Genomic DNA, 44,765 nt, shown 5'->3' on the forward strand with positions numbered 1-44,765 from the left:
AAATAGCTGAGATCTGAGTAGCGAACGACCCCAGTACCAATGCTGAGGCCGCGGAATGCTGGGTCTCGAGTGTCCATGTTGGTCTCCTGATGTGAGTAAATTAACGGCCACGCCTGATAGGCTTCATCTCGGCCTGAGCCTTATTGCGCTCGTCTTGATTGCTGGTCATCGACGCGCAGGCATTGATCGGTTTTTCCTTGCCTGGATCCTTTACTTTGTCGTGATACTTGTTCAACTGAGCTTCCAGACATTCCTGACTGCAGTCGGAGTCCGGAAAGGTTTTCTTGGCCGCCAAGGCCCCAGTCTGCGTGGCCTTTGCCCTTGGCCACTCACCCTTTGTATCGGCTTCATGCAAGGCCACCACCCCACGCCGTGTATGCATCTGGCCGTGGGTGGCGGTGGTCTGATTGGGCCCCTCTGCACACATCACCGGGGCTTTGTCGGTCCGGTATTTGCTCCAGCCGGCTTTGGTGGGGTGCTTGCTTCTGGGTTGGCCGGGAAAGGCCGGTCCGTCGGTAAAGGACGCCGAATCGATCAGGTGGTCGCCGGTTTGTCCCGGGCAGCATCTGTTGGGTTTGAACGGCGCAAGAAAACAGCGCATCGCCTTTTGGCACGCGTCGCTGTTGATGGTCTTGGCCAGGGTCGAATACTCGCCCTGGACTTCGGCATGTTTGCCCGCATAGGCCGCATTATCTTTAAAACCGTCGCCTGCCGCGTCTTTAGCGGCTTTCCTGGCTTTGGTCGCGGCCAGTAGTGTGGTGATATCCGGGCAGATCATTTTTTGCTTGGTATCCCCGCAAGCGTCTTTTGCCCGGTCTCGTTCTCCCTCGCATTGGGACAAATCCTTGGCCAGTGCCATTCGGTCCGTGTAGGTCCAGGGCATGGTGTTGCCCGGTTGGGAGGCGTGGTTGTGGGTGGTCAGGTCCATGTGTCGGACAACGTTCTTCCCTTCGTATTTCACATCCATCGACCAGGAGGTGAAATACACCTTGCCCTTTATCTTGCTGGTGATGACGCCTTTTTTGGGGGCGTTCCCAGCCTCATCCCCATAGCTGGTCTTGAAGTAGCTCTGGTCCTTGAGCATGATTTCCTTACCACTGATCTTCACCGTCCGACTGCCCTTGGTCGTGTCCTTGGCCATGCCGGTGTTGGGGTAGGGGATGGGCACACCCAGCGGGGTAGGCGGGGCCACGGGGGGGGTGAAGCAGACATCCGGAAAGCAGGCGATCGACTTGCCGTCGGCCGATTTGCAGGACACTTCCATATTGTTGGCAAATACTTGGTTGGCCATCAGGCAGCCCTCACGGTCTGGTAGCTGAGCAGTGCGACGGCGCGTTGGCCGGCGTCGTTGCCCAGATGGCAAAAAATGTTCGGTCCTTCGCCATAGCCCTTACGGCTGGCGGCCAGCGCTACGGCGAGCATCGCCGGGCCGATGGCGGCGCCGACTTCGCCGATGCAGTCGGCCGGGTGCCAGAGATGGAAGAACTCCTTGCGTACCCGCAGGTTGCGGCTCAGGGCCAGGGAGGCTTCCTTGAAGTAATACTGTTCGCCGGAAATATCCGTCAGGCGATAATCCATCTGCTCCAACCCGCAACCGGCTTCGCTCAGGGCCGCGCGCACGGCCTGGGTCAGGCCTTCGGCGCGTAGCGGGATGTCTTCGGACTCCACCGTGGCCTGTTCCGTGCCGAAACCCAGGCCGATGCAGGTCAATTGCGGCTTTTCACTGGCAACGAGGGCGGCCAGCACCACGGCTGCAGCCCCTTCGCCGGGGATAAAACCGTTGGAGTTCTGACGGGTGAGCAGGCGCTCGCGTTGTTCGAAGGCGGTCAGCGTTGGTCCGCTAAGGAAGGAGTCGACGCCGGCAATCAGCACGTGGCGATGGCCACCCTGGTAGATCAGCGTGCGTGCATCAAGAAGTGCCACGGCGGCACTGACCCGGCCATGGGCGATGATGCTGGAGGCGGGATGAAAACGCAGGCCCAGTTCGTCTTCGATGGCGTGCAGCAGCCCTTTATCGAGACCCTCGAGGCGGCCGGGGCGCTCGAGTTCTGCCAGCCCCAGCAGCAGCGGGGTCTTTTCCGGGTCGATGTTGGGGGTGCTGTGCAGCGCCTCGGCAATGGCTCGGGCGGCCATCTTGATCAGCTTGGTGCGGCCGCGCCAGGGCTGTTCCAGCGGCACGCTGGCGGCAATGAGCCATTCACCGCCGCGATCGATAAAGCGGGTTTCCTGGAAGTTGTCGATGGCGCAGCGGATCGCCGCGCAGCTGGCCGGTGCACTGAGGCCGACAGCGCTGACCATGCCGGAGCCGATAATGCTCAGCGCACGCATCAGTGCGTTTCCTCTGGGGCGCGCCTGGCGTTTATCAGGGCGCGCAGCGACGGGTAGTAATCTTTACCCAGTTCTCGGGCGCGCCACCAGCCGGTGGACATCGTGCCGACCAGCACCTGGGCAATCTCGAACATGTTGCGCCGTAGCGGACGGGAGATACGCCAGGTCAACTGCACCTGGCGAGCGTCTGTGTCGATCAGCAGGGTGTCGATCACCGCTGACACCGTTTCATGGCCGCCTTTTTTCAGGAAAAAGGTCACCGGCACCTCCATTTCAGGGATGCGAAAGCCCGCCTGCTCCTGGGCGGTGAGGTTTAGCAGTCGTACATCCTCGCCGCCGCGCAGGTATTCGATCTGCTGGTCCTCAGGGGCGGCCTGAAAGTAGCGGGTGTCGAAGTCCGCTGGCAGAAACGGAAAGCAGTCGGCCTTCCAGGCATCGTCGTAGGTACCGGCGAAGCGCGCGCGTTGCGGCCAGCTACGAGCGATGGGGCCGAGGGCCATAGGGCGAAAATCACCACAGGGGTTGTCGATCGGTTTGCCCACTTCCTCGGTGTTGGGCATTGGCCTGCCGACGATGTAGGCGTTATCAAGGCCGCGCGGGTACCAGCCACAACCGCTTGGGTTGTCCCGGTAACCGTCACGCATTTCGGGGGCGTTCACCATAGGATGGGAGCCACCGTAGGCCTGGGCATAGGAGATGCTCTGTTCGGTAAAAGGTTGCGGCGAGCCGGGAGATATACCCAGTAGTCCCAACTGCCAGTGCCGCGGGCCAAGGACGGAAAAAGCCTTGCTCACCCGACCCACGCGAATACCCGCCGTCAACTGCGTTACGGGCCGCCCGCCGGGCGCGTAGGCCTTGCCACACACCAGCACATCGCAGAAGGGCTTGACTGGGGCGAAGTCCATTTCCTGCAGCGGGGCGCTGAGGCCCGGCTCGCCGAGGAAGGTGTCTGCCATCAATAGCGGTTGCTGACTGTCTGCGAGGGTCAGGGCGCGGCCGTCCAGCGGCAGATTAAAAGTGCCTTTGGCCACCACCACCAGGGATTCGCGCCCATCGCGGCCCATGCCCAAGGTATAGGCAGTCATCAGTTTGCTGGCATTGAGCAATTCCATCGTGCGACTACCTGCCTAGTTGATTTGCACCGAACCGCCCTTGATGCGGTTGACTCCGCTGGAGCGACTGGACAGGTAGGCGCCCTGGATAATCACTTTGCCGGCGCGGGTCAGGGTGATGCTGGCTTTGCCGCAACGCAGCACAATCTCGCGTTCTGCGCTCAACTCCAGGCACTGCTCATCCAGCCGCACGCTGGCGACGGGAGCCGGTGCGGCCTGTGCGCCAAGCAGAAGGCCGATCACCAGAGGGCGTACCGGGTCGCCATCTTCGAACATGAGCGCCACCGGGCTGCCGATATCCGCCGGGCTTAGCCGTGCGGTGCAACGAGCGACGATGCCGCTGCTGTTCGGGCAACCTGGGTAGGTGACCGTGGGCGCGCCGGCAGTCGGCAGGTCGAGCAGGGTGCCGATGACTACCCCGTCGATGCGGGCCTGGGTGGGTAGCGGGTAATGAACCGTCATATACATACCTCCATGTCCTAGTTCTGCAGGATCTTCTGCCCTTTGATCACCACGTTCTTGTTGGCCTTGAGGTTGATGGCGCCGGAACCGTCGATGATGATGTTCTTGCCGCGAATCGTGATGGAGCCGTCCTTCTTCATGGTGATGCTGGACGCGCCCGTGGTCAGGGTAATGGAGTCGCCGGCGGTGAGGGAAAAGTGCTTGCCAACGTCCAGGCTGTCGTTCTGCTTGATGCTTGTGGTTCGGTTCCGGTCGACGTCACGGGATTCGTTCTGGCCGATCTGGGTACTCTGGTTGCCGTTGATCTCGATCCCTTCGTTGCCGTTGACCGTTTCATTACGGTTGCCCGTGATGTCGATGGTCTCGTTGCCACCTACCTCTTCGGTGCGGTTGCTGACGATGGTGATCTTTTCGTTGGCACCGACCTTTTCCGTGCGGTTTGCACCGATGGTGATGGTCTCGTTGCTGCCCACGTGCTCGGTGCGATTGACACCGATGCTGATTTTCTCGTTATTACCCACATCTTCGGTACGGTTCACACCGATGGAGATGGTTTCGTTGTTGTCCACCGTTTCTGTGCGGTCGTGTTTGACGTGCACGGTTTCATCGTTATCGATGGTCTTGCTGCGGTCATGGCCGACCCAGTGGGTCTCGTCGTTCTCGACCTCGATGTCCTGGTTCTTCTCGGCGTGGATAAACAGTTGCTCCTCGCCTTTTTTGTCCTCCATGCGGATTTCATTGAAGTTGGCGGGTGAGCCGTCTTTGCTTGAGCGGCTTTTCACACCGCTCTGGGTGGCATTGGCCGGCAGCTTGTAGGGCACCGTTTGTTCGGCGTTGTAGACACGACCTGTGATGATCGGCCGATCCGGATCGCCTTCGAGGAAGCTGACGATCACTTCCTGACCGATCCGCGGGATCTGCATGGCTCCCCAGTTCTTGCCGGCCCAGGCCTGGGATACGCGAATCCAGCAAGAGCTGTTTTCGTTGGATTGGTCATGGCGGTCCCAGTGGAAGTGCACTTTGACCCGGCCATACTGGTCGGTCCAGATCTCCTCGCCACTGGGGCCAACCACCACGGCGGTCTGCGGCCCGCGGACGATGGTCGTGGGGGTCAAGGGAAGGGGGCGGAAGGCCTGGCTGGCATCCATGCAGTCCAGCTCACTGATGAACTGCTCGGCCAGTTCCAAGTGCCCGCTTTCATAGAGTTCCTGGCGGATCTGATAGCGTGCGACCACCACCAGGTATTCGCGGTTCTGGTCCTCACGGTTGTAGCCAGTCAGTCTGAATAAATGGCCGGAGCCCAGGCCGCGGGCGCAGCCGCGCAACTGCACGCGCTCGAACTGGCTATGAATGGCTTCGATGCGGGTACGCGCGTAGTGCTCGCCATCGTTACTCTGTACGTATTCACCGGGATAGTCGTAGAGCGGGTAATCGGCGTTGCTGTGGTTGCGCGGCACACTGGAGCGCACATCAAGGCTGGCACGGGGGCGCTGGAAGTCATAGTCGTTCAGCGCCAGCGAACCGGATTGCACTTCCCGCGCCAGTTGCCAATCGTAGAAATGATCGCGCTCGCGCATTTGCCGATCGGGGGGGTAGAAAGGCACCGAGGCGTAGTCTGCCGCTGTGGAATGGGCACCGTAGGCGTCGGCCAGCACCAGTACGTGGCGCGCCTTTTCATGGCGAAAGTAGTAATAGATGCCTTCCTGCTCCATCAACCGGCTGACGAAGTCGAAGCTGGTTTCGCGGTACTGCACGCAGTATTCCCACTCGTGATAGCTGCCGCTCAGGCTGTCTTCGAAGTCGGAGAAACCGAGGTCGCGAAATACCTGCTTGATGATGTCCGGCACTGTCTTGTTCTGGAAAATCCGGCAATCCGAGGTGCGTGTGAGCAGCCAGAACCAGGGCCGCAGGCTGACGCGGTAGCCCGCGAACTGGCCATGGCCGGTCAGCTGTCGGCAACTGCCGACAATGCCGTGAAAGTGGCGACGGCCACCCTCGAACAGTTCCAGGCTCAGGCCCATCGGCTTGCCCAGCAACTGGTCGAACTTGATCGCCTGATCTTCGGACGTGAGGTCCAATTCGTAGTGGAACAAACGCCCCAGCTCTTCACTGCCGGTCATGCTCTGCAGCAGCAGGACATCGCCGCCGAGGGGGCTGTCCACCTGCACCCAACGGGTGTTTTGCGTTATTGCCATAAGTTGCCTTCCAAGCTGGCTTAGCACTTAGAGTTTTAGCGTATCTGGCCGCAGAATAAAATGTTCGGTTGCGATTCAACGTCAAGGGTGGGACGAGGGTGAGGGAAACGCGCCTCAGGATCCAGCATGAACATTTCTAATTAACGCTCGGCAAGCGCCTAATCATGGGGTTTTCCTTTGGCGAACGCCGCTTGTTGCTCGGCGCTGGCTTCTTTCTGGTATTGGGCTTTCCACTCGGCGTACGGCATGCCGTACACCACTTCACGGGCGTCATCGAGGCTGACCTCGATCTGGCGTTCGTCGGCTTCGGCCTTGTACCACTTGGACAGGCAGTTGCGGCAGAAGCCGGCTAGGTTCATCAGGTCGATATTCTGCACATCCTTGCGGCTGTCCAGGTGGGCCACCAATCGGCGAAAGGCGGCGGCTTCGAGTTCGAGGCGTTGTTGGTCGTTCATAGGGCTCACTTACTATCAGCGGCTGGCGGCCAGAGTGATCGAAACCGACTCGGCAAAGCGCAGCGCGTGGGGCTTGTCCACTTCGACTTCGGCGTACAGCACCGATTCGTTGCTCATCACCAGGTCCAGCAATTCCTGGGTCAGGCGCTCCAGCAAGGCAAAGCGATTGCCTTCCACGTGGGCGATGATTGCCTTGGTGATGGTGCGGTAGTTCAGGGCATGGTCGATGTCATTGTCGCGCACGGCTTCCTGGGCGGCATACAGGATGGTCAGGTTGATCAGCACATCCTGCTTGTTGAGGATCTCGTCCTCATTGATGCCGATATAGGTGCGCAGGCACAGGTCCTTGACCCGGATGCGCGCCATGCCTGGTTGAAGTTGTGGCATTGCTACTTGCTCCGTCCAATCAGTTGCAGAAACTCCATGCGCGTGGTGTTCGACTCGCGGAAGGCGCCGAGCATCACCGAGGTGTTCATGGTTGAATTCTGTTTTTCCACACCGCGCATCATCATGCACATGTGCCTGGCCTCGATCACCACCGCTACACCGGCGGCCTGGGTCACGTCCTGGATGGCATCGGCGATTTGCCGCGTGAGGTTTTCCTGGATCTGCAGGCGTCGGGCGAACATGTCGACGATGCGCGCCAGCTTCGACAGGCCCAGCACCTTGCCGGTCGGAATATAGGCCACGTGGGCCTTGCCGATAAAGGGCAGCAGGTGGTGTTCGCACAGCGAGTACAACTCGATGTCCTTGAGAATCACCATCTCGTCATTGTCGGAAGCGAACAGTGCGCCGTTGACGATGGTTTCCAGGTTTTGCTCATAGCCATGACACAGGTATTGCATGGCCTTGGCGGCGCGTTTGGGCGTATCGAGCAGACCTTCGCGCTCCGGGTCTTCACCCAAGCCCTTGAGAATCTCACGGTAATGGTGGGGCAGGGATAAAGTCATACAACATCCTCACAAACGGCTTACTTGATATGCCGCCCGCCGTTGACGGTCAGGGTGGTACCGGTGACATAGGGGTTGTCCAGCAGGTAACGCACGCTCTGGTAGATCACCTCGGGGCCGGGCTCGATGCCCAGGGCCGACTTGGCCAGGACCTTGGCGCGGTAGGCCGCGTCGTCGTCTTCGTTGAACATCACCATCGCCGGGGCGATGCCGTTGACCTTGATTCGCGGCGCAAACTGCGCGGCAAACGAAAGCGTCAGGCTGTCGAGCCCGGCCTTGGTGGCGCAATAGGCGATGTGCTGACGACTGCCCTTGCGTACCACATCGTCGCTGATGTGCACGATGTCGGCAGGTGATGAGCGTTGCAGCAAAGGTGAACAATGCAGGTTGATCAGGTACGGCGCAAGCATGTGTACGCTGAACATGTCGGTAAACGCGCGACTTTCGTCGCCAGGCGTTTCCGCGACCCAGGCTGAGGCGTTGTGGATGATTGCACGCAGGCTTTGAGCATGGGTGTTCAGTTCAGCGATGAACGCCAGTATCCCGGCCTCGCTGGAGAGGTCCGCAAAGATGCCGACAGCGCCACGTTCGCGCAGGGCCTGCACGCCGCGGCGTTCGCTGCGGTAGCTGAAAATCACCGGCTGGCCCTCGTCCAGCAGGCGCAGGGCACAATGCAGGCCGACACGCTGGCCGGCGCCGGTGATCAGGATCGGGGCGTTCGTTGCAGTCATGGGAGGCTCGCATCGCTGGCAGGCTCGAATGATACCAGCGACGGGCCGCCCCTGTACTCACGCCGCCGCTTCGGCGGCCTTGCGTGTTGCCGGCGCGGGGTGCAGCCAGTTCGCCAGCAGATGCGTCGACAGCGGAATAAACAGGTAAACCATCAACGGCGTGAGCGCGAGGGTGCTGACCAGCACGCGAGGCACCAGGTCCAGGTGATTGAGCAACGGGCCCAGCACGAAGTTGAACAGCAGTGACACCGGGAAAAACGCCAGCCAGATCGCCACCGCCTGCTTCCAGCGTGGCGGCCTTGCGCCCACTGCACCGAACCAGCCGTCGATGCCCCGCACGCGGTGCTCGGACGGGTCGGCAAACAGCTCGCTGCCGCGGCTCAACCAGGCACTGCGGGAGGCGGAAAACTCCCAGGCATGCAAGGTCTTTTCATCGGCGAAGCGGAAAATGATCTGGAATTCATCATCATGGGGCGGCGGTGCGAGCACGCCCGAGCCCAGGTAGCCGGGAAAGTCCGTGGCCAGTTGCTCGCCTTCGCGCAGCCAGGCCATCAATTCTTCGTAGCGTCCTTTGGCGACGCGACGCGCAACCATCAGGGTGACGGGTGAGGTAGACATTATGTATCTCCAGATGTACAGATGCGCGCAACCGGGTAAGTGGCGCATGGACGAGGCTGCGGGGTGGTGCAGCGACGTTGCTCTTTTTCACAGGAGCAGACAGGCAAGAATTATTCCTTTTTTTGCGCAATACGCCAGCGGCATTGGTCCGAAATGCAACAGGCTTGAAAAAGACAGGTTTAAAGGCGTTAAATGACCCCCCAATCAGCGCTGGTTTTTGGTACCCATGCCCGTGACACATGCCACCGTTAGCAGCGATTCGCATCTGGAATCAGACGATTCCGAGCAACTGTATCCGATTCGTGAAGTCTCCAGATTGACAGGTGTAAACCCGGTCACTCTGCGTGCCTGGGAGCGACGTTATGGGCTGATTCAGCCTGTGCGCACCGAAAGCGGGCATCGTCTGTACTCCAAGACCGATATCGCGACCGTGGATCGTATCCTCGACTGGATCGAACGCGGGGTGGCGGTGAGCAAAGTGGGCAAGATTCTCGCCCGCGACGATCAGCAGGCCGAAGCGGTGCGTATCGAGCGTGACACAATCGAGCAAAACGAATGGTCGCAGTGGCGCACACGCCTTTTGAGCGCGATCACGGCGTTCGATGATCGGCAACTGGAGAGCCTCTACGGGCGGATTGTTGCCACTTACCCCCTGAGCGTTGCGTTCCAGGACATTCTCATGCCGCTCTGGAACGAGCTGCTGCGCCATCAGGGGCGTTTCGGCCAGGCCAGCGAATGGCTGTTTTTCGATGCCTTCCTGCGCGTACAGACCTTTTTGCGCCTGCACGTCGCCAGCGCATCACCGGCGCCCAGGGTTTTGTTGACGGCCATGCCGGGCGAGTGCCGCAAACTGGAACTGCTGGTGGCAGCGCTGTTGCTGAGTCGCGAAGACCTGGCCGTGAAGGTGCTGGGCATGGGCCAGCCGCTGGATGAATTGACACTGGTCTGTGAAAAGATCCGTCCCCAGGCACTGGTCATCTATTCCAACCATTCGCACAACAATGATCTGGTGGGGCGCTTGAGCCGTTTGGCATTGACCCTCGATTGCCCGGTGTTTCTGGCCGGCGCGGCGTCAGACCTGGCCCAGGCAGAGTTGGCGGGCTCTTCGATCGGCTGCCTGGGCAATGAAGGGCGCCTGATGCAGCGCCGTCTGCAACAGTTCCTCAGTGGTAGCCTGGATACCTGAGCGTCAGGCGTGCACGTGGGGATGGATCAGGCGGTGCTGATGCAGGATGAACTGGCGCAGACGCTCGGTTTCATCCGCATCGCCCTGGCTCAGGCGATAGGCGAACAGGCCCCGCGCGGTTTCCCGCTCCAGCGTCCCGCGCACCGCAATGCGTTCGTAACCGGAAGGGCTGAACCACAGGGAAAAGGTTTTCGGCGGCTTGATGCGGCCGCGAACCTCAATCAGCACACCCTTGAATGACACTTCATGTACCCACAGTGCGCTCGAGTTGCCTCTGACGTTCTCTAACGCCACGGGGGCCTCAAGCGCCAGACGCCATGGGCGAATCATCGGCCCGTCCTCGAAAATGCTCGGCACGCCCAGGCGCAGGTGCATCGCATTGAACTCATCTTCCACCAGGTGCAGAGGGAAAGTCAGTTGCTGGTTTTCGAACTGCGCCTGGATGGTGAGGTGATCGTGGGCGGCCAGGCGGGTGAGCAAGTCGCGAATCTGTACGCCGCCGTTGACGGTCAGGCTCGACGAAGCATCCCGCTGGTTCAGTTGCGGGTTGTGCTGCATGCTCTGAATGAAATCCAGCTCATCCTGGGTGAGAAGCGCGTTGCGTGGCATCACGATGGCTCAATAGGGGTATTAAAATGCCATTATCCCCTCTGGTGATTCATTTATCTAAATTTTGTTGGATCCGCTGGTCGACTTGAGCGCCGCCAGCTCAGCCTTGACTCCGGCCAGTTCCGCTTCCAGCTGTGTAACCCGTTGCTGGGCCTTGACCTGAAGCGTGACGTCCTTTTGCACACCGACGAAATACGTCTGCCTGTCGGCCGCGTTATACACCGAAGACAGCGACAGTTCGTTCCAGAAGTGGCTGCCATCCTTGCGGTAGTTGCGCAGGATTTCGCGGCAGGAACCGCCATCCTCCAAGGCTTCGCGAATCGCCATCAGGGCCGGCTGGTCGCGGTCGCCGGACTGCAGGAAGCGGCAGTCCTGATAGAGGATTTCATCCAGCGTATAGCCGGTCAGCCGTTCGAAAGCCGGGTTGACGTAAATCAGCGGCTTGTCCTTGCCTTCGCGTTCGGCGACCACAATGCCATCGTTGGAAGCGTTGACGACCATTTGCATCAGCTTGGCGTTAATCATTGAGCGTTCCGTGGCTTTTATGTGCAAAGGAGCAGTTTATGGCAACTTCGGAATCTTGCACGACGGGCCCCGAAAATATTTGCGTCGCTGTTAATATCCCAGGCTTTCACTCAACTACAGGATCAGATTGATGAAAGTCGCCATTCTTTCGGGCTCGGTGTACGGCACGGCGGAAGAAGTTGCCCGCCACGCCGCAGGCATCCTCACTCAGGCCGGTTTTGAAACCTGGCACAACCCGCGCGCCACCTTGGCCGACGTGCAGGCTTTTGCCCCGGACGCCCTCCTGGCCGTGACCTCCACCACCGGCATGGGTGAGTTGCCCGACAACCTGCAACCTCTGTATTCGACGATTCGCGATCAGTTGCCCGCCGCCTGGCGCGGCCTGCCCGGAGCGGTGATCGGCCTGGGTGACGCCAGCTACGGGGATACCTTCTGTGGCGGCGGCGAACAGATGCGCGAGCTGTTCGGCGAGTTGGGCGTGCGTGAAGTGCTACCGATGCTGCGCCTGGATGCCAGCGAAAGCGTCACCCCGGAATCCGACGCCGAGCCTTGGCTGATGGAACTGGTCACGGCCCTGCGTGGGTGACCGGACCGGCTGATGATTGACGGCGTTTCTCTGACGCCGTTTATGCAGATTTAAACTATCCTCAAGGCTGACCCGCACGGTCATCAAGCTGGCTGCGAAGGCAACTCCTTGGGCCTGGGTGTCTGACTAGACTGGGCCCACCACTCGAAAAACAATAATAAAGTGCGTCAAGGAGATTCATCGTGAGCATAGCCCCCGTTCTATCGCCACAGAATGTCAAAGACCAGGTCAGCGCTGCCGAATGGCAAACCCGTGTCGACCTGGCGGCTTGCTATCGCCTGGTGGCGATGCATGGCTGGGATGACCTGATCTTCACGCATATTTCGGCCAAGGTGCCGGGCACCGATGATTTTTTGATCAACCCCTACGGGCTGATGTTCCACGAAATCACGGCGTCGAGCCTGGTCAAGGTCGACCAGGCGGGTAACAAGTTGATGGACAGCCCTTACGAGATCAACCCGGCCGGCTACACGATCCACAGCGCCATCCACGAGGTGCGTCACGATGTGACCTGTGTGCTGCACACCCATACCGCCGCCGGTGTTGCGGTGGCCGCGCAAAAGCAGGGCGTGTTGCCGATCAGTCAGCAATCGATCTTCGTGCTGTCGAGCCTGGCCTATCATGCCTACGAAGGTGTGGCACTGAACCATGAAGAGAAGGCGCGCCTGCAGGCCGACCTGGGCGAGAATAATTTCCTGATGCTGCACAACCATGGCCTGCTGACCTGCGCCAGCACCATCGCCGACACCTTCCTGATGATGTTCACGTTCCAGCGCGCCTGCGATATCCAGGTGCTGGCGCAAAACGGCGGCGCTGAATTGATTGCCATCGGTCCGCAGATTCTGGCGGGCGCCAAAGCCATGGTGGCGGCTGTCACAAAGAGTGCTCAAGGTATGGGGGGCGCGCTGGCCTGGCCGGCGTTGCTACGCAAATTGGATGCTCAAGACCCTGGGTATAGAAGCTGATGCCACTCGCCGAGATCCCGCTCAGAGCCTGGCGCAAACGCGGCCAGAGTTTCGACTTTCGCGGCCGCACCATCCGTTATTGGGTGGCGGGGCAGGGTGAGCCGCTGCTGCTGATCCATGGCTTTCCCACCGCCAGTTGGGACTGGCATTACCTGTGGCAACCGTTGGCTCAGCATCACCTGGTCATCGCCTGCGACATGCTCGGTTTTGGCGATTCGGCCAAGCCGCTGGACCATGGCTATTGCCTGCTGGAGCAGGCGGATTTGCAACAAGCCCTGCTCGAACACCTGCGGGTCGAGCAGCCGGTGCATGTGCTGGCCCATGACTACGGCGACAGCGTCGCCCAGGAACTGTTGGCTCGTCACTATGAGGGCCGGTTCCAGATGGCCAGTGGTGTGTTTCTCAACGGTGGGTTGTTCCCTGAAACCCATCGCCCGGCGCTGGTACAAAAGCTCTTGCTCAGCCCGCTGGGCTGGATGATCGGGCGTGCCTTTGGGCGCAATGCCCTGGCGAACAGCTTCAACGAGATTTTTGGTCCCGATACCCGCCCCAGCGAAAGCGCTCTGGATGATTTCTGGAGCCTGATCGAGTGCAACGACGGCACGCGCATCCTGCATAAGTTGATTGCCTATATTCCCCAGCGCCGGCGTCTGCGTGACCGGTGGGTGGCGGCGATGCAGCAGGACGAAGTGCCGCTGCGCGTCATCGCGGGTGAGGTCGACCCGATTTCCGGTGCGCATACGGTCGAGCGATACCATCACCTGGTGCCCGATGCTGATACGGTGCTGCTGGCCAATATCGGTCACTATCCGCAGATCGAGGCGCCGGTACACGTGCTCAAGCACTACCTGGCATTTCGTGATCGCATCCGCAAGGTTGAGTCGCGCATGGCTTATTCCTGAGCCGCAGGATCATCCCCCAGCCTTATCGAGCACCATTCAGCTCTGGTCGACTTTATTGTGACCGGCGGCTGCGTGCCTGACACTCGACCCATTCCCATCGTCGCCATTGGAGTTCGGTATGAGTGAGTCAGTGCAGTTCCAGGATAAGGTCGTGATCGTCACCGGTGCCGGCGGCGGATTGGGCCGGGCCCATGCGCTGCTGTTCGCCAGGTACGGGGCCAAGGTGCTGGTCAACGATCTCGGTGGTTCTACCCAGGGCGAAGGCGCCAATGCGTCGGCGGCTGATCGGGTAGTGGCTGAGATCCGCGCGGCGGGCGGTATCGCTGAGGCTAACCATGACTCTGTCACCGAGGGTGACAAGATCGTACAGCACGCCCTCGACGTGTTTGGTCGCATCGACGTAGTGGTCAACAATGCCGGCATCCTGCGCGACAAAACCTTCCACAAAATGGATGACGCTGACTGGGACCTGGTTTACCGAGTGCACGTCGAAGGCGCTTACAAAGTCACCCGCGCCGCCTGGCCCCATCTGCGTGAGCAAGGCTATGGCCGCGTGATTTTCACCGCGTCCACCTCGGGTATCTATGGCAACTTCGGGCAGTCCAACTACGGCATGGCCAAGCTTGGCCTGTATGGTCTGACACGTACCCTGGCGCTGGAAGGGCGCAAGAACAACATCCTGGTCAACGCCATCGCGCCTACCGGCGGCACGCGCATGACCGAAGGCCTGATCCCGCCGCAGGTCTTCGAGCGTCTCAAGCCGGAGCTGGTCAGCCCGCTGGTGGTGTACCTGGGCAGCGAGGCGTGCCAGGAAACTTCGGGTCTGTTTGAAGTGGGCGGCGGTTGGATCGGCAAGACCCGCTGGGAGCGCAGCCTGGGCGTGGGCTTTGATCCCGAGGCCGGCTTTTCGCCCGACGAAGTGGCGGCACACTGGCAGCAGATCTGTGACTTCGACGGCGCGGCTCATCCCAAGGACAACATTGAAGCGTTGAAGGAGATGATGGCCAACTTGCAGAAATACAGCCTGTGATCGTTGCTTGAACACCATTGAATCTAACGGGGCGCTGAAGGCGCCCCGTTTTATTTTTGGCATAAAAAAGGCCGCTGCAAACGCAGCGGCCGAAGTAAGACGTTGGATCAAGGAGCGACAAATCAACGTCAGTGAACAGCGGTAACAGATTGAAAAAAAGCATCAATCCATTTGAGTCTGGCTTTTCTTCCGGTGTCGAAAGCGGGCGGTTTGCCCTGAAAGCCCGGCCAGAATAGTCGCTTGTCAGCGAATGAGTAATAGCCGTTCGGGACAAGGACTGTTACTGAAACGGCAACAGTCGTGGGCGGCGCCATCCATTCCCCTGATAACCCGCTATCCAGCCGATGCATGTCATCGCCCAGACCCAGGCCAGAGCGCCCGGTAATCCTTTCGAGCGACAGCACGAATCCCTCCTTGGTGCGCTTATCGCTCCCGGTGCGCGGCAGTAGGGTGAAGCCTTCTGTCACTCACCGGGGAAGACGCATGACAAAAACAACAATGCGCGCCATCTTCACGCCACAGGCGCTGGCCGCTGCGGTTGCGTTGGGTTGCTGTGCCCAGGCACAGGCTGTTTCGTTCAACATTGGCGAGATCGAAGGGCAATTCGACTCCTCGCTGTCGGTGGGCGCGAGTTGGGGCATGCGCGATGCCGACAAGAGCCTGGTCGGCACCGTCAACGGCGGCACGGGGCAGGCGTCCACCGGGGATGACGGGCGTCTGAACTTCAAGAAGGGCGAGACCTTCTCCAAGATCTTCAAGGGCCTGCACGACCTGGAGCTGAAGTACGGCGACACCGGTGTGTTCGTACGCGGCAAGTACTGGTACGACTTCGAACTCAAGGACGAGGACCGCGAGTTCAAGCAGATCAGCGACCACAATCGCAAGGAAGGCGCCAAGTCCAGCGGTGCGCAGATCCTCGATGCCTTCGTCTACCACAACTACTCCCTCGGCGATCTGCCGGGCACCGTGCGCGCCGGCAAGCAGGTGGTCAGCTGGGGCGAAAGTACCTTCATCGGCAACTCCATCAACAGCATCAACCCGATCGACGTGTCGGCGTTCCGTCGGCCAGGCGCCGAGATCAAGGAAGGCCTGATCCCGGTGAACATGCTGTTCGCCTCCCAGAGCCTGACCAACCAATTGACCGTGGAAGGCTTCTACCAGCTGGAATGGGACCAGACCGTACTGGACAACTGCGGCACCTTCTTCGGCGGTGACGTGGCGGCAGATGGCTGCACCGGCAACTACACGGTGGGCAGCCCGGGGATTGCGCCGCTGCAACCGATTGCCGCCGCCCGTGGTCAAGGCTTCGTGGTGACCCGCGAAGGCGTGGTGGTGCAGCGTGCCGGCGACCGTGATGCACGGGATTCCGGCCAGTTCGGCGCCGCCTTGCGCTGGCTGGGTGACGACACCGAATACGGCCTGTACTTCATGAACTACCACAGCCGTACTCCGACCGTGGGCACCATTACCGCCAATACCAACCTGGCGACCATCGGCGCGATCAGTGCGGCCACCCCGGCGGCCTTCCGTGGCGCCCTGGCCCAGAGCACCATGCTTGGTCGTGGCCAGTACTATCTGGATTACCCGGAAGACATCCGCCTGTTCGGTGCGAGCTTCTCCACCACCTTGCCCACCGGCACCGCGTGGACCGGCGAGATCAGCTACCGGCCCAACGCCCCGGTACAACTCAACACCACCGACCTGACCCTGGCACTGGTCAACCCGATCGCCAACCAAACGGCCTCGCCCATCCGCAGCAATTTCGGCAGCGACAACAAAGGCTATCGCCGCAAGGAAATCACCCAGATCCAAAGCTCCATGACCCAGTTCTTCGACCAGGTGCTGGGCGCCGAACGCCTGACACTGGTGGGCGAAGCGGCCGTGGTGCACGTGGCCGGCCTGGAAGACAAATCCAAACTGCGTTACGGCCGCGACTCGGTGTACGGCGCTTATGGCTTCGAGGGGGACACCGACGGTTTCGTCACCTCCACCTCCTGGGGCTACCGTGCGCGGGCAATCCTCGACTACAACAACGCGATCGCCGGGGTGAACCTCAAGCCCAACCTGTCCTGGTCCCATGACGTGGCCGGCTACGGCCCCAACGGTCTGTTCAACAAAGGCGCCAAGGCCATCAGCGTCGGCGTGGATGCGGATTACCGCAGCACTTATACCGCCAGCCTCAGCTACACCGACTTCTTTGGCGGCGACTACAACACCCTGACCGACCGTGACTTCCTCGCCCTCAGCTTCGGCGTGAACTTCTGATTTGGCTTAAAGAAGGACAAGAACCTATGCGTAAGACAATTGCAGTGCTGGCCCTGAGTCTGTTGGCCGCCCACGTGATGGCGGCGGTGTCGCCGGAAGAAGCCGCCAAGCTGGGCACCACCCTCACGCCGGTCGGTGCCGAAAAGGCCGGCAACGCCGACGGCTCGATCCCGGCCTGGACCGGCGGCATCCCCAAAAACGCCGGCGCGGTGGACAGCAAAGGCTTCCTGGCCGACCCGTTCGCCAGTGAAAAACCGTTGTTCGTGATCACCGCCGCCACCGTCGACAAGTACAAGGACAAACTCTCCGACGGCCAGGTGGCGATGTTCAAGCGCTACCCCGAGACCTACAAGATCCCGGTGTACCCAAGCCATCGCACGGTCAACCTGCCGGCGGATATCTACGAGTCGATCAAGCGCAGCGCGCTGAACGTCAAGGCAATCAACGACGGTAACGGCCTGGAGAACTTCACCGGCAACCGTTACTACGCGTTCCCGATTCCGAAGAACGGCGTGGAGGTGCTGTGGAACCACATCACCCGTTACCACGGCGGCAATCTGCGCCGCATCATCACCCAGGCCACCCCGCAGACCAACGGCAGCTACACGCCGATCCGCTTCGAAGAAGAAGTGGCCGTGCCGCAAGCGATCCCGGATATCGACCCGGCCAAGGCCGCCAACGTGCTGAGCTATTTCAAGCAATCGGTCACCGCCCCGGCGCGCCTGGCGGGTAACGTGCTGTTGGTGCATGAAACCCTCGATCAGGTGAAAGAGCCGCGCCTGGCCTGGATCTACAACGCCGGCCAGCGCCGCGTGCGGCGGGCGCCGCAAGTGTCCTACGACGGCCCGGGCACCGCATCCGACGGCCTGCGCACCACTGACAACTTCGACATGTTCTCCGGCGCCCCCGACCGCTATGACTGGAAGCTGGTGGGCAAAAAAGAGATGTACATCCCCTACAACAGCTACAAGCTCGACTCGCCGACGCTCAAGTACGACGACATCATCAAGGCCGGCCACATCAACCAGGACCTGACCCGCTACGAGTTGCACCGAGTGTGGGAAGTGGTCGGCACGGTCAAGCCCAGCGAGCGGCATATCTACGCCAAGCGGCACATGTACATCGACGAAGACAGCTGGCAAGTCGCGCTGGTGGATCACTACGACGGCCGTGGTCAGCTGTGGCGGGTTGCCGAAGGCCATGCGCAGTTCTACTACGATCACCAGGTACCGGCCTACACCGTCGAAACCCTGTATGACCTGATCGCCGGGCGCTACATCGCGCTGGGCATGAAGAACGAGGAGAAGAGCAGCTTCGTGTTCGGCTTCGCGGCCAAGGCGGCGGACTACACCCCGGCGGCCTTGAGGGCTGAAGGCGTACGCTGAGCCCAACCTGAAATGTGCCATCCACTGTGAAATGCAATCCACTGTGGGAGGGAGCAAGCCCCCTCCCACATTGGGTTGTGTGTACATTCGGTTTTGTGCATGGCCCTCAATCACCCCGCTGAATACTTCTTCAACAACCGCCCACCACAGGACTAGGGTACGCATCAGGTTGCATAACAATAAAAACGCAGGATGCAGCAATGACCGCCATGACACGCTGCCTGGACCGTCCTGGATTCATGCCTCGGCTGTCCGCCCACCATTTGCTGCGCCCGCGCCTGGCCGAGCCTTTGCTGGCGTCGCAGGTGCGGGTCAAGTTGTTGTGCGCGCCCGGCGGCAGCGGCAAGAGTGCCTTGCTCGCCGAATGCGCGTTGCAGGCGCCGACGGGCTGCCAGGTGTACTGGCTGCCGCTCAATGGCGCTGTCCTCAGCCCGCTCGATCTGTGCCAGCGCCTGGCGCAGAACCTGGGCCTGACGTTTATCGATGAAGCCACCTTGCTGCTCGACCTCAGCCGCTGGCAAGCGCCGGCCTGGCTGTTCCTCGATGATTTCTGCCGCCTGCCCGCCCCCGACACCGATGCCTTGCTCGACCGCCTGCTCACCGCCAGCAGCCCGGCGCTGACCTGGTGGCTGGGCGCGCGACGGCGGCCGGTGTGCAACTGGCCGCGGCTGCTGCTCGACGATGAACTGCTCGAGTGTGGCGCCGAACTGGCGTTCACCCCGGCGGAAATCCAGCCGCTGCTCAACCACGCGCCCGGGCAATCGGTCGACAGCGTGCTGCAGTTCAGCGCCGGCTGGTGCGCCGGTGTGCGCATTGCCTTGCTGGGTGACGGCCATCCCGACAAAACCCTGCTCGACTATCTACAACACGAACTTTTCAGCACGTTGCCGCCCGAACTGGCACAGGCGTGGCAGGTGCTGGCCCATTTGCCGCGTTTTAACGTCGGCCTGTGCGAGTACCTGTTCGGTGCGGGGGAGGGTGACCAGTATTTGCGCGATCTGCAGGTACTCGGTGCGTTTATCCAGCCGTGGGAAGATACCGACTGGCTACAGGTTTTCCCGCCGCTGGCGCGGTTGATGCGCGATGCTCCCTGGCCGGCCAAGCGTTCGTGGCATCGACGAGCGTGCCAGTGGTTCTGTGCCGAACAGGATTGGCAGGCCGCCTTCGAGCAGGCGCTGCAGGCCGAAGAATATGAAATGGCCGTGAGTCTGTTGCAGCACTTCAGTTTTGAGGACCTGTTCCGCCAACACAACGCGGCGCTGTTGCTGCATCTGCATGAACAACATGGCGATGAATTGATGCTCGGCTCGGCGCAATTGGTCGGGCTGGTGACCGCGGCGTTGCTGTTTGCCGGACGCTTTGACCAGGCGGCGGTGTGTATTGATCAGCTCTCGCGGTTTGCCCCGCAACCGACAGCGGCCAAGCAGCGACACCTGCTCGCGCGTTGGCAGGCGCAGTGGGGCTGGTTGTTGCACCTGGGCGGCGACGCCGAACGCTCGCGCGTACAGTTTCTGGAAGCGCTGCACGCCTTGCCCGACAGCGCCTGGACCTCACGCCTGATGTGCCTGTCGGGGCTGACCCAGCAAGCCTTGCTGCGTGGTGAACTGGACGTCGCCCAGGGCCTGAACCGTGAAGCGTTGTGCCTGGCCCGTGCCCATGGCTCATTGTTGTTGGAGGCCCTGCTTGAGCTGGATCACGCGCAGTTGCTGGAACAGCGCGGCGCGCCGTATCGGGCGCAAAGCCTGCTGGAAGGGGTGCAGGCGATGTTGCTCAAGCAACGGCTTGACGCGGGGCCGCTGGTGGGACGTATCGCGCTGCGCCGTGGGCATCTGGCGCTGCGCCAGGGGCAGGACAGCCTGGCCGTCGAGTGTTTCGAGAGCGGCATGAAGATGTGCCTGCATAGCCAGGACAAGCGCGTGCTCTATGGGTTTCTGGGCCTGGCGCTGGTGGCGGCCAATCATGGCGATTACGCCCAGGCCTTTTTCCAACTGCGCGAGGCCGAACGGCTGATGCAGCAACGTCAGGTGCCGGACACGGTGTACCGCGCGGTGCTGTTGTTGGTCAGTGGGCACTTCTGGTTGCAGCAGGGCCGCGCCGAATTGACCGTGGAAGCGGTGCGCCGCGTATTGCGCCACTTCCGTGGGCCCCAGGCCAAACAGGCACCGCCGGCCACCCTGGAATTGATCCCGCGTCTTGAGTACCTGTTGGTGCTGGCGGAGGTCAAGCTGGGCTGCGCCGAGCAACCGCTGGCGCGGCTCGGCGCGCTGCTGGAAACCACACACCAGCGCGGCATGCTCTGCCTGGAAACCGAACTGCACCTGGTGCTCGGTGAAGTGGCCTGGCAATTGGGCGACCCTGGCCTGGCGCGGCGCTCACTGCAAACCGGGCTGGAGCTGGCGGCGCGTTGCCAGGTGCAGCAGGCGATTCGCGAGCTGCGTTTGCGCGCGCCGGGGCTGCTCAGTGAGCTGGGCATGGAACCCCAGGCGTCGACCGCGGGCGTGGTGGAAAACCCCTTGAGCCAGCGAGAACTGGAGGTGTTGCAGTTGATCGCCCTGGGCAGCTCCAACCTGCAAATTGCCGACCGGCTGTTTATCTCCTTGCACACCGTCAAGACCCACGCGCGGCGTATCCACAGCAAGCTCGGTGTGGAGCGACGCACCCAGGCGGTGGCCAAGGCCAAGACCCTGGGCTTGATGGTTTAGCTGAAGGCTTGGCGGTAATCGCCAGGCGTGGCGCCCATGGCCTGGCGAAAGCGATGGGTGAAGTGGCTGGCGCTGGAAAAACCGCACAGCAGGGCGATCTCGCCGAGGGGCAGGGCACCGCCGCGTAACAGGTGCTGCGCGCGGGTAAGCCGGCGCGCCAGCAGGTACTGGTGGGGCGGCAGGCCGAAGCTTTGGCGGAACATCCGCGCAAAATGGTATTCCGACAGCGCGCACGTCCCGGCCAATTGCCCGAGGCTGATCGGCTCTTCCAGGTGCTGGTCGATGTAGTCCACCAATAACCGTCGCTGGTACGCCGCCAGCCCGCCTTTGAGACGCAAGCCGTCGCGCGCGCCCACCTGGTTGAGCAAGGTGTGGCTGAGCAGTTCATGGGCCAGGCTGCTGGTCAGCAGGCGTTCGGCGGGTTCGTGCCAGTTGAGCGCGATCAATTGGTGGAAGCGCCGGGCCTGGCGGGCGTCTTCGAGGAACGTGCTTTCACGCAACGCCAGGGTGCGCGGTTCGCGGTCGAGCAGGGTGATGCAGCCCAGGGCAAATTGCTCCGCGCTGAAATACACGTGGGCCAGACGGATCTCACCGTTGATCACCCACGCCGACTGGTGCTCGGCCGGTAGAATGCACAACCTGTCGGGCCCGCCCTTGGTGCCTGGTTGGTCACGCCGAAACGTGCCGGTGCCGCCGCCGATGTAACAGGACAAGGTGTGATGGCTGGGCGCCTGGTAATCCTGGGCGTCATGGTGGTTGCTCCATAAGGCCGCGGACAAACCGTCACCGAGCTCGGCGCAGGCCTCAAGGCGTGCGTTGGGCGAGCGGTTAAGGGCTTGAAAAACGTGCAGCGATTCCAGGTCTGGCATGGTGAGTTCTCTTTGACGCCTTGCATCCTACTCCGCGAGGCGGGCGCTGTGAGCCCAGCGCCCCGACAAAAGCGCAAGAATGTGCAAGAGCGTTGCACGGCGTGCGGGCGACACTGTGGCTCTATTGATGGAGCCCGCGATGAACCTTTCTCTGTATTTACTCACTGTGCTGATCTGGGGCACCACCTGGATCGCCCTCAAATGGCAACTCGGCGTGGTGGCCATTGCGGTGTCGATTGTCTATCGCTTTGGCCTGGCGGCACTGGTGTTGTTTGTGCTGTTGCTGCTCAGCCGCAGGTTGCAGGTGATGAACCGGCGCGGGCACTTGATCTGCGTGGCTCAGGGCCTGTGTCTGTTCTGCGTCAACTTCATGTGTTTTTTGACCGCCAGCCAGTGGATCCCCAGCGGCCTGGTTGCGGTGGTGTTTTCCACGGCCACGCTTTGGAACGCGCTGAACGCCCGCGTATTTTTCGGCCAGCGCGTGGCGCGCAATGTGTTAATGGGCGGCGGCCTCGGGCTGGCCGGGTTGGGCTTGCTGTTCTGGCCGGAACTGGTGGGGCATACCGCCAGCCCGCAGACCTTGCTTGGCCTGGGTCTGGCGTTGCTGGGGACGATGTGTTTCTCGGCGGGCAATATGCTCTCGAGCCTGCAACAGAAGGCCGGGCTCAAGCCGTTGACCACCAATGCCTGGGGCATGGCCTATGGCGCTGCGATGCTGGCGACCTATTGCGCGGTGCGCGGGATTCCGTTTGAGATGGACTGGAGTGCGCGGTATATCGGCGCCTTGTGGTACCTGGTAATTCCCGGATCGGTGATCGGGTTTACCGCTTATCTGACCTTGGTAGGTCGCATGGGGCCGGAGCGGGCGGCGTATTGCACGGTGCTGTTTCCGGTGGTGGCGCTGAACGTGTCGGCGTTCGCCGAGGGCTACCAATGGACCGCGCCGGCGTTGGCGGGGTTGGTGCTGGTGATGCTGGGGAATGTGTTGGTGTTTCGTAAGCCCAGGCCTGCGAGTCCTGTCCTCAAGGCGAGCGCTATCTAAAAATGTGGGAGGGGGCAAACCCCTCCCACATTTGACCGAGTTGACCCTTCTATTTCATTCCAAGGCGCCTGGCCATGCGGCCCAGGTTGGCGCGGTCCAAGCCCAGTTCGCGGGCGGCGCTGGCCCAGTTGTGCTGGTGGCGTTCCAGGCTGGCGCTGATCACCTGGCGCTGGTAATGCTCAGTGGCCTGGCGCAGGTCGCCGGTTATCGCCGCTACTGGGGTGGGTTCTTCAATGACCGGTGCGCTGACATCGGGCAAATCCAGGTCCTGGGCGCTCAGGCTGAGAATCTTCGGACGCTCGCGACAGTTGCCCAGGGCTTTCAGCGCGCTGCGTCCGATCAAATGTTCCAGCTCGCGCACGTTGCCTGGCCAGTTATAGGCCAGCAGCGCCGCCTGGGCATCGCTGGTCAGGCGCAGGCTGCCCAGGCCCATGCGTGAGCGGTTCTGCTCGAGGAAAAAGCCCGCCAGCAGTAACACATCACGTCCGCGTTCACGCAGGGCCGGTACTTGCAGTGGGTACACGCTGAGACGGTGGTAGAAATCGGCACGATAGCGGCCGTTACGCACCTCAAAGGCCAGGTCGCGGTTGGTGGCGGCAATCAGGCGCACGTCGACCTGGTGTTCCTTGTCCGACCCCAACCGTTGCAATTGGCCGCTTTGCAGCACCCGCAGCAACTTGGCCTGCACGGTCAGCGACAGCTCGCCCACTTCGTCGAGGAATAATGTGCCGCCGTTGGCCAGTTCGAATTTGCCACGGCGCTCGTTCAACGCGCCGGTAAACGCGCCGCGCACATGGCCGAACAGTTCGCTTTCCACCAGGGTTTCCGGCAGGGCGGCGCAGTTGAGGCTGATCAGCGGCTTGTCTGCCCGAGACGAGGCTGCGTGAATGGCTTGGGCGACCAGTTCCTTGCCCACCCCGGTTTCACCGGTAATCAGCACGGTGAGGTCGCTGCCGCCCACCAGTTTGATTTCCTCGACCAAGCGTTTGTGCGTCTTGCTCTGCCCGATCATTTCTTTGTGCTGCTGGCCGCTGGCCTGGCGGTAGATCTCGGCGCGCTGGTGCTCGTCTTCGGCGCGCAAGGCCAGGCGCTCGATGCGTTCGGCCACGTTGACGGTGGCCGCCGCGAGGCTGGCGAAGGCTTGCAGGGCCTCCAGTTCAACCCGCTCGAAGCGTTCGGTGTCGAGCGCGTCCAGCGTCAGCAGGCCCCAGGGCTGGTCGTCGACGAACAGCGGGCAGCCCATGCAATCGTGCACTTGCAGGTGCCCGTGCAGGCCATCCACCAGGCCGTCATAGGGGTCGGGCAATGGGCTGTCGCTGTCGAAGCGGGTCGGGCCGGGGCTGCTCAACAGTACGGCGAAGCGCGGATGTTCGCTGACCTTGAAACGCCGTCCCAAGGTGTCGGCGCTTAAGCCGTCGACAGCCAGTGGCACCAGCCATTCGCCGTCCAGTCGTAACAGGGCGGCGGCATCGCAGGGCAGCAGGGCGCGCATGGCTTGCAGCAGGCGGCGGTAGCGCTCGCCTTCGGGCAAGTCGCGGGACAGATCGGCGACCAGGGGCAGTAGGGTGGTGAGCAGCGATTGCGCAGTCATAATGACTCCTTGTAGTCCTTACGACTATAAAGCGCAGGAAGTCATAATGACTACATTTAATTTAGCCTATTGAAAAACAAAGATTTATAAGTTGGCACGAATGCTGAGTAGGTAAAGGCAATCAGTAAAGAAGCCCAGGAGGCTCCCATGCTCAATGCCCAAGACCGTGCCATCGTCAAATCCACCGTGCCCTTGCTGGAAAGCGGTGGTGAAGCGCTGATCACCCATTTCTACCGCATGATGCTGTCCGAGTACCCTGAGGTGCGTCCACTGTTCAATCAGGCCCATCAGGCCAGCGGCGACCAGCCACGTGCCTTGGCCAATGGCGTGTTGATGTATGCGCGGCATATCGACCAGCTCGACCAGTTGGGCGACCTGGTCGCAAAGATCATCAACAAGCATGTGGCGCTGCAGATCCTGCCGGAGCATTACCCGATCGTGGGGGCTTGCCTGCTGCGGGCGATTTCCGAAGTGCTGGGCAGCGAGATCGCCACCCCTGAGGTGATGACCGCCTGGGGCAATGCCTACGGCCAGCTGGCGGATATCCTGATCGGCGCCGAGGCCGCGATCTATCAAGAAAAGGCCCAGGCTCCCGGCGGCTGGCGCGGTGCGCGGGCATTCAGCGTGGTCAAGCGCGTGGAGGAAAGCGCCGAGATCACCTCGTTCTATTTTGCGCCGGTGGATAACGGCCCGATCCTCAGCGCGGCCCCCGGCCAGTACATCGGTATGAAGCTGGTGCTCGATGGCGAAGAAGTGCGCCGCAACTATTCCCTGTCGGCCTTGACCGATGCCGGCCAGTACCGCATCAGCGTCAAGCGCGAAGCGGGTGGGCGGGTGTCCAACTACTTGCATGACCAGTTACAGGTCGGCGCGACGATTGACCTGTTCCCGCCAGCGGGCGAGTTCACTCTGGCAGACAGCGACAAACCGCTGGTGCTGATCAGCGGCGGAGTCGGCATCACGCCAACCCTGCCGATGCTCGAAGCGGCCCTGGCCACCGAGCGTCCGGTGCACTTCATCCACTGTGCGCGCAATGGCGGGGTGCATGCGTTTCGCGAATGGGTGGATGCACTGGCGGCCAAGCATCCGCAACTCAAGCGCTTCTACTGCTATGCCGAGGACGATGGTGTGAGCGCGGCGGCGGATAAGGTCGGGCTGCTGAGCCAGGAGCAATTGGCGGCGTGGTTGCCTGAGCAGCGTGACGTGGATGCATACTTCCTGGGCCCTAAAGGCTTCATGGCGGCGGTCAAGCGCCACCTCAAGGCCTTGGGCGTGCCGGAGAAGCAGAGCCGCTATGAATTCTTCGGCCCGGCAGCTGCCCTGGAATAGATTTTCCGAAACAACACTGTTCAAAGTGTGGGAGGGGGCAAGCCCTTCCCACATTTGCTTCTCTCATTCTTCCCGATTAATCCCCCGTTAACCCCCTTCTGTTTTAACCACACTCTGTGTGTAAACTTGCGGCCATAGCCACAACCAAACTAAGGAATACGGGGATGAGTGACGAACTGCGTTTAGGCAAGGAGCGGCGCTTTCTGGTGTTGCTGGGCATCATCTGCCTGGCGCTGATTGGCGGGGCGTTGTACATGCAGGTGGTGCTCGGCGAGGCGCCATGCCCGCTGTGCATCCTGCAGCGCTACGCACTGTTATTGATTGCGGTCTTCGCGTTCCTCGGCGCAGCCATGCGCAGCAAGGGTGCCCTGACCTTTTTTGAAGGCCTGGTGGTGCTCAGCGCCCTCGGCGGGGTGGCTGCGGCCGGCCACCATGTGTACACCCAGTTCTTTCCGCAGGTCAGTTGCGGCGTCGATGTGCTGCAACCCATTGTCGATGACCTGCCGCTGGCCAAGGTGTTTCCGCTGGGCTTCCAGGTCGATGGCTTCTGCAGCACGCCGTACCCGCCGATTCTTGGGCTGTCCCTGGCGCAATGGGCGCTGGTGGCGTTCGTGCTGACGGTGATCCTGGTGCCTCTGGGGATCTATCGTAATCGCCAGCGCAAGGCCTGAGCCATTCACTGAAACGCCCCGGCCCTTCTGGAAAGAAGGCCGGGGCGTTTTTGCATGTGCGGGTTTTGTGAACAGAGCGTGACGCCGGACAATTTTGGGTGCGCGCAGTGTGCGACATGTTGTCACACGGAAGTTGCCGCAGGACGTTTCTGACCCGCTGTGGCAGCGCTTAAATTTGCACTTTTGGGCCAAATAGTGCTGTCAGTTCGTGGTTCGGGTCCTGCCTTGGACCTCACGCCGGATGCGCCTTTGCCCGATGTCCGAACGCCTTGTGTTATGGGGACTTGGAAAGGTTTTGCAGGCCCTTACCGGGGGTAAGGGGCGTGGCGTTTTGCCCTATAACACGGCAATTTTTGTGGTTTTTGTTGAGAATCGAACACGATAAGATCGCGAACCTTTGCAATATTGGTGAAGGATTATTGCTGCTTTCGATAAAAATTATTTCTTTATAAGACATGGTTTATACATCGCCAGCTAACTACAATCGCCCGCACTGAATGTCCGATGCTGTTCAATATTTGAGCATCGGAGCGGTCGAGGAGCAGATGGATGGCTCTGTGCGACCCCAAGGTTCCGGCAGCCTTTCAACTATCCGCACCAAACGGAATTGGTCTGTAACAAGGCCTTTAACCACGAAATCGAATAAGAACTCACCGCAGGTCCGTGAAGCGTACGTGTATGACGTGACGGGCAGGCTCTTATTCAATCGAAGAGAAATGCCAACCCTTGGCAGGGTGAAGTGTTGGCGATCAAAACCCAACTGCATTGCGCAAGCTGCTTTAGAGGTCGTGAGATGAGTAAAAACAGGTACCCCCGATTACTAGGCTTTTTGCCGCTGCTTGGCATGATGTTAATGCTGGGAGGCTGCAAGTGGACCTTGCTCGACCCAAAAGGACAGGTCGGTCTGGATGAACGCAACCTGATCATCACCGCCACCCTGCTGATGCTGCTGGTCGTGGTCCCTGTGATCATCATGACCTTCGCCTTCGCCTGGAAATACCGTGCGTCGAACACCAGCGCCACCTACGCGCCGAAGTGGTCGCACTCCACCAAGATCGAAGTCGCAGTGTGGCTGGTCCCGATCCTCATCATCATTGCCCTGGGTTATGTGACCTACAAGTCGACCCACGCTCTGGACCCGTACCGTCCGCTGGAATCCGATGCCAAGCCGATCAACATCGAAGTGGTCGCGCTGGACTGGAAGTGGCTGTTCATCTACCCGGACCTGGGTATCGCCACGGTTAACCAGATCCGCTTCCCGGAGCACACTCCGCTGAACTTCAAGATCACCTCCGACGCCGTGATGAACTCGTTCTTCATCCCTGCACTGGGCGGCCAGATCTACGCGATGGCAGGCATGCAGACCAAGCTGCACCTGATCGCCAACCAGAAAGCTGAAATGGAAGGCATCTCCGCGAACTACAGCGGCGCTGGCTTCACCGGCATGAAATTCAAAGCGATCTCGACGAGCCAGGAAGACTTCAACGCCTGGGTAGCCGAAGTCAAGGCCGCACCTAAACAGCTTGATCAAGCTGAATACGACGCCCTGACCAAACCAAGCCAGAACAACCCAGTCGCCCTGTACTCCGCGTACGAGCCGAACCTGTTTCAGAAAATCGTCGACAAGTACGAAGGCATGAAACCAGGCAAGCCGGTCAAGCACGAGAAGAAAGAAGTGGCCGCGGTTGAAGGTTCTGACACGGGCGCGCATTCAACTGCTGGGGCAGAGGAGTAAACGATGTTTGGTAAATTAAGTTGGGATGCGGTCCCGTTCCACGAGCCGATTGTGATGATTACCATCGCCATGATCGCGCTGGGTGGTCTGGCACTGTTTGCAGGTATCACCTACTTCAAGAAGTGGACCTACCTGTGGACCGAGTGGCTGACTTCGGTCGACCACAAGAAAATCGGCGTGATGTACATCATCGTTGCCATGGTCATGCTGCTGCGCGGCTTTGCCGACGCCATCATGATGCGTACCCAGTTGGCCATGGCCACCGAAGGTTCGCCTGGCTACCTGCCGCCTGAACACTATGACCAGATCTTCACCGCTCACGGTGTGATCATGATCATTTTCATGGCGATGCCTTTCTTCACCGGCCTGATGAACCTTGCGGTGCCGCTGCAGATCGGTGCGCGTGACGTTGCCTACCCGTTCCTGAACTCCCTGAGCTTCTGGCTGCTGGTGTCCGGCGTGGTGCTGATCAACGTTTCCCTGGGTGTCGGCGAATTCGCCAAGACCGGTTGGGTTGCGTATCCGCCACTGTCGGGGATTCAGTACAGCCCTGGCGTGGGTGTGGACTACTACATCTGGGCGCTACAGTTATCAGGGCTCGGGACGACGCTGACGGGGGTCAACTTCCTGGCCACCGTGCTGAAGATGCGCGCCCCTGGCATGAAGCTGATGGACATGCCGATCTTCACCTGGACCTGCACCTGGGCAAACGTGCTGATCGTGGCTTCGTTCCCGATCCTGGCCGCTACCATGGCGCTGCTGTCGCTTGACCGTTACCTGGATTTCCACATTTTCACCAATGAACTTGGTGGCAATCCAATGATGTACGTGAACCTGTTCTGGGCATGGGGTCACCCTGAGGTGTACATCCTGATCCTGCCGGCGTTCGGTATCTTCTCCGAAGTGATCTCGACCTTTACCGGCAAGCGCCTGTTCGGTCACCACTCGATGGTCTACGCCTCGGGCGCGATCTCCGTGCTGGGTTTCATGGTATGGCTGCACCACTTCTTCACCATGGGGTCGGGGGCCAGCGTCAACGCCTTCTTCGGCCTGGCGACGATGCTGATTTCCATCCCGACGGGGGTGAAGCTATTCAACTGGCTGTTCACCATCTACCACGGTCGTCTGCGCATGACCAGCCAGGTCCTGTGGACCCTGGGCTTCATGGTGACCTTCGCCATCGGCGGCATGACCGGCGTACTGCTGGCCATCCCGGGTGCTGACTTCGTGCTGCACAACAGCCTGTTCGTGATCGCGCACTTCCACAACGTGATCATCGGTGGTGCGGTATTCGGCTACATCGCTGGCTTCAGCTTCTACTTCCCGAAAGCATTCGGCTTCAAGCTGCACGAAGGTTGGGGCAAGGCTGCCTTCTGGTTCTGGATCTCGGGCTTCTTCGTCGCGTTCATGCCGCTCTATGCACTGGGCTTCATGGGCATGACCCGTCGTCTGAACGCCACCACCAACCCTGAGTGGGTGCCGTACCTGTACGTCGCCATGTTCGGTGCGGTGATGATCGCTGTGGGTATCGCCTGCCAGCTGATCCAGCTGTATGTCAGCGTGCGTGATCGCAAGCAGAACATGTGCGAATCCGGCGACCCATGGAATGGCCACACCCTGGAATGGTCGACCTCGTCGCCACCGCCGTTCTACAACTTCGCCGTGATCCCGACTGCGAACACCATCGATGCGTTCACCGAAGCCAAGGAAGACGGTACTGCGTACCAGCAACCCAAGCACTACGAACCGATCCACATGCCAAGCAACACCGCCACGGGCGTGGTGATGGGGGCGCTGTTGACCGTGTTCGGTTTCGCGATGATCTGGCACATCTGGTGGCTGGCAATCGTGAGCCTGGTGGGCACCATCGGCTACTTCATTGTCCACGCAGCACGTGATGATCAAGGCTACATGGTGCCGGTCGAAACGATCGAGCGCATCGAAGCCGAGCAGCACGCTCGCCTGGTCGCCGAGAAGAAAATCCCGGCCAACCGTGTAGAAACCTCGTTGGAACAGGCTTAAACCATGTCGAACTTAGTGACCAATGCTGGACACGCCCATGTCGATGACCATGGGCACGATGACCATCACCACGACTCGGGGCCAATGACCGTCTTCGGTTTCTGGCTCTACCTGATGACCGACTGCATCTTGTTTGCGTCGATCTTCGCGGTGTACGCGGTACTGGTAAACAACGTAGCGGGTGGCCCGTCGGGCCACGACATCTTCGAACTGCCCTACGTGCTCGGCGAAACCGCCTTGCTGTTGTTCAGTTCGATCACCTACGGCTTCGCCATGTTGGCCTTCTACAAGGGCAACAAGAAAGGCGTACTGAGCTGGCTGGGCCTGACTTTCCTGTTCGGCCTGGGCTTCATCGGCATGGAGATCAACGAGTTCCACCTGCTGATCTCCGAAGGCTACGGCCCGCACCGCAGCGGCTTCCTGTCGGCGTTCTTCACGCTGGTCGGCACCCACGGCCTGCACGTTTCGGCCGGCCTGCTGTGGATGGCGGTGATGATGTATCAGGTCAATAAACACGGCCTGACCAACACCAACAAGACGCGCCTGAGCTGCCTGAGCCTGTTCTGGCACTTCCTGGACGTGGTCTGGATCTGCGTATTCACCGTCGTCTACTTGATGGGGACTCTGTAATGGCTAATGCACACTCCCATGACAGCCACGATGCAAGCCACGGCAGCGTAAAGTCTTACGCTATCGGCTTCATCCTGTCGGTCATCCTGACCCTGATCCCGTTCGGCCTGGTGATGTACCCAACCCTGCCGAAGTCGATCACCTTGATGATCGTGTTGGCGTTCGCGGTGATCCAGGTGCTGGTTCACCTGGTGTACTTCCTGCACCTGGACCGCTCCGAGGCCCAGCGCGAGAACGTGATTGCGTTCGTGTTCGCCGGCCTGGTGATCGTTCTGCTGGTTGGTCTGTCGCTGTGGATCATGTTCAGCATCCACACCTACATGATGGCGAAGTGAGGTAAAACCCGATGTCGCTTAAGCACTTTATCCAAATCACCAAACCGGGGATCATTTTCGGTAACGTGCTTTCTGTGGCGGGCGGTTTCTTCCTGGCCTCCAAGGGACATGTCGATCTGGCCATCTTCCTGGCTGCAATGATCGGCACGTCCCTGGTGGTAGCTTCCGGATGCGTGTTCAACAACTGCATCGACCGTGACATCGACATCAAGATGGAGCGCACCAAGAATCGCGTGCTGGTCCAGGGCCTTATCTCCCTGAAGCTGGCACTGATCTTCGCGACCGTCCTGGGTGTTGCCGGTGTAGTGCTGTTGTACAAGGTGGCCAACCCGCTGGCGGCGCTGTTTGCCGTGATCGGTTTTGTCATCTACGTCGGCCTCTACAGCCTGTACCTCAAGCGCAAGTCGGTGCACGGCACGCTGGTGGGCAGTCTGTCGGGGGCGATGCCGCCGGTGATTGGTTATGTGGCTGTAACCAATAGCTTCGACATGGCCGCGCTGGTGCTGCTGGTGATGTTCAGCCTGTGGCAGATGCCGCATTCCTACGCCATCGCGATCTTCCGTTTCAACGACTACCTGGCTGCTTCGATCCCGGTCCTGCCGGTCAAGCGTGGCATCCAGGTTGCCAAGAAACACATCCTGCTCTACATCCTGGCCTTCCTCGTGGCGACCTTGATGTTGACCTTCAGTGGCTACGCCGGCATGAGCTACCTCGCCGTCGCCGCCGCCATGGGCATGTACTGGTTGTACATGGCCTGGACCGGCTACAAGGCGGTGGACGACACCGTCTGGGCGCGCAAGCTGTTCGTGTTCTCGATCTTCACCATCACCGCGCTCAGCGTGATGATGTCCCTGGATTTCCAAGTGCCGAAAGAGCTGTTGCTGACTTACGCACACTGAGTGGTCCGAGCAACAAAAAGCCCCGCCTTCGCAAGAAGCGCGGGGTTTTTTATGACATGGCCTTTAAACTGTTTCTATCTCCTCCTGATGCAGGAAGCAAACCCATGAGTAAAAAAGCCGTTATGGTGTTCAGTGGCGGCCAGGATTCGACGACCTGTCTGATCCAGGCGCTGGCGCTGTACGACGAAGTGCATTGCATTACCTTCGATTATGGTCAGCGCCATGTGGCGGAAGTCGAAGTCGCCCAGAAGCTTGCCAGGCAGTTGGGCGCCACTGTCCACAAAGTGATGGATGTGTCGTTGCTCAACGAACTGGCCATCAGCAGCCTGACCCGCGACAACATCCCGGTACCCACCGTGAACAGCTCGGGCGACAGCCTGCCCAGCACCTTTGTGCCAGGTCGCAATATTCTGTTTTTGACCCTGGCGGCGATTTACGCGTACCAGGTCAAGGCTGAGGCGGTGATCACCGGCGTCTGCGAAACCGACTTCTCCGGCTACCCCGATTGCCGCGACGAGTTCGTCAAGGCGTTGAACCAGGCGCTCAAGCTGGGCATGGAATACGACGTGCGCCTCGACACCCCGCTGATGTGGCTGAACAAGGCTGAAACCTGGGCATTGGCCGATTATCACGATGCCCTGGAGCTGGTGCGTGACAGCACGCTGACCTGCTACAACGGGATCATCGGCAGTGGCTGCGGTAACTGCGACGCGTGCAACCTGCGCGCGCGCGGTTTGAGTGATTACCAGCAGAACAAAGCGCAGGTCATGCAGAGCCTGAAGCACAAGTTGCAACTGGCCTGACCCCAACCGTCGTCGTAGCGGCGGCGAGGCAGCTGTGTGTCAGGCAGACCGCAGACGCAGCCTCGCCGGGGCTCGACGGCTGCTACGCAAGGTATTGGCGAGCAAGCCGAACCGTCGCCACGTTTAGTCCTGGGTTACTGCTGCGCGATGCTGTATCCGTCAAAGGCACTTTGCTGCTGCAAGGCCGTGATCACGCTCTTGCGGCTCAGCGGCTGCTCGACGCCGGCGTTATCCACAAAGCTCTCCACTGCCAGCTCGGCTTCATCACCGTCACCCACAAAGCTGAAGCCCAGGAACTCGAACGCTTCACGGTCGACGTTCAGCTTGGAACGTGGCGTGCGCAGCGGCAGGGTGACGCTGATGCCATCCTTGCTGATCACAAACACTTCGGTTTCTTTCTTGGGGCGGGCGGCCTTGCCCTTGCCGGCGCTCGGATTGCTGATGGCCTGGTGAGACTGGTTCAGCACTTTGAGGGCCAGGCCGTAGACCAGCTCCTGGAACTCGGGGTCGTCCTTGAAGCTGGACAGGATGCGGCTGATCGAGAATTTGCTGCTCAGGTCTTCCAGCGCGATGTTGTCGGCGGCCTCGGCGTCTTTCAACTGCTTGAGCTGGCCCATCAGGTCGTAGGCCTTGTCGTCATCGAAGGCATCGTGGGCCTGGCGGATGGCGATGCGCAGCTCGCGGATCTGATCGCTTTCCTTGGAGGTGTGGAACGCGTCCAACACCATCTCGCTGATGATCTTGGCCGCAGGCACATGCTGTGAAAGATTGATGGCGTTTTCGTATTCGGCTTTGGCGTGCAAGGCGACTACGGATTCTTCGGTGGAGTGTGCGGTGTAAGAATCGGACATTGAAATTTCACTACTTCAGTAAACGGAGAAGACAAAAAAGCGTCGCGCATTTTCAGGGGGGAGGGGGATCAGGTCAAGGCAGCACAATGCCCTTATCGCGCGGTCAGGCTGCCGGTCGGCGGATGCAGGGGGTTAAACCAACTGCTTGAAGCACGCTTCAAGGATATCCAGCCCTTCTTCCAGTACCGCAGGTTCAATCGTCAGCGGCGCCAGCAAGCGGATGATGTGCCGAGACTTGCCACTGGGCATCAACAGCAAGCCGGCATCGCGCGCCAGGTTCAGCAACTGGGCCAATTGCTTGTGGGCGGGTGTACCGTCGGCACACGCCAGTTCTATGCCGCGCATGGCACCCACGCCGGTCAAACGGCCCAGATAAGGCGACAGGTGCTGCGCGCGCCAGGCCTCGTAGCGACTGACAATGGCTTCTTCTTGCTGGGTGCCCCATGTCTGTAGATGCTCATCCGTCATCACATCGAGGGTTGCCAATGCCGCCGCGCAGGCGATGGGGTTACCGGAATAAGTCCCGCCTAGGCCACCCTTGGGCAGGTTGTCCATCAACACCTTGCGCCCGACCACCGCACCCAGCGGCACTCCGCCGGCGATGCTTTTGCCGAGCAGGATCAAGTCCGGTTCGATGCCCAGGCGCGAGAAGGCAAAGCGTTGGCCGGTGCGGCCGAATCCGGACTGGATCTCGTCGGCAACCAGCAGGATATCGTGCTCATCGCAAAATCGCCGCAGGGCCTGGGCGAACTCGATGTTCAACGCCAGGAAACCGCCTTCGCCCTGCACCGGTTCGATGATGAAACACGCCACATCGTTAACGTCGATTTCCACGCTGAACAGACGGTCCATGGCCTTCAGCGCTTCGGCACAGGTCACGCCATTATCGGCACTGGGGTAAGGCAGGTGATACACCGGGCCGGGCAGTACGCCGACCTTCTGTTTGTAGGGCGCGACCTTGCCGTTGAGGTTGAGCGTGGCCAGGGTGCGACCATGGAAGCCGCCATCAAAAGCGATCACCGCCGTACGGCCAGTTGCGCCGCGCACGATCTTCAGTGCGTTTTCCGCCGCTTCCGCGCCGCTGTTGGTGAGCATGCCGCTGACCGGGTAGCCCACCGGGATAAACGCCGTCAGACGATCCATCAACTCAATGTAGGGCGTGTGTGGTGCAGCGTTGAACGCGTAATGGGTCAGCCGGGTTGCCTGTTCACGAATCGCTTCCACCACGGCCGGGTGGCAATGGCCCAGGTTGAGTACGCCGATGCCGCCGACAAAGTCGATATAGCGCTTGCCCGAGGTGTCCCAGACCTCGGCGTTGTTGCCGTGGCTGAGGTGGATGGGGTGAACGAAGGAAATCGATTGGCTGATGGTTTCGCGGCTCATGACTCTGGGACTCGGCAGTGGCGGGCTCCTTTTTATCTAAGCCGTGGGCCTGGCCTTGTCGCAAACGAAATAAAGTCGCCGGGTCATTCCAAATCGGAAGGAGCTGTTGCCAAAAGGTCGTTTGTGGCAACGCTGCAATGCCATGGATACTGCCGGACAACAAAAAATGGCGTGGGTGGTACGGCGCCGACCTATAAAGTTCGACAAGGAGTGAGTCGCATGAAACACCTCAAGACCTCATTGGCCGCGGTCAGCGTCGCCCTCATCCTGGGCCTGGCCGGCAGTGCCCACGCGGGTACCACGCTGGACGCGATCCAGAAAAAAGGCTTTATCCAGTGCGGAGTGAGCGACGGGTTGCCAGGCTTTGGCGTCCCTGACAGCCAGGGTAAGATGACCGGCATCGACGTGGATGTGTGCCACGCCGTGGCGGCCGCTGTGTTCGGTGATGCCTCAAAAGTGAAATTCACCCAACTGACCGCCAAAGAGCGTTTCACCGCACTGCAATCCGGCGAAATCGATCTGATCTCGCGCAACACTACGTGGACCAGCTCCCGTGATTCGGGCATGGGGCTGGTGTTTACCGGCGTTACCTACTACGACGGCATCGGCTTCCTGGTGAACAACAAGCTCGGCGTGACCGCCGCCAAACAATTGAACGGCGCCACCGTGTGCATCCAGGCGGGCACCACCACCGAACTCAACGTGTCCGATTACTTTCGCACCCATGGCATGAAATACACGCCGATCACCTTCGACACCGCTGACGAAAGCGCCAAGGGCCTGGAGGCCGGGCGTTGTGATGTGCTGACCACGGACCAGTCGGGCCTGTATGCCCAGCGCATCAAGATGGCTCACCCGGAGGAGTTCGTGGTGCTGCCGGAGGTGATTTCCAAGGAGCCCCTGGGACCGCTGGTGCGCAAGGGCGATGACGAGTGGTTCAGCATCGTCAAGTGGACCCTGTTCGCCATGCTCAACGCCGAAGAAATGGGCATCACCTCGCAGAACGTCGAAGAGCAAGCCAGGACCAGCAAGAACCCGGACGTGGCGCGGTTGCTGGGGGCTGATGGCGAGTACGGCAAGGACCTGAAGCTGCGCCGGGATTGGGTGGTGCAGATCGTCAAGCAGGTGGGCAACTACGGTGAAGTGTTCGAGCGCAATATCGGCCAGGGCAGCGTGTTGAAGATCAAGCGCGGGCTCAATGCGCTGTGGAACAACGGTGGCATCCAATACGCGCCGCCGGTGCGCTGACAAGGGGCCTACGCTGACACGCTATTTTTCCCCGCTGCCTTGGCGCGATACAACGCTGAATCGGCACGCGCCATCAGTGCGGCGGGGGATTCATCCGTAAGGTGCTCGGCCACACCCAGGCTCAGGGTGACGTTAAAACTGTCGTGCACCGGCGTGTTTCTTATCTGTAGGCAGATGTTTTCGGCCAGCGCTCTGGCCGTGTCCAGCGAGCTTTCGGGCAGGACCACCATGAACTCATCATCGCCCCAGCGGGCCAGCAGATCACCGGGGCGAACGCAGCTTTCCAGGCACTCCACCACTCGCAGCAGGATCTGGTCGCCCACGGCATGGCCGTAGCGATCGGCGATCGGTTTGAAATTGTCGATATCTATTGCGATCAGCGCCAACGGGAGACAAAAGCGCTGGGCGCGGTTGCACTCATCCAGCAGCACTTTTTGCAGCCGATAGCGGTTGGCGATCAGGGTCAGCGCGTCACGCTCGGCCAAGAGGCGATTTTCGTTGATCTGCAGTTGCAACTGCTGGTGGACGCGCGACAGTTCTTGAGTGCGTTCCGCCACCAAGGCCTCAAGCGACAGATTGCGTTGCTCCAGTTGTTCGAGGGCGCTTTTGCGTACCTGCAGGTCCCGCAACGCCCCGACCATTCGCGCCACCGAGCCGTCGGGGTTGCGCGCAATCACGTAGGCCCGGTCTTCGATCAGCAGATAGCCGCCATCTTTTTTGCGGCACCGGTATTCGGTTTGGAAGCTGGGGGAACGACGGTGGAGGTAGTCGTCAAACAGCGCCATCACCTGGTTGTAGTCGTCGGGGTGGATCACGTTTTCCCAGGTGAATATGTTGTTATCCAGGGAGTGGCGGGGGTAGCCCAGCATTTCGTACCAACCCGGGTTGCGGTAGACGAACCCCGTATTGGCGTTCCAGTCCCAGATCCCATCGCTGACCAATTCGAGGAGGGTATGCAATATATCGGCGTTGACGAGGGCGGCATCCTGCGTCAACGAGCGATTGCCGGAAATATCGTTCATCTTTGCGCTCCTTGCCTGGGCGGGCTACCGAGGCGGACCCATGTTGACGCCGATACTCCGTGGCTGGGGCTAACTGTACAACGTGGCTCGGGCGCTTTGAATAGGGTCACTGCATATTAGGCGTTAAGTGGCAATTGGCTATTGCTGCGGCGCTTTCATCCGCGTGCGTGGCTTGCCGTTGGCGTTGTGCTGGTAGATCGCTTCAGGCTGGCCTTGCTCATTGAAAAATACCTGGCCGATCCCGGCTGAATTCCACAGCCGCTCACCGGCCTCGGCATGTTCCGGGATATGCGGCACCACCTGCATGGTGCGTCGGCGCGTGAACCAGTTGAGCGGCGAGCGTGGCGAATAGAGCCAGCGGTTGAGGCGGTCGAACCATTCCAGCAAGCGCGGGGGGAATTCGTTCTTGATGCCGCTGCTGGTGATCTGCCAGATCCGTGGGCCGGCGTTGCGATGGCGGATCAGCACCTCATAGACGAACGAGTAATGCACGTCCCCCGAGAGAATCACGTAGTTACCGGGTGTGCGCGAGTGGCGGAAGATGTTGAGGATTACCTGTGCCGCGCCACGGTGGGCCATCCAGTTTTCCGCATCCACCAGCAGCGGATGACCGCACCAACTGAAGATCTTCTGCACCGTTTCGATCAGCTTGACGCCAAAGATGGGCGCGGGCGAGACGATGATGGCTGACGGGTGGTCGAGCAGTTCCTGCTGCAGTTCGCTCAACGCTTCCCAATCCAGCAGGCCGGACGGCTGTTTGAGGGTGAACTCACTGCGCCAACGCCGGGTACGGGTGTCGAGCACCACCAGCGCGGGGGTCGTCGGCAGTACGTAATGCCACTGTTGGAACCTGAACAGGGTCGCCAACAGGTCGTCCTGCGTGGCGGCATCCAGGTGATTGTCGTGCGTTTGGGTGGTCAGTCTCCGGGTTTGCTCCACCGGGTCGCCGAAGGCATCCGGGTTGTTGCCCCAACCCTGGCATAGCAAGTAGGCGAGCAAGGCATTGCCGATGATACGTTTTGAAAACGCATGGCCGTAGGCGGTTTCTTCCCACTGGGCGCTGAGGTTCCAGTCGTCTGTGATGTCGTGGTCGTCGAAGATCATCAAGGTGGACAGATGGGCGAATGCCCGTGCAACCCCTGGTAAACCTTCGCGGAAGGTGTCGATCCGTGCCTGCTCGCGGGTGTAACGCGACTGTTCTTCAGCGCCTAATTGCGGCGGTTGCGCGGTGATCAGGCGCCAGGGTATGGGTGACCACACCAGCAAGTACATGGCCATGACTTCGGCGAAGGTCACCAAGTGATTGTCCGCGGTGCTGCTGGTGAAAATCGGCTTTTTCGCGCCGCCGAAAAACCGCTCGCGCAGCGTCTCATTGCTGTCCAGCGCCGGCAACAGATCGGCGCGATGGTAGTAACTGGCGTGATGTTCGTAGAGGCTGGCGCTGTCATCCACCACGGCGCCCTCCAGATGCTCATCGAACAGGCCCAGGCGCGCGATCAGCGCATGGATCGCCCGTAACATCGGCCCCGCCACATCGTCGGCGTACACCTGGTCGCCGCTCATCATCAGCAAGGCCGGGCGATCGGCCGAGGTAGTGGTGTTCGCCAGCAGGCGATCGACACAGAGCAGGCCTTCGTTGGCGCTGTGATGAGGTTTGCGGCACGAGCCATGCACCAATTGATGGATACGGCTGTGCAACATGAAATTCGGGGTTTGCCGGTTGGCATACAGCAGATGCGGCGCCCACTGTGCAATGCCGACACCGTCGACCAACAGGTCGTAGTCGATGGCCACATCCAGCGGCAGCGCGTCGTCCAACGGCACGTCGATCAGATGGATAAACGCGTGGCGCCCCACCGGAATGACCTGGCAGTGAACCTGGCCTAGGGGTATATCCAGGCATTGCTCGGCCACGTGCAGTCTCAGGATCATGTCCAGAGGACGGCTACCGACCAGCCAAAGTACCAGGCGTCGGGGCTCAAGCCGCCGCAGCAGGGGACCGACGATAACGTCCGGCAGGGTGTCAGGGTGCGGCATGCAGGAAGAGGCTCGACCAGGGTTGAACCGGCAAGGTTAACGCAATGAATGTCAGTGTTTTGTTAAGGCTGGCCGTTATGAAAATACGAAGGGCCGTGCACAGCCCTTCGTATCAAGGGTTAGAGCAAGTTGCCCTTGCCCAGCGAGTCCAATCCGCCGCTGCGGCCCCTGCGCGCGTCAGTGTGCGTCGAGCCGTCAGATTCCTGAGCGTTCAGTTGAAAGGGGTATTGCTCAATGCTGCGCTTCTTGCGCTGGGAGATTGCATCGTCCTGCTGCAGGGGAGGGTATTGGAAGTTGCCCAGTGTAGAATTGATAGCGCCAAGCATAAGAGTTTCCTTTTAATAAGTATGGAAAAAAGCTTCACCTGCCAAAGTGAAGCCGGACCAACTTATAGCGGCGCGGGGCGGGCTATCTATAAACAGCCTGTGGCAAAACGTGACGGCTATGCCTCGATCCTTCTCGAGCATCATCGCTGCGGTCGTTGATGCCAACGTCAGCGGTGGGAGGAGGTGGGAGCGTCCCTGGCCTCCAGTACAAACGCAGCGCGATTGTGTGCCAACCCATTTCGCAATGCGCTGTAATAGTCGCGCATTGCTACCGCGTCAGGAAGGTGAGCTTTCCAGCACCTTGGGCACCGTGAATCGGAACTCACTGCCGCGGCCCACTTCACTCTCAGCCACAATCTTGCCGCCATGGGCCTGGACAATACCTTGGGTAATGTACAACCCCAGCCCGCTTCCTGTGGGATTGTTCTCGGTCTGGGTCCAATAGCGGTCGAACACGTAAGGCAACTGCTCGGGCGCGATGCCTTCGCCGGAGTCGCGTACCGAAAACACAATCTCTTCGCCATTGCTCATGGCGCTGATGCCGATATTGCCCTGGCGCGGAGTGAACTTGATGGCGTTGCCGATCAGGTTCGACAGCACCTGGAACAAGCGCTCCGGGTCGCCGTTGATTTGCAGACCAGGCTCGGCGTTGAACGACAGGTCGATGCCCTTTTCCATCGCCAGCGGCGCGAGCAACGAATACGCTTCTTCGAACATCTGGCTCACGTCCAGTGCCACCGGCTTGACCACATAGCGCCCGGCCTCGATTTTCGAGGTGTCGAGCAAGTCTTCCAACAACACATTCATACGCCCGGCGGCCTGTTGCATGGTGTCGATGGCAGAGGAAATCCGCCGCGAGGTGTGAGGGCCTTCGGAGCTGAACGCTTTTTGCATCATGCCGCAGAGCATGGATATGACGGTCATCGGGTTGCGCAGGTCGTGGGACACCACCGCCACCAGATCATCACGCGCCCGTACGGCTTGTTGCTCGCGCTTTACCTGGCGTGCCAGGTCGTTTTCCAGGGCCGAGCGGCGCAGGTCGTTGGCGGCGAACAGGTCGCCGTGACTCCACTTGGTGGAGATGCCGGCCATGACCACTTTCCAGATTTCAAATGAGGTGCGTGGGCGAAGACGCAGGCCGGCGTCCGAGCTTTCCAGGTTGAGCGGTTTTTCAGGGTCGCCGCTCCAGTTGATGTTCTCTTTCACTTCCGGGCGGAACCACAGCACGCCGTTGTCCACCGGCTTAGGCAGGCTCATGGCCAGGACACCGCTGGCCACCTGCTGGAACTCGAAGGCCGGCGCATACACCGAAACCAGGTTATGACTGGAGAACACCGGCTCGCCGCGTTCTTGCAGCCACTTGTGCAACGCACGGATCTGCGCCGGCTCCGGGCAGTTACCGTAGCGGTGCAATTGTTTGTCTTCAATGATTGCTACGCCGCCGGCCAGCGTCAGGTCCATCAGCAACTGGCCTTGTTGGGCCAGCCCATCGAACACGTTGTCGTCCGACGCTTTCATCGCCCGGTCAAGGCGCGCCAGGGCATCGACTTTTTCTTCGCGCTGACGGCTCAGGTCCAGCGCTTCCATGGCGCTGATCTGCAGCGACAGCACCTGGCCGATCGTCTGGCAGGCGATGCGCAAATCGTGAGGCACCATCAGTGGTTCACGGTTGCCGCAACTGATCAGGCCCCAGAGTGTGTCGCCCTTCATCAGCGAGATACTCATGGACGACAGCACACCCATGTTCTGCATGTATTGGCAGTGAATCGGCGACACACTGCGCAAGGTCGCAAAGCTCAGATCCAGCGGCTCGCCGGTGTCGGGACGCAACTTGGGCAGCAGTGGCACCGGCTCGTAGGCGGCGTTGGGAATAATGCGCAGCCAATTGGTGCGATACAGTTCGCGCGCTTGCTCGGGAATGTCGGACGCGGGGAAGAACAGCCCGTTGAACAGCTCCATGGACGGCCCCGACGCTTCGGCGATCACCTGGCCATGGCCTTCTTCTTCGAAACGGTAGATCAGGACGCGGTCATAGCCGGTCATGGCCTGAATTTCATTCACGCTGATTTCGTAGAGCGCCTGCAGGGTTTTCGCCGACTGCAAACGTTGCAACATTTTGCCCAGATTACTCGTGCGGCCTTGCAGCGCGCGCGGTTTGAAGTCCTCCAGGTGTGGTTCGAATTCCAGCACCAGCACGTTTTGATGGCGATGCAGCAAGCCTTCGAACGTCGCCCCATTGAGGGTGACATGCAGCGTCGGCGCGTCGAAGAACGTGTTGTGCTCCGCCATGGTCTGCACGGCCTGCGCGTGCTCCGCGCCGATCAACGTGTGCAGCGGCTGGCCCAGCAGCGCCTCGGGCGCACGGTTGAGCAATGTGCCGACGTTGGCGCTGACCTGGATGATATTCAGGCCAGGTTCCGACAACGTCAGCAGTACACCATGAGGCTGGATCGCTCCCGGAAAGCGAATGGGCTCGTCGGCGCAGTTGGCAAGCAGCTCTTCAAAATCATCGGGTTTCATAGCAGTACCTCCTGGCTGTCGAGCCATTGCTCAAAGCAGCTGAATGTCGATCGGGCCGCTTGCGCCGCCCTCTGTGTAGCTGAGGTGTCCAGTGACATGCGACCCAGGTAATCGAGAAATTCCTTCCAGCGTCGACCGGTTTCGGCACCGTATATATTGAGGAACGCAGTGCCGCTACTCTCGTCCAGCCCTAGACGCCGGAGCATTTCCCGGCGCAAAACCTGGCCACCCAGAGTCGCGCCTTCCAGCACATACAGCGCCCCGAGACAGGCGGCCGGGGTGTCGAGGCATGGCAAATGGGCGCAGCGGGGCAGGGCGCTGATGGCCTTGTCGCTCAGGCCGAGGGCGCGCAGGTCGCTCACCAGGGTCGGCGTTTTTACACGCAGTGCCTGGTCGAATCCTTCAGGGATCAATTCACAGTCACGCAACGCCGCTTCCATCGGCGCGTAAAATCCGTAATACGCCTGGAGCAAGCGTCGGTAAGCGCCGGCATCCAGGCAGTCGGAAAAAAACGGCAAGCGTTTTTCCAGGGCTACATGCAGCAGGGCCGTGCCCTTGCGCAATGCTTCCAGCAATGGGGGCGCACTGACGTCATGGGCCTGTGAATGCATTCAATAAGCTCGAACTGTGGGCCTGCCGGCCATGAATGACGCAAGAAAATGGGCGACGATTCTACACAACTCATGACCATTCTCTGTACGCGCAAAACGAAAAACCTGACCAGCTATCAGAATAATCGCTCGTTGCTCTCTAATGACCGCAGCGGCTACCTTGAAGTTCGGTTTGGATGATGTCGCGACGCTATCAGTGCATGCACGGCCCCTGCGAGGCCAGCGCCGTTTGCACGCATTCAAGCAGATGTCGGGTGCTCCAGGGTTTGGGCAGGAACCGCACCGATCCGCCCAGTTGCGCCGCGAGCTTGGTGTTGCCGGATGTGAGCAACACTCGCACCTCCGGCCAGCGGTGGGCCACCACGCGGCTCAAGTCATAGCCATTGAGCAATCCCGGCATCTGGATGTCGCTGACAATCAGGTCCACCGGTTCATCGCCCCGTTCCAGGTAAATCATTCCGTCATCCGCCGAAGGAAACGACGTCACTACTGCGCCGAAATCTTCCAGCACATCCACCATCAACGCCCGAATGATCTCGTCGTCTTCCAGCACCAAAATCGATGGCTGAGCCATGATCCTTACTCCACCATCAGGGTTCAGTTAGGTGGAGTGGGCAGTGGAGGATTAGGTTCGATTGGATGTTTTTTAAACGATGGGTGGTCGATCGAGCTGTCTAGGTTGCGTGTTTGCCGGGATGTACGGCACGATCCTGGCAAGCAGGCATAATTCGCCGTACCCGCCAATGTGGAACCCGCCATGAAGTACGCCTTACTCACTTTCGTCCTGATCCTCAACACCGCCCCGGCTCTTGCGGACGGTGACGCCGAGGCGGGCGGCAAGCTCTTCACCAAGACCTGCGGTGGCTGCCATAGCGTCGGCGAAGGCGCACGGGGTGGGTTTGGACCGCAGCTCAATGGCATCATCGGAAGGCCGGCGGGAACCACGACCGATTATCAATATTCCGATGCAATGAAAAACTCCGGCGTGGTGTGGACTCGCGACAAACTCGCCGCTTATATCGAAGCGCCCAAGAACGTTGTGAGCGGCACGCGCATGATCTTCTGGGGTATCAGTGACCAGGAGAAGATCGAAAACATCCTGGCGTACCTTGAGACCTTTCAGCCCAGGTAGCATTGTCGCACCGGCATGGCGGCCTACCTGGCCTGGATGTTGATCGCAGACATTATTGGATGTCTTTCAGATAGTCCTTGAGGAGGGCTAGCGGCGGGCGAAGTTCGTTGAGCTGATGGATGTTCTGCACATCGTTGGCCAACCGCTGCAGTTCGCGGCCCAACACAGTGTTAAGGCCTCCCAAGCAATTCAGCAGTTGCGTAACACATTCATCAATCTTAAGCAGGATCCCGCGAAGATCGCCCTGCCGCACCAACAACCCAAACACCTCCCGCTCATACCCGTCCATTACCAGGTCGTCTCTCAACACCGGGCTGCCGTCGTCTGTCTCGTGCACGAGCTTGAGTGCAAAGAGGGCAACAGCTTCCAGCATCAATTCCATGGTTTCGGTTCCTCGCGGTTTGGGGAGGCGATGATCACTGTTCCTCGTGTGAAAAAAAAGACCTGCTGCGGTTAAAGCATCGTCCAGGCGCTTGGCTACATCTATAGAGGGTCCAAGTGGGAGGATGCATGCGGCCCCCGCCTTATATAAGGAGGCGCCTTTGGCGCCGCGGTTAAGTCAGGGAAAAGATTTCTGAAAGGGGGTTGACCACGTAATTCAATGCTGTATTATTCGCCTCCCGCTGACGAGAGATCGGAGGCGCAAGTGGTTGAAGTTGTTGAAGAAATCTTCGAAAGCTTCTGAAAATAACCGCTTGACAGC

44 protein-coding genes (1 of these 44 only partly in view) are annotated in these 44,765 nt (G+C 60.3%); 20 read left to right on the top strand and 24 right to left on the bottom strand.

Annotated features, from left to right (window positions below):
* The 11 genes from V6M90_RS25180 to V6M90_RS25230 all read right to left on the bottom strand — a co-directional run.
* A protein-coding gene (locus tag V6M90_RS25180; RefSeq protein WP_332847298.1) for a beta propeller repeat protein crosses the window boundary here: on the bottom strand, positions 1 to 77 show its 5' end (the start). 850 nt of this gene lie to the left of the window's left edge; the window shows 77 of its 927 coding nt (coding positions 1-77); the start codon lies at positions 75 to 77; the stop codon falls past the left edge of the window.
* 23 nt (positions 78 to 100) lie between these two features.
* Positions 101 to 1,291 (bottom strand): PAAR-like domain-containing protein, encoded by a 1,191-nt coding sequence (locus V6M90_RS25185; RefSeq protein WP_003176037.1) that lies wholly within the window; start codon positions 1,289 to 1,291, stop codon positions 101 to 103.
* Complete coding sequence (locus tag V6M90_RS25190; RefSeq protein ID WP_141064792.1) at positions 1,291 to 2,331, bottom strand: hypothetical protein; 1,041 nt, start codon at positions 2,329 to 2,331, stop codon at positions 1,291 to 1,293. The genes V6M90_RS25185 and V6M90_RS25190 overlap by 1 nt, the downstream gene beginning before the upstream one ends.
* Positions 2,328 to 3,440 carry a DUF2169 family type VI secretion system accessory protein gene (locus V6M90_RS25195; protein WP_305427786.1) on the bottom strand — a complete coding sequence of 371 codons (1,113 nt, stop codon included), beginning with the start codon at positions 3,438 to 3,440 and terminating at the stop codon, positions 2,328 to 2,330. Before V6M90_RS25195 ends, V6M90_RS25190 begins: the two co-directional genes overlap by 4 nt.
* Before the next feature lie 15 nt (positions 3,441 to 3,455).
* Positions 3,456 to 3,902 carry a DUF6484 domain-containing protein gene (locus V6M90_RS25200; RefSeq protein ID WP_305427785.1) on the bottom strand — a complete coding sequence of 149 codons (447 nt, stop codon included), beginning with the start codon at positions 3,900 to 3,902 and terminating at the stop codon, positions 3,456 to 3,458.
* Positions 3,903 to 3,919: 17 nt separating this feature from the next.
* Positions 3,920 to 6,097 carry a type VI secretion system Vgr family protein gene (locus V6M90_RS25205; RefSeq protein WP_141064794.1) on the bottom strand — a complete coding sequence of 726 codons (2,178 nt, stop codon included), beginning with the start codon at positions 6,095 to 6,097 and terminating at the stop codon, positions 3,920 to 3,922.
* Positions 6,098 to 6,255: 158 nt separating this feature from the next.
* A complete protein-coding gene (locus V6M90_RS25210; protein WP_003176030.1) occupies positions 6,256 to 6,552 on the bottom strand; it encodes a DUF1244 domain-containing protein in 297 nt (98 codons plus the stop codon).
* 15 nt (positions 6,553 to 6,567) lie between these two features.
* Positions 6,568 to 6,939 carry a dihydroneopterin triphosphate 2'-epimerase gene (gene folX, locus V6M90_RS25215; protein ID WP_003176029.1) on the bottom strand — a complete coding sequence of 124 codons (372 nt, stop codon included), beginning with the start codon at positions 6,937 to 6,939 and terminating at the stop codon, positions 6,568 to 6,570.
* Positions 6,940 to 6,941: 2 nt separating this feature from the next.
* Positions 6,942 to 7,502, bottom strand: a complete 561-nt coding sequence (folE, locus tag V6M90_RS25220; protein WP_003176028.1) for a GTP cyclohydrolase I FolE — start codon at positions 7,500 to 7,502, stop codon at positions 6,942 to 6,944.
* Positions 7,503 to 7,522: 20 nt separating this feature from the next.
* Entirely contained in the window at positions 7,523 to 8,233 is a 711-nt protein-coding gene (gene folM / locus V6M90_RS25225) for a dihydromonapterin reductase (RefSeq protein ID WP_141064795.1), read from the bottom strand.
* A gap of 57 nt (positions 8,234 to 8,290) precedes the next feature.
* Positions 8,291 to 8,851 carry an antibiotic biosynthesis monooxygenase gene (locus tag V6M90_RS25230; protein ID WP_141064796.1) on the bottom strand — a complete coding sequence of 187 codons (561 nt, stop codon included), beginning with the start codon at positions 8,849 to 8,851 and terminating at the stop codon, positions 8,291 to 8,293.
* Between the two features lie 226 nt (positions 8,852 to 9,077).
* Between V6M90_RS25230 and V6M90_RS25235 the strand changes: the two genes are divergently transcribed.
* The gene (locus tag V6M90_RS25235; RefSeq protein WP_050784889.1) at positions 9,078 to 10,037 is read left to right on the top strand and encodes a MerR family transcriptional regulator; all 960 of its coding nucleotides are present in this window, start codon (positions 9,078 to 9,080) and stop codon (positions 10,035 to 10,037) included.
* Positions 10,038 to 10,040: 3 nt separating this feature from the next.
* Here the strand turns inward: V6M90_RS25235 and V6M90_RS25240 are convergent, their stop codons facing one another.
* Positions 10,041 to 10,646 carry a hypothetical protein gene (locus V6M90_RS25240; protein WP_003176024.1) on the bottom strand — a complete coding sequence of 202 codons (606 nt, stop codon included), beginning with the start codon at positions 10,644 to 10,646 and terminating at the stop codon, positions 10,041 to 10,043.
* Positions 10,647 to 10,703: 57 nt separating this feature from the next.
* The gene (locus V6M90_RS25245; RefSeq protein WP_003176023.1) at positions 10,704 to 11,171 is read right to left on the bottom strand and encodes a PAS domain S-box protein; all 468 of its coding nucleotides are present in this window, start codon (positions 11,169 to 11,171) and stop codon (positions 10,704 to 10,706) included.
* A gap of 130 nt (positions 11,172 to 11,301) precedes the next feature.
* Between V6M90_RS25245 and V6M90_RS25250 the strand changes: the two genes are divergently transcribed.
* The 4 genes from V6M90_RS25250 (at position 11,302) to V6M90_RS25265 (ending at position 14,654) form a co-directional block, all read left to right on the top strand.
* A complete protein-coding gene (locus V6M90_RS25250; RefSeq protein ID WP_305427784.1) occupies positions 11,302 to 11,757 on the top strand; it encodes a flavodoxin in 456 nt (151 codons plus the stop codon).
* Positions 11,758 to 11,939: 182 nt separating this feature from the next.
* Entirely contained in the window at positions 11,940 to 12,722 is a 783-nt protein-coding gene (locus V6M90_RS25255) for a class II aldolase/adducin family protein (RefSeq protein WP_003176021.1), read from the top strand.
* On the top strand, positions 12,722 to 13,624 hold the full coding sequence (locus V6M90_RS25260) for an alpha/beta fold hydrolase (RefSeq protein ID WP_003176020.1): 903 nt from the start codon (positions 12,722 to 12,724) through the stop codon (positions 13,622 to 13,624). The genes V6M90_RS25255 and V6M90_RS25260 overlap by 1 nt, the downstream gene beginning before the upstream one ends.
* A 118-nt stretch (positions 13,625 to 13,742) precedes the next feature.
* A complete protein-coding gene (locus V6M90_RS25265; RefSeq protein WP_003176019.1) occupies positions 13,743 to 14,654 on the top strand; it encodes an SDR family oxidoreductase in 912 nt (303 codons plus the stop codon).
* A gap of 128 nt (positions 14,655 to 14,782) precedes the next feature.
* On the opposite strand, the gene V6M90_RS25270 is transcribed toward V6M90_RS25265, so the two are convergent.
* On the bottom strand, positions 14,783 to 15,058 hold the full coding sequence (locus V6M90_RS25270; protein ID WP_141064797.1) for a hypothetical protein: 276 nt from the start codon (positions 15,056 to 15,058) through the stop codon (positions 14,783 to 14,785).
* A gap of 79 nt (positions 15,059 to 15,137) precedes the next feature.
* Here V6M90_RS25270 and V6M90_RS25275 point away from each other — a divergent pair, with 79 nt between their 5' ends.
* From V6M90_RS25275 to V6M90_RS25285, 3 genes are all read left to right on the top strand, one after another.
* Positions 15,138 to 16,919 carry a DUF1302 domain-containing protein gene (locus tag V6M90_RS25275; protein ID WP_003176015.1) on the top strand — a complete coding sequence of 594 codons (1,782 nt, stop codon included), beginning with the start codon at positions 15,138 to 15,140 and terminating at the stop codon, positions 16,917 to 16,919.
* A gap of 26 nt (positions 16,920 to 16,945) precedes the next feature.
* Positions 16,946 to 18,304 (top strand): DUF1329 domain-containing protein, encoded by a 1,359-nt coding sequence (locus V6M90_RS25280; protein ID WP_003176014.1) that lies wholly within the window; start codon positions 16,946 to 16,948, stop codon positions 18,302 to 18,304.
* A 200-nt stretch (positions 18,305 to 18,504) separates the two neighbouring features.
* Positions 18,505 to 21,006: a LuxR C-terminal-related transcriptional regulator gene (locus V6M90_RS25285; RefSeq protein WP_003176013.1), complete on the top strand. Its 2,502-nt coding sequence runs from the start codon at positions 18,505 to 18,507 to the stop codon at positions 21,004 to 21,006.
* Here V6M90_RS25285 and V6M90_RS25290 read toward each other — a convergent pair.
* Entirely contained in the window at positions 21,003 to 21,875 is an 873-nt protein-coding gene (locus tag V6M90_RS25290) for a helix-turn-helix domain-containing protein (protein WP_003176012.1), read from the bottom strand. The two genes, V6M90_RS25285 and V6M90_RS25290, sit on opposite strands and share 4 nt — an antisense overlap.
* A 139-nt stretch (positions 21,876 to 22,014) precedes the next feature.
* Here V6M90_RS25290 and V6M90_RS25295 point away from each other — a divergent pair, with 139 nt between their 5' ends.
* Positions 22,015 to 22,917, top strand: a complete 903-nt coding sequence (locus tag V6M90_RS25295) for a DMT family transporter (protein WP_003176010.1) — start codon at positions 22,015 to 22,017, stop codon at positions 22,915 to 22,917.
* Positions 22,918 to 22,966: 49 nt separating this feature from the next.
* On the opposite strand, the gene norR is transcribed toward V6M90_RS25295, so the two are convergent.
* Entirely contained in the window at positions 22,967 to 24,508 is a 1,542-nt protein-coding gene (gene norR / locus V6M90_RS25300; protein WP_003176009.1) for a nitric oxide reductase transcriptional regulator NorR, read from the bottom strand.
* Positions 24,509 to 24,655: 147 nt separating this feature from the next.
* On the opposite strand from norR, the gene hmpA reads away from it, so the two are divergent.
* The 8 genes from hmpA to queC all read left to right on the top strand — a co-directional run bounded on the left by hmpA (position 24,656) and on the right by queC (position 32,932).
* On the top strand, positions 24,656 to 25,837 hold the full coding sequence (gene hmpA, locus V6M90_RS25305; RefSeq protein ID WP_003176008.1) for an NO-inducible flavohemoprotein: 1,182 nt from the start codon (positions 24,656 to 24,658) through the stop codon (positions 25,835 to 25,837).
* A gap of 164 nt (positions 25,838 to 26,001) precedes the next feature.
* A complete protein-coding gene (locus tag V6M90_RS25310) occupies positions 26,002 to 26,508 on the top strand; it encodes a disulfide bond formation protein B (protein WP_003176007.1) in 507 nt (168 codons plus the stop codon).
* Positions 26,509 to 27,301: 793 nt separating this feature from the next.
* Positions 27,302 to 28,243: a ubiquinol oxidase subunit II gene (cyoA, locus tag V6M90_RS25320; protein ID WP_042945268.1), complete on the top strand. Its 942-nt coding sequence runs from the start codon at positions 27,302 to 27,304 to the stop codon at positions 28,241 to 28,243.
* A 3-nt stretch (positions 28,244 to 28,246) separates the two neighbouring features.
* Positions 28,247 to 30,265 (top strand): cytochrome o ubiquinol oxidase subunit I, encoded by a 2,019-nt coding sequence (cyoB, locus tag V6M90_RS25325; protein ID WP_003176005.1) that lies wholly within the window; start codon positions 28,247 to 28,249, stop codon positions 30,263 to 30,265.
* A 3-nt stretch (positions 30,266 to 30,268) separates the two neighbouring features.
* Positions 30,269 to 30,895, top strand: coding sequence for a cytochrome o ubiquinol oxidase subunit III (locus V6M90_RS25330; protein ID WP_003176004.1), 627 nt, complete (start codon positions 30,269 to 30,271; stop codon positions 30,893 to 30,895).
* On the top strand, positions 30,895 to 31,230 hold the full coding sequence (cyoD, locus tag V6M90_RS25335) for a cytochrome o ubiquinol oxidase subunit IV (RefSeq protein ID WP_003176003.1): 336 nt from the start codon (positions 30,895 to 30,897) through the stop codon (positions 31,228 to 31,230). Before V6M90_RS25330 ends, cyoD begins: the two co-directional genes overlap by 1 nt.
* A gap of 11 nt (positions 31,231 to 31,241) precedes the next feature.
* Positions 31,242 to 32,129, top strand: a complete 888-nt coding sequence (cyoE, locus tag V6M90_RS25340; protein ID WP_003176002.1) for a heme o synthase — start codon at positions 31,242 to 31,244, stop codon at positions 32,127 to 32,129.
* Positions 32,130 to 32,233: 104 nt separating this feature from the next.
* Positions 32,234 to 32,932: a 7-cyano-7-deazaguanine synthase QueC gene (queC, locus tag V6M90_RS25345; RefSeq protein WP_332847299.1), complete on the top strand. Its 699-nt coding sequence runs from the start codon at positions 32,234 to 32,236 to the stop codon at positions 32,930 to 32,932.
* Positions 32,933 to 33,066: 134 nt separating this feature from the next.
* On the opposite strand, the gene V6M90_RS25350 is transcribed toward queC, so the two are convergent.
* Positions 33,067 to 33,783, bottom strand: coding sequence for a hypothetical protein (locus V6M90_RS25350; protein WP_003176000.1), 717 nt, complete (start codon positions 33,781 to 33,783; stop codon positions 33,067 to 33,069).
* A gap of 132 nt (positions 33,784 to 33,915) precedes the next feature.
* Positions 33,916 to 35,166: a 2-aminoadipate transaminase gene (locus tag V6M90_RS25355; RefSeq protein WP_332847300.1), complete on the bottom strand. Its 1,251-nt coding sequence runs from the start codon at positions 35,164 to 35,166 to the stop codon at positions 33,916 to 33,918.
* 219 nt (positions 35,167 to 35,385) lie between these two features.
* Here V6M90_RS25355 and V6M90_RS25360 point away from each other — a divergent pair, with 219 nt between their 5' ends.
* A complete protein-coding gene (locus V6M90_RS25360; RefSeq protein WP_332847301.1) occupies positions 35,386 to 36,414 on the top strand; it encodes an amino acid ABC transporter substrate-binding protein in 1,029 nt (342 codons plus the stop codon).
* Between the two features lie 8 nt (positions 36,415 to 36,422).
* On the opposite strand, the gene V6M90_RS25365 is transcribed toward V6M90_RS25360, so the two are convergent.
* Together V6M90_RS25365 and V6M90_RS25370 are read right to left on the bottom strand one after the other, a co-directional pair.
* Entirely contained in the window at positions 36,423 to 37,436 is a 1,014-nt protein-coding gene (locus V6M90_RS25365) for a diguanylate cyclase domain-containing protein (RefSeq protein ID WP_003175997.1), read from the bottom strand.
* A 138-nt stretch (positions 37,437 to 37,574) separates the two neighbouring features.
* Positions 37,575 to 39,473 carry an alkaline phosphatase D family protein gene (locus V6M90_RS25370; RefSeq protein ID WP_332847302.1) on the bottom strand — a complete coding sequence of 633 codons (1,899 nt, stop codon included), beginning with the start codon at positions 39,471 to 39,473 and terminating at the stop codon, positions 37,575 to 37,577.
* Positions 39,474 to 39,517: 44 nt separating this feature from the next.
* Here V6M90_RS25370 and V6M90_RS25375 point away from each other — a divergent pair, with 44 nt between their 5' ends.
* A complete protein-coding gene (locus V6M90_RS25375; RefSeq protein ID WP_332847303.1) occupies positions 39,518 to 39,958 on the top strand; it encodes a hypothetical protein in 441 nt (146 codons plus the stop codon).
* A gap of 117 nt (positions 39,959 to 40,075) precedes the next feature.
* Here V6M90_RS25375 and V6M90_RS25380 read toward each other — a convergent pair whose 3' ends face one another.
* The 3 genes from V6M90_RS25380 to V6M90_RS25390 all read right to left on the bottom strand — a co-directional run bounded on the left by V6M90_RS25380 (position 40,076) and on the right by V6M90_RS25390 (position 43,504).
* Positions 40,076 to 42,319, bottom strand: coding sequence for an ATP-binding protein (locus V6M90_RS25380; RefSeq protein ID WP_003175994.1), 2,244 nt, complete (start codon positions 42,317 to 42,319; stop codon positions 40,076 to 40,078).
* On the bottom strand, positions 42,316 to 42,930 hold the full coding sequence (locus tag V6M90_RS25385; protein WP_003175993.1) for a biliverdin-producing heme oxygenase: 615 nt from the start codon (positions 42,928 to 42,930) through the stop codon (positions 42,316 to 42,318). The genes V6M90_RS25380 and V6M90_RS25385 overlap by 4 nt, the downstream gene beginning before the upstream one ends.
* A gap of 193 nt (positions 42,931 to 43,123) precedes the next feature.
* Complete coding sequence (locus V6M90_RS25390; protein WP_003175992.1) at positions 43,124 to 43,504, bottom strand: response regulator; 381 nt, start codon at positions 43,502 to 43,504, stop codon at positions 43,124 to 43,126.
* Positions 43,505 to 43,687: 183 nt separating this feature from the next.
* Here V6M90_RS25390 and V6M90_RS25395 point away from each other — a divergent pair, with 183 nt between their 5' ends.
* Positions 43,688 to 44,062, top strand: a complete 375-nt coding sequence (locus V6M90_RS25395; protein ID WP_003175991.1) for a c-type cytochrome — start codon at positions 43,688 to 43,690, stop codon at positions 44,060 to 44,062.
* A gap of 52 nt (positions 44,063 to 44,114) precedes the next feature.
* On the opposite strand, the gene V6M90_RS25400 is transcribed toward V6M90_RS25395, so the two are convergent.
* Positions 44,115 to 44,444: a hypothetical protein gene (locus V6M90_RS25400; protein ID WP_332847304.1), complete on the bottom strand. Its 330-nt coding sequence runs from the start codon at positions 44,442 to 44,444 to the stop codon at positions 44,115 to 44,117.
* Positions 44,445 to 44,765: the final 321 nt, after the last annotated feature.

Origin of the sequence: Pseudomonas lactucae (genome assembly GCF_036688725.1) — a bacterium.
Classification (GTDB): domain Bacteria; phylum Pseudomonadota; class Gammaproteobacteria; order Pseudomonadales; family Pseudomonadaceae; genus Aquipseudomonas; species Aquipseudomonas lactucae.

Bases quoted from the DNA above. Each gene is read 5' to 3' on its own strand.
- V6M90_RS25375 (WP_332847303.1), top strand. From the start codon at position 39,518: ATGAATGTCAGTGTTTTGTTAAGGCTGGCCGTTATGAAAATACGAAGG.
- V6M90_RS25195 (WP_305427786.1), bottom strand. From the start codon at position 3,440: ATGGAATTGCTCAATGCCAGCAAACTGATGACTGCCTATACCTTGGGC.
- V6M90_RS25310 (WP_003176007.1), top strand. From the start codon at position 26,002: ATGAGTGACGAACTGCGTTTAGGCAAGGAGCGGCGCTTTCTGGTGTTG.
- V6M90_RS25400 (WP_332847304.1), bottom strand. From the start codon at position 44,444: ATGGAATTGATGCTGGAAGCTGTTGCCCTCTTTGCACTCAAGCTCGTG.
- folX (WP_003176029.1), bottom strand. From the start codon at position 6,939: ATGCCACAACTTCAACCAGGCATGGCGCGCATCCGGGTCAAGGACCTG.
- cyoA (WP_042945268.1), top strand. From the start codon at position 27,302: ATGAGTAAAAACAGGTACCCCCGATTACTAGGCTTTTTGCCGCTGCTT.
- V6M90_RS25200 (WP_305427785.1), bottom strand. From the start codon at position 3,902: ATGACGGTTCATTACCCGCTACCCACCCAGGCCCGCATCGACGGGGTA.
- V6M90_RS25245 (WP_003176023.1), bottom strand. From the start codon at position 11,171: ATGATTAACGCCAAGCTGATGCAAATGGTCGTCAACGCTTCCAACGAT.
- V6M90_RS25290 (WP_003176012.1), bottom strand. From the start codon at position 21,875: ATGCCAGACCTGGAATCGCTGCACGTTTTTCAAGCCCTTAACCGCTCG.
- V6M90_RS25295 (WP_003176010.1), top strand. From the start codon at position 22,015: ATGAACCTTTCTCTGTATTTACTCACTGTGCTGATCTGGGGCACCACC.
- V6M90_RS25250 (WP_305427784.1), top strand. From the start codon at position 11,302: ATGAAAGTCGCCATTCTTTCGGGCTCGGTGTACGGCACGGCGGAAGAA.
- V6M90_RS25355 (WP_332847300.1), bottom strand. From the start codon at position 35,166: ATGAGCCGCGAAACCATCAGCCAATCGATTTCCTTCGTTCACCCCATC.
- V6M90_RS25185 (WP_003176037.1), bottom strand. From the start codon at position 1,291: ATGGCCAACCAAGTATTTGCCAACAATATGGAAGTGTCCTGCAAATCG.
- V6M90_RS25380 (WP_003175994.1), bottom strand. From the start codon at position 42,319: ATGAAACCCGATGATTTTGAAGAGCTGCTTGCCAACTGCGCCGACGAG.
- V6M90_RS25280 (WP_003176014.1), top strand. From the start codon at position 16,946: ATGCGTAAGACAATTGCAGTGCTGGCCCTGAGTCTGTTGGCCGCCCAC.
- V6M90_RS25360 (WP_332847301.1), top strand. From the start codon at position 35,386: ATGAAACACCTCAAGACCTCATTGGCCGCGGTCAGCGTCGCCCTCATC.
- V6M90_RS25350 (WP_003176000.1), bottom strand. From the start codon at position 33,783: ATGTCCGATTCTTACACCGCACACTCCACCGAAGAATCCGTAGTCGCC.
- norR (WP_003176009.1), bottom strand. From the start codon at position 24,508: ATGACTGCGCAATCGCTGCTCACCACCCTACTGCCCCTGGTCGCCGAT.
- folE (WP_003176028.1), bottom strand. From the start codon at position 7,502: ATGACTTTATCCCTGCCCCACCATTACCGTGAGATTCTCAAGGGCTTG.
- cyoB (WP_003176005.1), top strand. From the start codon at position 28,247: ATGTTTGGTAAATTAAGTTGGGATGCGGTCCCGTTCCACGAGCCGATT.
- V6M90_RS25230 (WP_141064796.1), bottom strand. From the start codon at position 8,851: ATGTCTACCTCACCCGTCACCCTGATGGTTGCGCGTCGCGTCGCCAAA.
- folM (WP_141064795.1), bottom strand. From the start codon at position 8,233: ATGACTGCAACGAACGCCCCGATCCTGATCACCGGCGCCGGCCAGCGT.
- queC (WP_332847299.1), top strand. From the start codon at position 32,234: ATGAGTAAAAAAGCCGTTATGGTGTTCAGTGGCGGCCAGGATTCGACG.
- V6M90_RS25365 (WP_003175997.1), bottom strand. From the start codon at position 37,436: ATGAACGATATTTCCGGCAATCGCTCGTTGACGCAGGATGCCGCCCTC.
- cyoD (WP_003176003.1), top strand. From the start codon at position 30,895: ATGGCTAATGCACACTCCCATGACAGCCACGATGCAAGCCACGGCAGC.
- V6M90_RS25240 (WP_003176024.1), bottom strand. From the start codon at position 10,646: ATGCCACGCAACGCGCTTCTCACCCAGGATGAGCTGGATTTCATTCAG.
- V6M90_RS25330 (WP_003176004.1), top strand. From the start codon at position 30,269: ATGTCGAACTTAGTGACCAATGCTGGACACGCCCATGTCGATGACCAT.
- hmpA (WP_003176008.1), top strand. From the start codon at position 24,656: ATGCTCAATGCCCAAGACCGTGCCATCGTCAAATCCACCGTGCCCTTG.
- V6M90_RS25370 (WP_332847302.1), bottom strand. From the start codon at position 39,473: ATGCCGCACCCTGACACCCTGCCGGACGTTATCGTCGGTCCCCTGCTG.
- V6M90_RS25385 (WP_003175993.1), bottom strand. From the start codon at position 42,930: ATGCATTCACAGGCCCATGACGTCAGTGCGCCCCCATTGCTGGAAGCA.
- V6M90_RS25210 (WP_003176030.1), bottom strand. From the start codon at position 6,552: ATGAACGACCAACAACGCCTCGAACTCGAAGCCGCCGCCTTTCGCCGA.
- V6M90_RS25235 (WP_050784889.1), top strand. From the start codon at position 9,078: ATGCCCGTGACACATGCCACCGTTAGCAGCGATTCGCATCTGGAATCA.
- V6M90_RS25285 (WP_003176013.1), top strand. From the start codon at position 18,505: ATGACCGCCATGACACGCTGCCTGGACCGTCCTGGATTCATGCCTCGG.
- V6M90_RS25260 (WP_003176020.1), top strand. From the start codon at position 12,722: ATGCCACTCGCCGAGATCCCGCTCAGAGCCTGGCGCAAACGCGGCCAG.
- V6M90_RS25275 (WP_003176015.1), top strand. From the start codon at position 15,138: ATGACAAAAACAACAATGCGCGCCATCTTCACGCCACAGGCGCTGGCC.
- V6M90_RS25265 (WP_003176019.1), top strand. From the start codon at position 13,743: ATGAGTGAGTCAGTGCAGTTCCAGGATAAGGTCGTGATCGTCACCGGT.
- V6M90_RS25205 (WP_141064794.1), bottom strand. From the start codon at position 6,097: ATGGCAATAACGCAAAACACCCGTTGGGTGCAGGTGGACAGCCCCCTC.
- V6M90_RS25390 (WP_003175992.1), bottom strand. From the start codon at position 43,504: ATGGCTCAGCCATCGATTTTGGTGCTGGAAGACGACGAGATCATTCGG.
- cyoE (WP_003176002.1), top strand. From the start codon at position 31,242: ATGTCGCTTAAGCACTTTATCCAAATCACCAAACCGGGGATCATTTTC.
- V6M90_RS25395 (WP_003175991.1), top strand. From the start codon at position 43,688: ATGAAGTACGCCTTACTCACTTTCGTCCTGATCCTCAACACCGCCCCG.